The sequence below is a fragment of the Mojavia sp. genome (assembly GCF_059505145.1).
Window position 1 is genome coordinate 1 of the sequence record NZ_JCACKA010000080.1, and the last position, 57,671, is coordinate 57,671.

The following is a 57,671-nucleotide window of genomic DNA, read 5'->3' on the forward strand; positions in this document are numbered from 1 at the left end:
AGTCAAACTCTGGGACATCTCTGGCAAACTCCTCAAAACTCTCAACGGGCATAGCAGTGTGAGTTTCAGCCCCGACGGCAAGACCCTAGCGACTGCAAGTTTAGACAGCACAGTCAAACTCTGGGACATCTCTGGCAAACTCCTCAAAACTCTCAAGGGGCATAGCGGTTCTGTCTTGGGTGTGAGTTTCAGTCCCGACGGCAAGACCCTAGCGACTGCAAGTTCTGACAGCACAGTCAAACTCTGGGACATCTCTGGCAAACTCCTCAAAACTCTCAACGGGCATAGCGGTTATGTCAGGGGTGTGAGTTTCAGTCCCGATGGCAAGACGATAGCCACAGCAAGTGATGACAGCACAGTCAAACTCTGGGACATCTCTGGCAAACTCCTCAAAACTCTCAAGGGGCATAGCAGTAGTGTCAATAGTGTGAGTTTCAGTGCCGACGGCAAGACCCTAGCGACTGCAAGTTTAGACAGCACAGTCAAACTCTGGGACATCTCTGGCAAACTCCTCAAAACTCTCAAGGGGCATAGCGGTGGTGTCTTAAGTGTGAGTTTCAGTGCCGACGGCAAGACCCTAGCGACTGCAAGTGATGACAGCACAGCTATTTTATGGGATTTTGATTTAGATAATTTATTAACCAGTGGTTGCAATTGGTTAAATAATTACCTAGCTACCCATCCAGATGTGCTAGAAGATCTCAAAGCCTGCCAAACTCCAGCTATTAAAAAAGAAGCCGCACCAGCATTAGTTGCCCAAGCTGAAGAATTAGCCCGAAAAGAAGATATTAATCTTGCTGTTGCCAAGTTCCGCAGAGCATTAGAGTGGAACCCCAGCTTAAAGCTTGACCCACAAGCAAAAGCACAGCAATTGGCAAATGCTTCAGCGCTAATTGAAAAGGGTGAGAAGTTAGCACAAGTGGGCAATCTTGAGGATGCAGTCGCAAATTTCCAGCAAGCATTGCAACTAGACCCCAGTTTAGACTTTCAACCAAAAACAAAAGCTGCTTCTGTATTAGTTGAGGCGGGAACAAGCTTTGTCAGACAGGATAAGTTTAAGGAAGCATTAGCAGCCTACACCAACGCCCAAAAATTTGACCCAGAAGTTGAAATCTCTGCCTATTCTTGGGACACACTATGCTGGCAAGGTAGCCTGCAAAAACAAGCCGCTGATGTCATGTTTGCCTGTAACCAAGCCGTCAAGCTTGACCCTAAAAATGGCTATATTCGTGATAGCCGTGGCTTGGCGCGGGCGCTAACAGGCGACTACCAAGGGGCAATTCCTGATTTTGAAGCCTACATCACCCAGGTTAACGATAAAGATACCAAAGTACAACGGCAACGCTGGGTAAAGGAACTAAAAGCTGGCAACAATCCTTTTACAGATGAAGAACTTAAACGCTTGCGGAATTAGTACGTAATGGGGCATGGGGCGGGGGGCAAGGGGACAAGGGGACAGGGGGACAAGGGGCATTGGTGTCAACTTAAGCTTAGATGCATATAGCGTAAGTCTTTAAGGTTCTCTCTCTTAGCACCATAAACTTTTAGATCCCCCCTAACCCCCCTTTTTAAGGGGGGAATTAGAATCTTAGCCCCCTTTTTAAGGGGGTTGGGGGATCAAATATCTTGATCAACAAAGCCTTTCACGTTAAGTTGACACTCATGGACAAGGGGACGAGGGGACAAGCGCTGGCTTTCTGTCAACATTCCTCTAAAATCCATATTGGGGTTGAGTGATGACAGAACGAGGATATGATTAATGACTAAACTAAAACTGATTTCAGAATATAAATGCTTTGGTGGCAAAGTCGGCTTTTACTCTCACTTTTCCTCAACCTGTAACGGAGAAATGCGCTTTAGCATCTATCAACCACCGCAAGCAACTCAACAACCTGTACCGATTCTTTATTTTCTCTCTGGTTTAACTTGTACTGAAGAGAATTTTATGGTCAAAGCAGGGGCGCAACGTTACGCGGCTGAGTACGGGTTAATGTTAGTCGCACCCGATACTAGCCCTCGCAATACTGGTATTCCTGGCGAAGATGACGAGTGGGATTTTGGTACAGGTGCAGGTTTTTATGTTGATGCTACAGCCCAACCGTGGCAAGCACACTACCAAATGTATAGTTATATCGTCCAAGAATTACCTGCTTTAATCACCGCAAACTTCCCCACTCAAACCGAAAAACAAAGTATATTCGGTCACTCTATGGGCGGACATGGGGCGTTAGTGTGTGCAATGAAAAACCCCACATTATATAAATCTGTCTCAGCCTTTGCACCTATCGTTGCACCTATGCGTTGCCCTTGGGGACAAAAAGCATTCAGCCGTTATTTAGGAAATAATCAAGAATCTTGGCGTGCTTATGATGCCACTGAATTAGTCAAGCAGGTAGGATATCACAGTTCGATTCTGATTGACCAAGGAACTGCTGATAAATTTTTAGCCGAACAATTACTACCAGAAGTGTTTGAGCAAGCTTGTACAGAAGTGAAGCAACCCCTAAACTTGCGTTACCAAGAAGGCTACGACCACAGCTATTATTTTATTGCCAGTTTTATCGCAGACCACATTCGCCATCATGCGATCGCCTTACAGCATTCTTGAAATGATGCAGTGGTAATTACTGACGTTCTTTCATCCCAAAGACGCGCCGGGAAATTGACTTCATCAAGCTAGGAAACAAATGAAAAGCTGCTGTCCACAATTTTGCTGTGCCTACGAGAACTTCAGATCGCTGATACTTGACTGCACTCCAAATTGCCTGCGCTACATCTTCAGGCTTTTCTAGCACAGGACTATGGAGTGCTTTGTCCACCAATTCATAACGCGCGTGAGCCGTTTCTTCATCCTCACCGCGAAATATTCCCCGTTCCATAAGATGGGTGCGGATGAAACTCGGATAAATTCCGCAAACTTGAATACCTTTAGGCGATAACTCTGCGTGCAGTGCTTTGGTCAACCCCGTTACGGCATACTTAGTAGTAGAATAAGGAACTTGGTAAGGAATCGGATTAATACCACCAATAGAACTGACATTTACGATTGTGCCACTTCTACGCTCTAAGAAATGAGGCAGGAGTGCATTGATAGTATGAATATAACCCCACAAATTGGTTGCGATCGCCTCTTGCCAATCAGTTAAGGTAAATTCTTCCACAGGCCCTAAAGTATAGATGCTGGCATTGTTAATGAGTACATCTATATGACCAAAGTGAGCGATCGCTTTATCAATCAGATTTTCCACTTGTACAGGATCTTTAACATCTGTAGAAATTGCGATCGCTTCTCGGCCAAGTTCGCGTATTTCTGCGGCGGTAGCTTCTAAGCGATCAAATTGACGAGCTGCCAGCACAACGTCATAATTTTGACGAGCAAACAGTAATGCTGTTGCCTTGCCAATACCCTGAGATGCACCTGTAATAATTACTGTCTTGGTCATAGAATTCACCTACAGCATTGATTTAATACCCCATGCAGATTAATACATCACTGCTGCGTCTTAATTTCGTTGAGTAACGCCTCGTCAGAGTAGTCTGTTTCCCATTTGCCTTGTAGCTTCAGCCGCACAGATTGTGCGCCGCCACTGGGAGTACAGACAACCCAGTAAGTATCTGGTTCTCCTTTGACTTGAGCAGCATTTCGAGTTTCTGCGTTATCAGAAACACCTGAAAATGCCTGAACACACGACCATGTAATTCCATCTGAATCTTTAATTTCTCGTTCCATCTGTTTGTTTTGGTAATTTTGCAAAAACAATCTATCTCAAGTTAACGTGAGCTAGGCAGAACCTCTGGGTTATCATCCAAACTGAGGAGAAATTGAATCAAATCTGTCTGCTCCCCAGGAGTAAAGCCAGCCTCTGCATCTACCCAGTAAGCGTGTCCACTGCCATCCACATTTGACTTTTGCAAATCTGAATTAGCTTGGTTAGCTGCAACTGCTACCTGACGGAGATTGCGGTCAACTAACACCCGTAAACTTGCCGCCGGATCGGGTAGGATATTTTGCATTAATGTACCAGCCATACCAATTTGGTCAGGGTTAGCAACCACAAAATGTCCGTCCTTGCCATCTTGCTTGAGTGCTTCAGCGCTAGCAGCCACGCCACCATCATGTAAATAAGGCGCAGTTAGATACAAGCCAATTAAGCTTGGTACTTTATAGCCTCCAGCAGAATTGTTAATACCAAAAGCTAACTCCTGTGCTTTCTTTGGCGTAATATCTGTAGAAACTTCTAGCACCGGAGGGTTAGATGGTAAAGGAACAGAAACGCTGTTGGGATAGGTTTGGGGTGTGGTGAAATTCTTGGCAAATGGCGCTAATGTAGGGGCCCGTGATGGCTGAGTGCCGATTTCGTTTTGGGCGATGACATCATGATTAGTAAAGTAGCGCCCACTATGACACTCTATGCAGCCAGCACGAGTAAATACAGCAGATCCCCTCTCTAGAGAGGCAACATCACTAATTGCAGTAGGTGGTGGAGCCAAAGTATTTTGCCAAGCGGACATTGCATTTAGCTGTTCGCCTACAGGAAATCCGGGAGAAGAAGCCATTAACCCATCCAACATAAACGGCGAACCTTGAGGATATCCAGGCATCCGAATCACTTCATTGATTGCAGGTTCCCCAGGAGTAGGATCGATTTTGTTGAAAAATTCTGAGGGTTTTGCGCCAGTGGGCAATTTAAAAGCCGGATTAGCCGCGTTTTGCAAAATCACGCCTAAATAGGTTTCCTTATCAATTCCTAATAAGGCTTGGCTAGCATCAGCACCATTTGTCCCGTCTGAATTAGTAGCATGGACATTGCTATTTAGGGTAGTCAAACCGTGAAACCAACCAACCGCAGAATGACCGCTCCAACCATAAGGCCAAGCGCCAAAAGTATAAGATGATGGAGTTTGCGAGGGATTATTTACTAAAGTGCCAGTTGAATCAAAATTACCCGGTGGCCAAGTAAGCAGTTTTGCATCAACTGCATCTTCTACGGCTTTAACATCTGGTAGGCGTGACTCTTGATTATCAGCGTTAATGTAAGTATGCTCACCTAAAGGAATTTGAGTGGGATTAACATCTGTTTGGCGAAACATTGCTGCTGAATTCGTTGCAAATGCCAAAACTAAACCAGTGTCTAGATCATTGTTTGGTGCGCCTTCTAAAATACGTCCGGTTTTACTCTCAACTGTGGCATGACATAAAGCACAGGTAATGCCGAATCTTAGCTTACCTTTAGTGATACTGGCACGCATACCCAGTGGTACAAGCGAATTTGCAGGTACGTCTAATCCTGTATTTAACAACGTACCTGCTTTGAAAGTGCGTCCACCAATTGTGACATCTTCATTTATGGGAATTTGGAGATTAGTTGTGTGCTTACCTCCAAGCCCAGCGATCGCCTGACCTACCGTTATCATATTAATCGGGCCATTCAGCACCCCAACTACATCAGTTTGAAAAATTTCATTCCCAAAAGTTTCCGAGTAAAAAGCGTCCCGACCCAGCTTTAAAGTTTCTTGAGTGACAGCAAATGCTCCATTTTCAGGTGATAGTTGTTTGCGCCCATCTTCTGTTTGTAGTAACCGTGTTGCCTCTTCTTTATTGATGCTGTATCCCAGAACATCATAGGAACCAATTTCTTGCGACGCAGCCTGTGTCTGAGGCGTAAAAGTATTGTATTTACTAGGAGTTACACCTAAAACTATTTCCAGTCTGTAGGCAAAGAAACTCACAAAAGTAACTAAAAATAACAAGATAGTAATACTGCGCCATCTATTTCTGAGAAACTGCTTTTTTGGCGTATTAGAATCTATGTTAATAGCTGGGTCAGTTTTTACCATTTTGATCACAAAGAGACGCATTTAAATTTAAGCGAAGCTTAAAAATAAAAACTTCACCCTTAAAGCTGATTCGTCAAGCGATACTTTCGCCAAAACGATAGGTACATAAATAGAAAAGGCTTTTGTATTAGAGATGTTTTTACAACAACTGGCAAACCTACAAAAGTCCATGTACAATACAGGCATTTGATCATTGGCAAAGTGTAGCTGCGAATGACCGCATCTACCGTGTGGTTTATTTACCAAAAATTGCTGTAATAAACTTCTTGCATAAATTTTATTTTTGTATATAAAACAACAGAGGCATACAGATAAATATCTGTGTGCATCTGCGTTTATCTGTGGTTACTTTTGCTCTTATTCGGATTTTGCAAGAAGTTTAATTAGTTCAGGTTTTATGCTTCAGCTTTTATCATTTACAAGCAGATTGAGCCAAGCGATCGCGCAATTTTTCCGCCACAACTTGTACATGGGGTTCGTTAAGTAAAGTCAAGTGAGATCCGGGAATATAATGGACATCTAATCCACCGCTGACCATATCACCCCAGCCATATTGAGGGTCAAATTTTTCACCTACTATACCATCACCCCGGTTCTGATCCTCAGTGCGAAGGACGAGCATTCGACCTGGGAAAACTTCATAAGTATATTTGTTGAGCATCTGGACATGATTTTCCATGATTTCTAGGTGCTGGTCAGTATCCGATAGCTTTTGGCTAATATCTACTAAATACTTAGGCTTGGCATTCGAGTAACGCTTGAATTTCTTTTTGAGATGATATGCGCCACTCTGGAGTAGTTGTTTACCCCACTTGCTCCAAATTTGAGTTCTTTGCCAAAGGTAGCTAGGCCCAAGTTTGATCAGATTATGGAAATGCTCAACAATTCGCTTTACAAATGGCGCTCGCTGACCAGCACCTGGACGACAAGTATCCAACATCACTAAAAGACCCACTTTTTCGCCTTGTCGCTCAAGTTGTTGAGCCATTTCGTAGGCAACTATACCCCCAAAAGAGTATCCTCCCAGAAAATAAGGGCCGTGGGGCTGAATGGATCGGATTTCTTGAATGTAGAGTGCTGCCATGTCTTCAATTCTGGGCAACAGAGGCTGTTTGCCGTCTAGTCCTGGTGATTGTAGCCCGTAAAATGGTTGATCTGCTCCCAAAGACATTGCCAATTCTCGGAAACACAGGACTTCTCCACCCAAACCATGAATACAGAAGAACGGAGGTTTAGAGCCGTTAGGTTGAATCGCTACCAGCGATGACCAAGCCGCAGTTGATTTATCCTGTTGCCCAGTAGTTAATGAAGCATGGTTTGTTTCTACTTCTTCTGGGCAGAGAATTTTGCCTAAAGCTTCTACAGTACCTGATTGGAACAGACACGCCAAAGGCAGACTTTTACCGAATGCTTGCTCAATTTCCCAAAACAGTTTTATTGCTAGTAGGGAATGCCCTCCTAAATCAAAGAAATTATCTGTAACGCCAATGGGCTGGACACCTAAAGCTTTTTCCCAAATCTCTACGAGTTGGCGTTCTACTTCATTACGTGGTGGAACAATGCTAGTTGCCTTCAGGCTCGATGTATCTGGTGCAGGTAAGGCACGGCGGTCTACTTTGCCGTTAGAGTTTAACGGTAGCTGATCTAAAAATACAAAGGTTGTAGGAACCATGTAGTCGGGTAGCTGCTCTCGTAAGAAACTACGCAATTCGTTGATAGTAGGTACTTGTTCTGAGTGAGCTACAACATACGCCACGAGCCGTTTGTCACCGGGAACATCTTCTCTAGCCATGACTAGAATTTGCTTGAGTGCCGGATGTTGCTCTAGTACAGTTTCAATTTCTCCCAACTCAATGCGAAAGCCCCGAATCTTAACTTGATAGTCCAGGCGACCGAGGAATTCAATATTGCCATCAGATAAATAGCGACACAAATCTCCAGTTTTATAGAGTTTGTCACTTGGCTGATTACTAAAGGGGTTGGCAATAAATTTTTCGGCTGTCAGTTCTGGTCGGTTGAGATAATCCCTAGCTAAACCATCACCACCAATATACAACTCGCCAGGAATGCCAATGGGTAGAGGTTGTAAGTTGCGATCGAGGATGTAAACTTGTGTATTTGAAATTGGGTGACCGATGGGAATAGAGCCACGAATCTTAGTATTTTTGTCTAAAGAATAGCAACAAGTAAAGGTTGTGTTTTCCGTGGGGCCATAGCCATTAATTAAGCGACATTCTCCGCCTGCTTGTAATAGTTTTTGCACATGAGGAACAGATAAAACATCTCCGCCAGCTAAAAGTTGCCGAACTTGTTTTAAATCTTCAACATATTCATCTACCATGAGGTGGAAAAGTCCGGCAGTAAGCCACGCTGTTGTGACACCGTAATGTTTCAGAGCTTGTGCTAATTCTGGTAAGGATGGGGTGTGCGGTGGCATGACAACAAGCTTGCCACCGTTGAGCAGACATCCCCAAATTTCAAAGGTGGAAGCGTCAAAAGAAACGGGAGCTAACTGTAAAAAAACGTCTTCTGGACTGAAATTGACGTAATTTGTGTCTTTGACTAAGCGCACAACACCCCGATGCAGTACGCTCACACCTTTGGGTTTGCCTGTAGAACCAGATGTATAAATAACATAAGCCAAGTTGTCAGGGGTAGTTTGAGTGACTGTATTTTCGTGGCTGTATTGGGTAATTACCTCAGCATCACTATCTAAGTAAACTACCTTTGCTTCACCCACAGGTAATTTTTCTATTAAATGCTGTTCAGTTAGCAAAACTTGTACCTGGGCATCCTCTAACATCAAACTCAAGCGCTCTTGGGGATATTTTGGATCTAAAGGTACATAAGCGCCACCTGCTTTTAAGATACCCAGTAATCCGACAATCATTTTTAAAGAGCGTTCTGCACACAATCCAACCATGACCTCTGACCCCACACCCAAGCTTTGCAAGTAGTGTGCTAACTGATTAGCTTGCTGATTCAACTGTTGGTAGGTAAGTTGCTGCTCTGCAAAGATTACAGCAATACTGTTAGGAGAACGTTCTACCTGTGCCTCGAATAATTGATGAATGCAAGCATATCTGGGATAGTCAGTTTGAGTATGATTCCACTCTTTAAGTAATTGATGTCGCTCGGCTGTGGTAAGTAATGGCAATTGGCAAATGTGCTGTGCTGGATTAGCAACAATACCCTCCAACAATGTCTGGAAATGTCTTAACATTCGGGCGATCGCCGCGTCATCAAACAAGTCGGTGTTGTATTCTACAGTGCCTTGAATGCCTGCGGCTGTTTCTTGGAGTTCAAATGTTAAATCAAACTTGGCTCTACCGCTATGAACTTCTAAGGGAGTTAAGGTCACTCCTGGCAACTGCAATGGTTGGCTCAAGGCATTTTGGAGGACAAACATCACCTGGAATAAGGGGTGATAACTTAAAGAGCGCTGTGGTTGTAGTTCTTCAACTAACTTTTCAAAGGGCAAATCTTGGTGAGCATAAGCATTCAATGCCATTGTCCGCACTTTTGCCAGTAGCTCGCGGAAAGTTGGGTTGCCTCCTAGATGACTCCGCATAACCAGGGTATTGACAAAAAAGCCAATTAACCCTTCGATTTCTTGATGATTACGACCAGCGATCGCAGAGCCAATCAATATATCTTCTTGCCCACTGTAGCGGTACAGCAGAGTCTGTAAGGCCGCCAACAATGTCATGAACAGTGTCACACCTTCTTGCTGTGAAAGTGCTTGCAGTGAATCGCTCAAATTCTGGGGCAATATCAAAGATTGCCTGTGACCTTGGTAAGTCTGGACTGGCGGACGGGGACGGTCAGTGGGTAACTCTAGTACAGGGGGAGCGCCTGCCAACTGCTGTTGCCAATATTGGAGTTGGTTTTGTAGTACCTCATCCGCTAGCCATTGGCGTTGCCAGACGGCATAATCGGCATACTGAATTGGTAATTGTATTAATGGGTTCGGTTTGTTACTAACAAAGGCTTGATATAAATCTGCTAACTGCCGCCAGAGGATACCCATTGACCAACCATCTGAGGCAATATGGTGCATCACTAATAGCAAGATATATTCTTGTGGCTCTATCTGTAGCAAGCAGCAACGCAACATCAAGTCTGATTTTAAGTTAAAAGGTCGTTGTGTTTGCTGTTGTAACAGTTGTTCGATTTGGTTATGGCGTTGAGTTGGCTCACAATCTTGCAAGTTGAACACTATCAGTTCAACGGGCCGCGGTTGCTGAATTACCTGTACTGGGTTGCCATCTAAGACAATAAAATTAGTTCGCAGTGATTCGTGGTGTGCAACAATTGCATCCAGAGATTGTTGCAGTACTGTCACGTTGAGGTCGCCTTGCAGGTGTAGTGCTTGCGCGATGTGATAAATTGCCTGACCTGAATCTAGTTGTTCCCAAAACCACATTCGCTGTTGGGCAAACGACAGAGGGAGCGACTTACGGTTGGCTAGTTTCGGAATTGTTTGTGGCTGGAGGTTAATACCCGCAGATTGATGCTGCTCAATTACTGGAGCTAACTCTGCGATCGCGGGGTAAGTAAACAAAGATTGCAATGGAATTTCAATTGAGAAAGTTTTACGGATACGCGAAATCACTTGAGTTGCCAGCAGAGAGTGTCCACCAAGAGCAAAAAAGTTATCTAGGACACCAATAGGCTGGACACGTAAAACCTCTTCCCAAATCTGGGTCAGTTGGCGTTCAACTGCATTACGGGGAGCAACAAAGGTAGCTTCTGGTTCTAGCCGCGAAAATTCTGGTGCGGGAAGGGCACGACGGTCTACTTTACCATTGGCAGTCACAGGTATTGCGGAAAGTAACACAAAAGCTGAAGGAATCATATACTGAGGCAGTTTTGTCAAGAGGTACTGCCGCAGGTCGCTCATCGTCGGTGCAGAGTCGGAATTGGCAACTAAGTAAGCAACTAAGCGTTGATCACCAGGAATATCTTCACGCGCAATTACCAAACTTTGGGCAACATTTGGATGCTGACTTAATACCGTCTCAATTTCCCCAGGCTCAATGCGGATACCACGAATCTTGAGTTGATGATCTCGACGACCGAGAATTTCTAATGAGCCATCTGGACGATAGCGACCCAAATCACCAGTATAGTAAAGCCAATCTTGTGGATCATTACCAAAAGGATTTTGGACAAACTTAGTCTTTGTTTCCGTAGCCGCATTGATGTAGCCCAAACTCCGAAATGGTGTACGCAGGACAATTTCACCGACTTCTGAGATGCCGCAAAGTTGGTTGTTGGGTGTGAATACCAATGCTTGGGTTTGCGGTAAAGGCCATCCTATCGGCTGTACCCCTGATGCAGAATCAGCCGGCACTTGGTAATAGCACTTTGCCAAAGTTGTTTCTGTCGGGCCGTAGAGATTAACAATTTCACCTGATGTGGGAAAAGCTTGCCGCCACTGCTCTACTAGTGTTTGTTTCAGCGGTTCTCCGGCTAAGAATAACCAGCGTAAGTTTTGCAACGAAATTCCAGATGGGATATTGGCTAACCATGATTGTGCTAACGAGGGAACTGTGTGCAGCACGGTAATCTGCTCACTTTCTAGGTAATGCAGAATTTTAGTTGGCTCTAAGTTATCTCCCTCTGGCGGCAGACACAAGGTTGCACCACTGGTCAAAGGTAAAAAGATATCTCTGAGGACGACATCAAAGGAGAGTCCTGTCAATTGCGCTACTCGGTCTTGCTTGCCAATCGCAAATGTCTGTCGTTGCCAGACCAGAAAATGTGCTAATCCTTTGTGACAACCCAATACTCCTTTGGGAACGCCTGTGGTTCCAGAAGTAAAGAAGATATAAGCTGCATCGTCAGCATCGATTTGCGGTAGTTCGATGAGTTGATTGTCATCTTGAGGCAGATTTAGCAATGCTCCTGTGTCTGGATGTATGCAGATGATAGTCAGCCTGTCCCATAGTTCCTGGTGTTGTGGGGGTTGAGCATCGATATATAAGATGTATTTCGCTTTTGCTTGCTGTAATATCAGCTGCTGACGCTCGCTAGGCAGTTTCGGGTCAATAGTTAGCAACACGCCTTTGCAATAAAGTACGCCTAACATACTGGCAATTAGCCCAAAGCTCTTTGTGCCAAATACGGCTACGACATCTCCCGACTCGACTTTGTTGCCTAGCATAACTCGCGCTAGGGCTTGAGCAGTTGTGCCTAACTCGCTATAGCTCCAAGTGCGATCGCCTTGACGCAGTGCGGTCTGTTCTGGGTTGTTGTTTACCTGTTGGGTAAACATTGTGGTCACCAATTCGTACTTTGGCTGTGGCAACACTACACTTGGCTGTGGCAGCAAAGCTTGAGCTTCTGGTGTGACTAAAGAATAGGAACTAATCTGGCTATCTGGGGCAGTGATAATCTGATTGAGCAAATGATGGAATTGATGCAGCATTTCCTTCATCCGCTCTGCATCAAACAGGTCACGATTGTAAACTAGCTTGAGATGAATTCCTTGTGGTTGTTCTTTAACATACAAGGTTAAATCAAATTTCGCAGCGGTTTCTGCTAGAGAAATAAAATCTACATCCAGACCAGGCAGATCCAGCGTTTTATCCTCCAAGTTGAGCATATTAAACAACACCTGAAACAAGGGGTTGCGGCTGGTATCTCGCTCTGGTTGAATTTCTGCTACTAGCTTTTCAAAAGGTAGATTTTGGTGAGCATAAGCACCTAAGGCCATCTGGCGTACTCGTTCTAGCAGCAAACGAAAACTGGGGTTACCAGCAAAGTTAGTCCGCAAAACTAATGTGTTGAGAAATAAACCGATGAGTTCTTCAATCTCTGCACGATTGCGACCGGCAATCGGTGAACCAATAAGAATATCTTCTTGTCCGGTATAGCGGTGCAGTAGTGCGCCAAAAGCCGCCAGCAAGGTCATAAATAGAGTGACACCTTGTTGACGTGAAAGTGCTGTAAGTGCTGTACTGAGGGTTTGGGGTAGCAACAGCGATTGGCTAGCCCCTCGATTAGTTTGAATTGGCGAGCGCGGACGGTCGGTGGGCAATTCTAGTACAGTGGTAGCACCCGCCAGTTGATTTTTCCAGTAGTCTAGTTCTGTTTCCAGCAGCTTCCCAGATAGTGATTGATGTTGCCAAACGGCAAAATCGGCATATTGGATGGGTAGAGGAGGCAGAGGAGAAGACTTACCGTGCAAAAATGCTTGGTAAACTGCTGCTAACTGCTGCCAGAAAATACCTGTAGACCAGCCATCACTGGCGATGTGGTGTATAACCACTAGGAGAATGTGGTCTTGTTGGTCTATCTGGAGCAAGCTGGCTCGCAGCATTAAGTCTGATGTTAAGTCGAAGGGTATTTGCGCTTCTTGGTTGAGGATTTGTTGTAAATGCTGCTGGCGATCGCTTTGATTATGAGAACGCAAGTCGATTATTCTCAATTCTACCGACCTGGGTAAACCGATTACCTGAATAGGGTTACCATCATCTGATGTGATAAAAGTAGTTCTGAGGATCTCATGATGAGCAACAATTGCATCCAAAGATTGTTGCAAAACAGGTATATTTAAATCACCCTGCAAGCGTAGTGCTTGGGGAATTAAATAAGTTGGGTTATTTGGCTCTAACTGTTCTAAAAACCATAGTCTTTCCTGAGCAAAGGATAATTGTGCTGACTCCCGATTGGCTAGTTGCGGAATCAGCTGGTTTTGCTCATCACCTATGTTAATTTGACTATTGCCAATTACTTCGGCTAACCCAGCTACGGTGGGATTTTCAAATAGCGATCGCAATGAAATATCAATCGCCAAGGCTTGGCGGATACGTGACATCACTTGCGTTGCTAGCAAAGAATGCCCACCCAACTCGAAGAAGTTGTTATTGATACCTACCTGCTCTACACCCAAAACTTCACTCCAGATGCCTGCTAAGATTTCTTCCGTGGGATTGCTGGGAGGAACAAAGTTAGTGTCTAATGGAATACTGGATGTATCGGGCCCAGGTAAAGCACGACGGTCTACTTTACCATTAGATGTTAATGGCAACACTTCCAGCATCACGAAAGCCGCAGGTATCATATATTCAGGCAGCTTGTCTTTAAGGAAGCTACGCAGTTCACTAATAGTAATTGTTGAGACGGAGTTAGGGACGATATATGCCACTAACCGCTTATCCCCAGGAATATCCTCCCGTACAATTACTACTGTTTGTTGCACTGTTGGGTGTTGATTCAGTACAGCTTCTATCTCTCCCAACTCGATGCGGAAGCCACGAATCTTAACTTGGTGGTCAATGCGGCCAAGGTACTCTAAGTCTCCATTAGGTAGATATCTTGCTAAGTCTCCAGTTTTGTAGAGTTTTGCTTTGGAGTCATTGTTAAAGGGATTAACAACAAAAGCTTTAGCAGTCAAATCAGCACGATTGAGATAGCCACGAGCTAAACCTGCGCCTCCCACATACATTTCTCCAGGAACGCCAACAGGAACTAACTGTTTGTGCTGATCAAGCACATATACCTGCAAATCAGGAATTGGGCTACCAATAACGCTACCTGCACCTTGCTCCAAATCTACTGTTGTGATTGGGCGATAGGTAACATGGACGGTGGTTTCTGTAATCCCATACATATTCACCAACCTGGGAGACTCGTCCCCGTGACGAGTGAACCAAGGTTTTAAGCTTTGAAGTTCCAATGCTTCCCCACCAAATATTACCCAACGCAAAGCCAGGTTACCGGGTTGAGTAATGGTCTGCTCAGTTCGGATCAATTGCTGGAAGGCTGAAGGAGTTTGATTGAGAACTGTAACTTGTTCTTTGCACAGTAAGTCATAGAAGGCTTCAGGAGAACGGCTAACCCAATAAGGCACTACAACTAACCGTCCGCCGTAAACTAAAGCGCCCCAAATTTCCCACACTGAAAAGTCAAAGGCAAAGGAATGGAACAAAGTCCAAACATCCTGTTGGTTAAAGTGATACCAATGTTCGGTGGCGTTAAATAAGCGGACAACATTGGAGTGATTAATTAATACTCCTTTGGGCTTACCTGTGGAGCCAGAAGTGTAAATTATATAAGCTAAATTTTCGGATGTAGCTAAAGTTGTGGGGTTTTGTGAATTCTGTTGGGTGAGGATTTCCTCGTCAGAATCTATGCACAAAACTTGAGCGTGATGTTCGGGAAGATTATTTAATAGTCGCTGTTGCGTCAGTAGCACTGATACTTGAGCATCTTCTAATATAAAAGCGAGGCGCTCAACAGGATAATTAGGATCAAGTGGTACATAAGCTCCACCTGCCTTGAGAATGCCCAAAATCCCGATTATCATTTCTAAGGAGCGTTCTACACAGATGCCAACGAGTACATCAGGCCCGACACCGAGATTTTGTAGGTAGTGTGCTAGTTGATTGGCTTTGATATTCAACTCACGATAAGTGAGATGTTGTTCCTCAAACACCACTGCTACGGCATTAGGTCTAAGCTCTACCTGCTCTTCAAACAACTCATGGATACACTTATCCCAAAGATATTCCGCTTCGGTATTGTTGCACTTGCCCAGCAGTTGTTGTTGCTCATCTAGCGTGAGTAGAGGCAATTTTGAAACGTGCTGTTCTGGGTTAGCAACAATACCCTCCAGTAGCGTTTGGAAATGTCCTGCCATACGAGTAATTGTGCTGGCATCAAACAAATCGGTGTTGTATTCCCAGATGCCAACAAGTACTCCTGCCTGCTCTTGCATTGACAGGGTTAAGTCTAATTTTGTGTTCCCTACCTCCAGTTCCAGCGGAGCCTCAGTTAAACTTGGTGGTTCTAGCTTTTGTCGAGGCTGCTCTTGAAATTCAAACATCACCTGGAACAGAGGATGATAACTTACGGAGTGTTCTGGTCTTAGTTCCTCTACCAGTTTCTCGAAGGATAAATCTTGATGATTATAGGCATTTAAGACTATTGAATGGATTCGGCCCAATAATTCCCGAAAACTGGGATTACCTGATAGATCAGTGCGTAATACTAGAGTATTGCTAAATTCAGCCAACCCCTGCAATTCTGGATGATGGTGTCGGGAAATTGGAGAACCAACAATGATGTCTTCTTGTCCGCTATAGCGATGCAGTAAGCTCTGGAATGCTGTGAGCAAGGTAATGAATAAGCTGGCTTCTTCCTGATGGCAGAGATTTTTGAGCGATTTAGTTAGGTTTTGGGGCAGTACCACCAATTTCTTTGCACTTTCGTAGGACGGTACTGGCGGACGAGGACGGTCAGTGGGTAACTCTAGTACTGGTGGAGCATCTGCTAACTGCTGTTGCCAATATTGAAGTTGGTTTTGCAGTAGTTCACTAGATAGAGATTGGCACTGGCAAACGCCATAGTCGGTATATGCTTGAGCGATCGCAGATTTACTTTCTAAGTAAACCTTTGCCCCAACTATGAGTGGCAAGAAAATTTCTAGCACAGCTATATCTAAAGACAATGTTGTCATTGCCAGCAAGATTTCTTCAGAGGTAAGTCCCGGCTGTTGTGCTATTGAAGTGAAGAAATTGACTACCGCTTGATGAGGAATAGGTACACCTTTGAGTTTATCTGTCGAATTAGATGTGTAGATGGTGTAAGCCAAGTTAGCAGGTGTAACTTGGCTATCTATATTATTTTGACTTTGTGAGGCGATCGCCTGCCAATCACTGTCTAGGCATACTACTTTGGCTTGATTAAATAAAAGTTTGAAACCCAGTTCGCTATCAGTTAAAAGTATTGCCAATTGAGAATCTTCAAGGATTAAACCTAAATGCTCTTGGGGATAAGCTGGATCTAACAGCACATACGCTCCTCCCGCTTTGAGTACACCCAACAACCCTACTACCATCTCTAACGAGCGTTTCATACAAATACCAACCAGTACTCCTGGAACAACTCCTAATTTTTGTAAGTAATGTGCGAGCTGGTTGGCTTTGTTATTTAATTCCCGGTAAGTCAATTGCTGGTCTTTAAATACCACAGCTACTGCATCCGATGTATGTTCTACTTGAACCTCAAACAGATCATGAACACATTTATTTTGAAAATACTTAAATTTTGTATTGTTACATTCAACTAACAGTTGAAGCTGTTCAGTCGTGTTGTTGATTCTCAAGAATTCTACTAATAACATATTTTGCATCCTATAGAAGTTATTGATTGTTATTTATATACTTTGATATCAAGACATCAAAATCTTTTTTGCATAAATTACAAGAATTGAACTAACTAATTTAGATTTAATAAAATTTATATTTATATATAATGGCAAAGGAATAGGTTAGTTTAATTTTATTCCATCAAAATACTAGAGATTTTTTTGCCAACTACATTTAGTTTTAATTTACATTGAATTTTAGGACTGATACTATTTATAATTAAATAATACCCTCTAAAATGCTATATAAATACTTATATTATAGTTAGTATCGAACTTGGGTTTTTACAGTATAACCTGCATATTATAGCTAATAATAAAGTTGGAATTTTAGATTCAAAGATGGCCAAAATTTAAACTTTTAGCCTTAAAACTGGACTTTTTTTTGAAAATAGCCTCAAATAAATTTCAAATTTATAGGGAGAAGCATAATGTTTTATCTGTTACCAATTATTTTGACAAATTTCGCTACACCTCTATTAGGATATTAAGATTGATCCTATGGCATTTATCGCATTTTGCGATTCTAACTAAAGGAATATATGTTGTTAGCGTATTACAGTTTTACAAATTGCTAGAGATTAAATAGTCTAACAAAATTGATAGTTTCAGATTTTATTACCTTTTTAAATAAGGCAACAAAAGGATAAGCTGGTTTAGAATTATCCAAGCTAGCCCAAGATTCGACCACCAAAATCTCTAATAAACTAATTATTTTAATGCAATAGGAAACTAGCGCAAAATATGGTAAATCTATTAGCTATATAAAATACGCTAAATTTCAATAAATATAAAATTTTTTAAGGTCTTTGAAATAAAAACCTAGTTAACAAGCATCATGGAATTTCCCTAATTATCCCTGTTAATGTATCCTCTGCCCGTATTTGGTTAAAAATACAGTGCTTATGATTAAGCAGAGCTTTTATTGTAAGTAAATCTTTAGTCTAAAAGCATAAGTGTAGTGTTTAATAACAGAATCTAAATGCTTGATAAAAAATTTTCATACAATTATTACCTTAGTTTATTAAAACCAAGGTAATCTATGTAACATAGCTATGGTAGTTGCCTGTATCTAATCGGTAAAAACCAAAAGTTTGATACTAATTTAAGTCAGAACAGAAACTGTAGCAGAAACGGCAATATTCACTAATATTGCAAGCGTTTCGTCAATTGCTTAACAGTGTTCTTAATTAATAATTGTCATAAAAACCTTCAATACGCAATATTACTGACGCTATTTCATAAAAATTTTATATAAATAAATACCTTATGAAGATGCTAACATCATATTTGCTGCTTAATACTTGCATTAAGTTAAGGTTATGTAAATATTAAAGTTATAGCTAGGTTAAAAGTAAACAGTAATACCTGTATTTACTCAGGCAGTGGAAGAGTTTGTAACTTAGATTATTTGATGACGAGGCATCCACCATCAGGCGATCGCCTAAAGCCAAAAGATAAAGTATAAAATAATTTATTCTGGATAATTAAGTAATTAACTGCCCTGATTGTGCATCAGCAGATTGGCTCAAGTAAAGCTTTAATTTTTCCGCAACAACTTGTACATAAGGTTCATTAAGCAAAGAAAAGTGAGAACCAGGAATGCGATGAATATCTAGTCCGCCAGTCACAATGTCGCCCCAGCCGAATTGAGGATCGTATTGTATACCTACAGCATTGACCCGAAGCTGATCATCAGTCCGGAAAAGCACAGCGCGGCCAGGGTAAGGTTGGAAAGTATATTTGCTGATAGCCGCAACATTAGCGTCAGTGATTTCGAGATGTCGGTCAGTGTCCCACAAATAAGACTGAACATTCAAGTAACGCTGAGATTTCTGCTTGAAAGAGTAGATTATACTTTTGAGCAAGTGTTGACTCCACTTGCGCCAAACCTGAGTTCTTTGCCAAAGATAATCAGGCCCAAGTTGTAGAAGATTATTCAGATGTTGAGCCAGTCGCTTTACAAATGGCAAACGCACATCATAACCAGGACGACAACTATCAAACATCACTAACAAAGCTACTTGTTGACCTTGCCTATGCAGTTGCTGCGCCATCTCAAAGGCAACATTACCTCCAAACGAATAACCACTAAGAAAATAAGGTCCAACCGGCTGAATCGTTTGAATTTCTTGAATGTAGTGTGCCGCCATATCTTCCACGCGAGTCAAAGGCGGCTGTTTTCCATCTAGTCCTTGTGGTTGTAATCCATAAAATGGTTGGTCTGTGCCCAAGTGCATTGCTAATTCTCGGAAACACAAAACTTCGCCGCCTACTCCGTGGACACAAAATAATGGTGGCTTAGAACCTTTGGGTTGAATTGGCACTAGAGATGACCAAGTTGTTTTTGCTGAAGCTTTGTTTGTTTCGAGTTGTTCTTGACAAATGATTTGAGCTAAAGCCTCGACAGTTGGTGATTGAAACAGAATCGCTAGAGGCAGATTTTGTCCGAATGTCTTTTGTATTTGCCAAAACAGGTTGACTGCTAGCAGAGAATGACCACCTAACTCAAAGAAGTTATCCCTGATGCCAATCGGCTGAATACGTAAAACTTCTTCCCATATCTGTATCAGTTGGCGTTCGGCTGCATTACGAGGAGCAACATAGGTCGCTTGTGGTTCTAGCCGCGAAAATTCTGGTGCGGGTAGGACACGACGGTCTACTTTACCGTTAGGGGTTAAAGGCAGGTCTTTCAAGATTACAAAGGAACTAGGTATCATGTAATCGGGTAAAGTTTGCTTGAGAAAGCTACGCCATTCGTTGATTGTTGGTGTTGGCTGGGAGCTAGGGACGATATATGCTACAAGGCGCTTGTCGCCAGGGACATCCTCCCGTACAGTCACCGCTGTCTGTTCTACTATAGGATGCTGACTGAGTGTGGCTTCAATTTCTCCCAACTCAATTCGGAAGCCACGAATTTTGACTTGATTATCAACTCGTCCAATCAACTCAATGTTGCCATCCGGTAGATAACGCGCTAAATCTCCAGTTCGATAAAGACGAGTGCCAGGTTCTTTGCTAAAGGGGTTATTTATAAATTTTTCGTTAGTTAGTTCTGGTCGATTGAGATAGCCTCGCGCCAAACCGACTCCCCCAATCACTAACTCTCCCGCTTGCCCAACCGGAACTACGTTAATTGATTGGTTTTGGTTTTCTGGATTCTGGTCAATTAGATAAATTTGGGTATTGGCAATTGGTTTACCAATCAAAATTGGAGTATCTCCAACTTCTACCCGGTAAATGGTTGACCAGATGGTTGTTTCTGTAGGGCCGTACATATTCCAAACCGCACCGTTCCTAGAAAGGAGTTGATTAGCCAAGCTTCTAGTCATGGCTTCGCCACCACAAAGAATTTTTAAATTTTGGTTGCCCTGCCAATTTGCTGCTATCAGCATTCGCCAAGTGGCAGGGGTAGCTTGCATTACGGTTGCCCCAGATTCTGCCAGCAGTTTGATTAACTGATTTGCATCTGCTGCTACTTCTCGACTTGCTAAAACAACCTTGGCTCCGACTGTGATGGGTAAGAAAAGCTCTAAAACAGCTATGTCAAAAGAGATGGTTGTCACCGCCAGCAAAACATCCGCAGCAGTAAGTCCCGGCTCTTGCTTCATAGAAGCTAAAAAATTAGCTACCGCTTGATGTAGAATTTGTACACCCTTGGGTTTACCCGTAGAACCTGATGTGTAGATTGTGTACGCTAAGTTGCCAGGTGTGACCTTGCTAGCTGTATTTTCCTGGCTTTGTTGAGCTATTGCTTGCCAATTACTATCAAGGTAAACTACTTTGCCTTGATGAGATGGAAGTCGAGAAAACAGTTTGCTTTGCGTTAAAACTATTGTCAATTGAGAATCTTCCAGCATGAAAGCTAAACGCTCTTGCGGATATGCGGGGTCTAAAGGTACATAAGCTCCACCTGCCTTGAGTATCCCCAGCAGTCCTACTATCATCTCTAAAGAGCGTTCCATACAAATACCAACTAGTACTTCTGGAGCGACTCCTAACTTTTGTAGGTAATGTGCAAGTTGATTGGCTTTGGTATTTAATTGTTGGTAAGTTAATTGCTGGTCTTTAAACACCACAGCTACTGCATGAGGTGTACGCTTAACTTGCGCTTCAAATAATTCATGAATACATTGATCTTGGAGATAATCAAATTTAGTGTCATTCCATTCCACGAAGATTTGATGCTGTTCGCTAGCTGTCAGTAATGGTAATGCTGAGATGTTTTGTTCTGGGTTGGTAACAATCTCTGCCAACAACGTCTGCCAATGCTCAATCATCCGAGTGATGGTGGCAGCATCAAATATGTCGGTATTGTACTGTATCTTACCCTTGATACCTTTGGGTGTTTCTAACACTTCTAAGGTGATGTCAAATGCTGACTTGTGAGTATTAAGTTCTCTAGGTGCGATGGTTAATCCTGGTAATTCCAAATCTTGGTAAGAAGTATTTTGCAGGATAAACATCACCTGGAATATGGGGTGATAACTTAAAGAGCGCTTTAGTTGCAGCTCTTCAACCAGTTTCTCGAACGGTAAGTCTTGGTGATGATAGGCTTCTGTAGCTCTGTGGCGCACTCTTTGCAGCAATTCTCGAAAACTGGGATTACCCGACATATCACTGCGTAATGCCAAAGTATTGACAAAAAAGCCGATTAACCCTTCAATTTCTTGATGATTACGTCCAGCGATCGCCGAGCCGACTAAGATATCTTCTTGTCCGCTATAACGATATAGTAAAGTCTGGAAGGCTGCCAGCAATGTCATAAACAGTGTCACGCTTTCTTGTCGTGATAATGTTTGCAGTGATTGGCTTAGATCCTGGGGTATGGTAAAAAATTGGCTTTCGCCTTGATATGTCTGAATTGGCGGGCGAGGACGGTTAGTAAATAATTCTAAGACTGGTGGAGCGTCGGCTAACTGCTGTTTCCAATAGTTAAGTTGCTTTTCTAGTATTTCACCAGTTAGCCATTGGCGTTGCCAAACGGCATAGTCAGCATACTGAATAGGTAATTTTGGTAGAGGATTCGGTTTGTCACTGATAAAGGCTTGATATAAAGAAGCCAACTCTTGCCACAGAATATTCGTCGACCAACCATCACTGGCAATGTGGTGCATTACCAATAGCAAGATGTACTCTTGTTGGTCTATTTGTAGTAAGCAGCTACGCAGCATTAAGTCTGATGCGAAGTTGAAGGGTCGTTGCGTTTGCTGTTGTAGTAACTGTTCGATTTGGGCAAGGCGTTCGCTAACAGGTATATCCTTGAGGTTAAATTCCAGTAATTCTACTGTTTGGGGTGGTTGAATAACTTGTACTGGGTTGCCATCTTGCACAATAAAGTTAGTGCGTAATGCTTCGTGGCGGGCAACAATGGTATCCAGCGATTGTTGCAGTACTGTAATGTTGAGGTCGCCTTGTAAATGCAGTGTCTCAGCAGTGTGATAAATTGAACTGCCTGGCTGTAGTTGTTCCCAAAACCACATTCGCTGCTGGCCAAAGGACAGAGGTATTGACTCGCGGTTGACTAGCTTGGGAATTGTTTGTAACTGAAAATTAATATCCGTAGACTGATGTTGATCAATGATTACTGCTAACCCAGCTACAGTGGGATTTTCAAATAGCGATCGCAATGAAATATTTACTGTCAAGGCTTGACGGATGCGGGAAATGACTTGCGTTGCTAACAGTGAATGTCCCCCCAACTCAAAGAAGTTGTCGTGGATACCTACCTGCTCCACACCCAGAACTTTACTCCATATACCTGCTAAAATTTCTTCCGTGCGATTGCTAGGTGGAACGAAGTTAGTGTCTAATAGGATACTATATGCATCAGGTGCAGGCAAGGCACGACGGTCTACTTTACCGTTAGGTGTTAAGGGCAAGTCTTCCAAGATTACAAATGAACTAGGTACCATGTAATCGGGTAAGGTCTGCTTGAGAAAGCTACGCCATTCGTTGATTGTTGGCGCCGGCTGGGAGTTAAGGACAATATATGCTACAAGCCGTTTGTCACCAGCAATGTCCTCTCGTGCAATCACCACTGCCTGTTTTACTACAGGATGCTGACTGAGCGTGGTTTCAATTTCCCCAAGTTCAATGCGAAAGCCACGAATTTTCACCTGGTGATCAATACGCCCTAAAAATTCGATATTGCCGTCTGGTAGATAACGCGCTAAATCACCAGTTTTGTATAGGCGCGCTCCTGGTTCGTTGCTAAATGGATTGGAAATGAACTTCTTATCGGTTAGCTCTGGAAGATTGAGATAGCCTCGTGCTAAACCAATACCACCAATGTGCAGTTCGCCTGGTTCTCCAACAGGGACAGGCTGCAAATCTTCATTCAGGATATAAATTTGTGTATTCGCAATCGGGCGACCAATAGGAGCAAAAATATAATTAGTTCCAGGTTGGCAAGTCCAGGATGTGGCATCTATGGAAGCTTCTGTTGGCCCATAACAATTAACCAAAACATTATCTAACTTCAGATAAGCACAGAATTTATTTATCAGTTCAATTGGTAAAGCTTCGCCACCACTAGTAACGTGTCTGAGAGATTGGCAATTTTCGATTCCTTTTTCCTCTAGTAAGACGCGTATTACCGATGGTACTAAAGCAATAATTGTGATTTGCTGCTCGATAATCGTTTGCACAAGGTAGGCAGTGTCACTATGCCCACCTGGACGAGCCATAATCAACTGTCCTCCAAACGACAAGGGCCAAAAGATTTGCCATACAGAGGGGTCGAAGCTAAAAGAAATTGTCTGTAAAACTTTGTCTTGTTCGGTTATTTTAAAAGTTGTTTGTCGCCAGTAAAGTGTATTGCAGATACTACGATGGGAAATCATTACACCTTTAGGTTGTCCTGTCGAACCTGATGTGTATATGACATAGCTCAAGTTCTCAACAGTTACTTCAGTTGCAAGATTTTCTTGGCTGTTGTGGGCAATCACTTCCCAATCTGAGTCCAAGCAAACAACTTGTGCCTTGTGACTAGCTAAATTTTTGGCTAATTGCTCTGTAGTTAGGATGATGGATGTCTTAGTATCTTCTAAAATGAAGCCTAAACGCTCTTGGGGATATGCTGGATCTAACGGCACATAAGCTCCACCTGCCTTGAGTATACCCAGCAGCCCTACTACCATCTCTAAGGAGCGTTCTATACAAATACCAACTAATACTTCTGGACGAACTCCTAACTTTTGTAGGTAATGTGCAAGTTGATTGGCTTTGGTGTTTAATTGTTGGTAAGTTAATTGCTGTCCTTCAAACACCACAGCTATTGCATCAGGTGTACGCTTAACTTGCCCTTCAAATAATTCATGAATACAAAAAGCATTGGTATAAAGTGTTTCGGTATCATCCTGTTCCTGTATAACTCGAACAGCATTGGTAACCATTAAACTATCTAGTTGAAGATTTGGTTGATAGTCTAATTTATTGCTAGTTGTATTCATAGTGAATTGCTATTATCTTGTTGTAATCAAAACCAAACTAATTGTTTTTGTTTTAGTTGTTTTTTTGCTAACGCTAATGCTTGATTAGCATTAATAAAATTATTTTCATTTTTAAATTCTTTATCGAAGCGCTTTAAATAAGCTTCGAGATATTTCACCCGCAAGCTTGGATCATCTGCACTTTGAAGAAAAGGAAGATCAGATTCAACCATAAAACGAATAGCTAATATGGGTATTGGGCTACGAAGAGGACGAAAATTAAGATTATGCAAACCAGGCGTTTCATTACGTTTATGAAATTCTCCTAGCATCAGCCCTGACTCAACAAACAAAAGTTTAAGTTGCTTTTGTACACTATCAATTATGCTAGGAGCATCTTCATGCTTAACATCAGGAAAAATTAGTATGATAGCTTTATTTAGAGCATCTTCAGTTTCTCTTGGCTCTAATGCTAAAAAAGTATCTCGGTAAGCTAGAACTATATCTTGAATTTGTTTGTGAACTAGATTGTTAATACGAATAACTTTGAGGCGAATGTAGTTTAATTTTAATGCTTTAGGTACAAATGGACAAACAGGGCCAGGCCTACCCAAATCGGGATGAGGTCTAGCCAAAAAAGTTTTCATCCATTGCCAAATTTCTACTAGGTACGGCAGATCTTGCTGGAGTTGGTCAATTTCATCAGGTGTATATAGTTGCATCTTATTCCTATAAACCGAGGTTGCTTGTCTGAGTTTATTAAATAGAAATATTTCTCATATAGAGTAAGTTAAATTACTACAAATCAAACAAAACCTACACTATATACTTCTATAACCCTGTTAGTATGTTTTTGCTTTGTATATAGTTAATAGCATAAATAGGTTTATTAAAATTTTGAATTTATCGTAAATCAGCTTGGTTAAATAATATAATTAGATGAAGTGTGTAATAGCAAAACTTGGATATGTAGCAACAAAGTAATAGCAATTAACCACCTCAAATATATGAAAATTTTTGTGTATCTGAAATCAAGGCTAAACTAGCCATATTACAGTTAAAATGGCAGTCTATTAACAGCCAAAAGCCTTTTAATATCCATTAGTTATTTACATAAAATTCCCTAAATTATAATAATTAGGTTAATTTTGGGAAATTTTATGTAAGAAGATTATTTGCAGATAGATACTGAACTGCTAAATCCTGGTAAAAGGTTCTATTAAAAGCAGCATATTAACAGTACCTACTGTTTAGAAATCAAGTACATAAAGAGCATTTGCCATAAAATTGAAAGCGTTTTGTCAAACTTCTTATTAATGATTTACATAAAATTGCGTATTACACAATAATAATTATGTTAATTCATGGAATCTTTACGTAAAAATACTATTTACCTAGCATTTAGGCTGTTACTAGCATCTTAAATGCTGTACTGAGTAAAGTTTTTATCATAGCATTCTTGTGTGAATTTCAGACTATATCCAATTAATCAACAAGTAATGTTACGTAACTATCTCAACTGAATCTGAGTTCTATGAAAGTAGATTTTCAGAATTATAAATTACATTTAACGTGAATAAAATTTTGAAACCCTTGTAATTTCGTCATTCTTGATTAGACTAGGATTTTGGGTCAGTCTATCAACCCTTATAAGAGAAGAAGCTTTTCTAATTCACATCATGTATAAATTTTGAATTACAACAGCTTTGATACTTGGCTTTGAGCAGTAAATGTGTACTGCACTACCTTAAAATCTTTAGTAAGCGCCTTTGCTTACTAAAAATGACACAGAAAAGACGATAATTTGACTGAATGTATGGCTAGAATTAGGACTGAGTTTTCTATACTTGCTTTATAAAAGTATAGTTTTGTCTTATGAGAAGAAAATTGTACACTACATTTTTATTTATTATTTTTGGTAAGTTTTAAGAATAAAGTTTAAATTCAAATAATGCTAAATATTTAGTATGAGCTTATTGTAACCAGCTTTTGATAAATTACTGAGTTGTTATTAAAATGTACTATATATTTTGAAATTACCATTTCATGGTAGTTGAAAATTGCTAATTTGAATAAATATTAACAAGAAAATAAATAATTTAAAATAACGTGATTCAAGTTATAAAAAAAATGCTGATAAAGCAGGCATAATTCTAAAAAGACAAAAATCAAGGAAAACCGTTCATTCGGATCAAGTTTAATGTCGATAAACTGCTCCAAATTCAGGGGGAGAAATTTACGAATGAAGACTCCGGTGCGTTAAACCTGAAGAGCAATTGCTTGGAAGCAGATGTTCAAAGAAATAGAAAAAAGTAACAGAGAGCTTAAAGTTGTATGGTTAACAGCAGTGCAAATACCGCAGCGCTACGTTTGAGTGAAAAATTACCTTTTCCACTCAAACGTTTGGCAGACTTAGCTTATAACTATTGGTGGAGTTGGACTAGCGATCGCATTGCGCTATTTAAAACTATAGATCCCCAAGAGTGGGAACGTTGTGGGCATAATCCAGTAGCAATTTTAGAGTCAGCAAGCTACGAACGTCTGACTCAATTAGCAGAAGACCCTTTTTATTTGAAGCAAATTTCCGCCTTAGCGCGTGAATTTGATCAATACATGACCCAGCAAGATACTTGGGTAAGCCGTGTTGCACCAAAATTTTCCAAAGACCGCCCCATCGCCTACTTTTGCGCCGAATTTGGCATCCATGAATCTCTACCAGTTTACTCTGGTGGCTTAGGCATTCTCGCTGGCGACCACTTAAAATCATCATCTGATTTAGGTGTGCCGATGGTAGGTGTGGGCTTGCTGTATCGCCAAGGTTACTTTCGGCAACGCTTGAACCGTAACGGCTGGCAAGAAGATTATTACATTGACAACCCCTTTCATCGGATGCCCGTCGAATTAATTAAAAATGAGCAAGGGGAACCACTTGTTATCCAACTAGAAATTCGCCAAAGGCAGGTGAAAGTCCAAATATGGCAAGTAAAAGTAGGGCGAGTAACTTTATATTTACTAGATAGCGATCGCCAAGACAACGACCCCATCGACCGCTGGCTGACTGGACATTTGTATGGTGGTAACTTAGAAACCCGCATCGCCCAAGAAGTTGTTTTAGGAATTGGCGGAGTACGGGCACTAGAAGCCTTAGGAATTCAACCTTCTGTATATCACCTCAACGAAGGACACGCTGCATTTTGCACTTTAGAAATTGCCCGCTTGGAAATTGAGCGGACTGGCAAATCTTTCTACGATATTGAAGCCAAAGTGCGGAATAGTTGTGTATTCACCACCCACACCCCAGTTCCCGCCGGACATGATGTCTTCTCCCCCGATTTAATCGACTCTTACTTTGCCCACTACTGGCCGCAACTACGGCTTTCGCGCGAGCAATTTTTAGCATTAGGCGCAAGACGATTAGGTGATCCTTGGGAACCCTTTGGCATGACTGTTTTGGCCTTACGATTGTCTCGTGCCTGTAATGGTGTTAGTGAATTGCATGGGCAAGTTTCCCGTAAGATGTGGACAGTTCTCTATCCCCAGCGGACAGAAGATAAAGTTCCAATTGGATACATTACTAATGGCGTTCATGCACCAACTTGGACAGCTCCGCTTTTAACTGACTTATACAATCAATATTTGGGAGAAGACTGGCAAACTCGTGCTGTTGACCCCGCGATGTGGGCTAAAGTTGACGAAATTCCCAATGAGGAACTGTGGTGGCGACATCGCATCCTTAAAGAAAGGCTGATTGCCTATACCCGTTATAAAGTCAAAAAAGCACGGGAAAATAGAGGTGAAGATTATCAACTCATTCAAGCTACTGAACAACTGTTAGATCCTGACGTGCTAACTATTGGATTTGCCAGACGTTTTAGCCCTTACAAGCGCGGAGATTTGATTTTACGCGATGCAGAACGGGCACTAAAGATTTTTGGTAATGCCAAACGTCCAGTACAAATTATCTTTGCAGGTAAAGCTCACCCAGCTGATGAAGAAGGCAAGCGAATTATCCAACGTTTGATGGAGTGGTGTCACAACTCAGGGATTATTAACAGAGTTGCCTTTATCGAAGATTACGACATTTACACCGGTCAAAAACTGGTGCAAGGCGTGGATGTTTGGTTGAACAACCCTCGTCGTCCCCTAGAAGCGTCCGGTACGAGTGGGCAAAAAGTCTGCTTTAATGGTGGACTCAATTGCAGCGTTCTAGATGGCTGGTGGTGTGAAGGCTACAAAGCCGGAAGTGATGGTAAGGGAATTAACGGCTGGGCAATTGGTGAAGATGCTCACACCAGCGATCAAGAATTGCAAGATCGTATTGATTCACAGTCCTTATATCAGCTTTTAGAAGAGGAAATTGTTCCCCTATATTATGACCAAGATGCTCAAGGTATACCCCACCGTTGGGTGCAGATGATGAAGACATCGATTAAGACGAATGCGCCACTGTTCAACACAGACAGGATGATTGCAGACTACGTTACACAGGTTTATATCCCAGAAATTGCTACTAGAGTAGAACCGATTTTGGCTAAAGTTTTGGTTTAGAAGATTTTAAATTTCCTGGTTCCATGTAGGGGTAGGTTTCAAACCTGCCCTTTTCTTTTAATAAAGGAGCGAATTATCAGTTTTACTAAAATGTTAGGGAAAATAACTGAACAGGACTACGAACTCTATGCGAACATAGTTAGGAGCCTTGGGGTGGAAGTTAGGGAAGGTAGAAGCCGTGTCGAAGGACGTTCCTTGTATTACAACTACAACAATGATTTATTTGAGTTACATACAGGAACCCTAAATCAGCGTTTACAAAGGTATCTGAGCGCTAGTAGCAACGGTTAACTGATCTGATAAAAGATGATTAACTAATATGCGTGTATGGCAGGCTGATTTTTATCGTAGTCCACAGCAAGATACAACTGGACAAATTTTGTGGGAGTTGTTGATTTGTGATGCGACTCGTAGCTTAGAGTATATGGCTACCTGTCCCCAGGCAGAAGCAAATTCAACTTGGGTAACTGCTCAAATTGAGCTAGCAGCAGGTGAAAAACTGCCAGATGTGATTCAAGTGTTTCGTCCTCAGTCTTTGAGTTTGATTGAGACGGCTGGACGTAATTTAGGTATTAATGTCGAACCTACCCGTCGCACTTTGGCATTGAAGCAGTGGTTGCACGAGAAAAAATATTCTTTAGCGTTGGATAAACCACCTCCTGCACCCTTACCAGAAAATCTCTGGGGCGAACAGTGGCGCTTTGCTACTCTCAGTGCTGGTGATCTAGAAACAGCATTTAGCGATCGCCCTATTCCCATTTTGCATATGCCAGAATTGCTCAAGCCGATCAATTTGGCTTTAGCGTCAACATTGCCAGTTCCTGGTGTCATCATCTATGGGGGAAGGCAATCAATGCGTTTAGCACGGTGGTTACAACAAGCCCGTCCTGTAGCTTTAAATTATATTGTCGGTGAGCCGGATGGCTTGGTGTTAGAAGCAGGTTTAGTAGATAGATGGATTGTCGCCACCTTCCAAGATCCAGAAGTTGCATCTGCTGCCAAAGTTTATGAACAACGCAAACAGCAAAGTCAAGGTTTGCACTTTTTGTTGATACAGCCTGATGATTCTGGTATGACTTACAGTGGTTTTTGGTTGTTACAGGCAGAAGATTAACCTACATCACAATCGGATAGACCGTGAATGCTTGTTCTGGATTATACGAATTCTTTATCATCTTGCAACAGATCTATCTCCCCTTCCTTGCCTTCCCACCTCTATTTTCAAGCAAACGTGTTAGGGTCAATTCCTTGCTGTTGTAATCTGGCTAACAAATTTTGTAATTGTTCTTCTGGTGTTGTGTATCTGTTACCATTCTCATCATACCAATATAACCATTCCCGCGTTCTTCCTTGATAAGTACCCTGTTCCCGTCCCATACCTAAACCAATTTCCGGCATCCAAATTTTATCACCTGGTTGTAAGATATATTGACCGTCAACTAAACGATAAACTTCTAAGCGTTGGCGCTTACGCTGGAGGCGAGTTGGTGCATAAATGGCATAATACAAGATACCTAATTCTGCATAATCAATTTTTTTCTGTTCGTATTCGCCGTTGTAAGTTTGAGAAACAACTTCTAAAGCAAAAATTGGTGGAATTCCCTCTTCTTCCCAAAAAACATAGCTGGAACGACCATTTTCACCAACAAAACGTTCTACACCCAAACTTAAGAATCCATCTGGAACAACAGGTTTTTTACTGGGTGTATAATAAATCCCCATGTTGATGCCAAAAAACCAATCATCACGGTTTTGCCAAATAGCGGATAAGACAGCTAACAATAAGTTGGGAATTAATATTTGCAGTTCGTTATCCACAGGGGTGTCATCTGAATCTGGTAATTCTGCCGATGAAGGTAGGCACTCTAAGGGATTGTAGTTGAACATAAGCAGTTATGAACCCCCAAAATCTAGGTTTAAACTAAGTTGTCCATTATTCAAGGGTAAACACCCGATGAATGCTGAATTACATATTTTTTGGTATTCCTTTGTGTGATTCAGCTATTTTGCCTTCACTCGTGCCTGCTTCACCATTGCAATCAAAGTTTGATGGGCATCTTCTGCATCTGCTAACACATGATCAAACGCAATCCGAAGTGGCACAGTTTCCTCATTTACTTGTGCTGTCAAGTCCATACCCTGAGAATCTATTGAAAGCAGATGTGCTGCTGTCGCATCCGCTACACCGCCAAACGCTTTAGCATAAAGAACGACCGCATCAGCATGATCCTCGTTCATATGGTTGCAGATGCGCGAGCTAATTTCAGCCGAAAATTCATTAGACATTGTAAGATTCCAAGTAAGCAATACCGCAACTGCGTAAATTCTACGCTAACCTGGATGTAATTTGCTGATTTACAGCTTGCTGGAAATAGCCTTATTTTCAGCCTATTGCATTTATAGATGATGTTTAGCTAGTAGGCTCCATGTTGCAGCTTGGCGAGTCCATCTTATTTTTACATTTCGAGAAAAAAGATTTAAATTAGCATAAAATACAATTTGTCAAGGGTTTTTTATCTTTAATTTGCGGAATTTACACAGATTAAACTGTAACAGAATTATTAGGCAATATCATTCAAGCTAAGAGCAAATGAGCGAAACCAGCCAACGTCGGATTGTCATTGGGGATGTACATGGTCACTATGAAGGATTGATGGCTTTGTTGGAAGCAATCACTCCTACATCAAATGATCAACTTTATTTCCTGGGAGATTTAATTGATCGTGGGCCTCAGAGCGCCCATGTAGTTAATTTTGTCAAAAAAAATAACTACCCATGTCTGCTGGGAAATCATGAGCAGATGTTATTAAATGTTTTGACCAATGGAGGCTCCTCTAACCCAGCAATGCAAGCTTGGTTATACGCTGGAGGACAAGCGACTGTAGCTAGTTACCAAGAAGCGACGATTCCCCTTGAACACCTAGAGTGGTTTCAAGCTCTGCCTACATATCTTGATTTAGGTGATTTTTGGTTAACTCATGCTGGTGTTGATCCGGCGCTGCCTTTGGCAGCACAAACCGCCGAGCAATTTTGTTGGATTAGAGACGAATTTCACAGCATAGAAAAACCTTTCTTTCCCGATAAGCAGATTATTATCGGTCACACCATCACCTTTACTTTACCTGGCGTTAGTCCTGGCCAACTAGCGCAAGGGCAGGGGTGGTTAGACATAGATACTGGTGCTTACCATCCCCGGAGTGGCTGGTTGACTGGATTGGATATTACAAATAACTTAGTTTATCAAGTAAATGTTTTTAGAAAGCGCGTCCGCACCTTGGCTTTAGCAGAAGCAACAGTTAATATTGATCCGGCCGAAATTAGAGGAACTCGCCGCAACAAGCAGCGAGCTTAATCGTAGATAAGGTGAGCAGGTGATTATTAACTCCGCATTGTGTATTTAAATTACAATATTGCACGGATATTAGCTTTATAAGCAGCACTATCTAAACCTTCACGCCTATTGCTAGGTTGGGAGTTAATGGCGCGTTTGAGGGATTCAATGCGATCGTTGGTTGCAGGGTGAGTACTCAAAAATGTCGGAACAGAACCCTTTGTTAGTAGCTTCTGCATAAAGGAAACCATTCCAGATTGAGCATAACCGCTACGTGTCAAAGTTCTTAATCCTCTTGTATCGGCATCAAATTCATCTTGACGGCTGCGGGGACGATTTAACGCTAGCTCTACACCAATTCCTACTGCTGTACTGCGATCTAAACCTGCAGCTGTTGCTACACCACTAGCGATCGCTCTTTGGCGCATCTGTTTAACTAAATGTCTACCGCCAATGTGACCAATTTCATGGGCCATGACGCTAGCCAGTTCTGCTTCATTTTCTGCGGCTTTCAGCAAACCTGTGTTGACATAAACAAAGCCTCCCAAAGTAGCAAAAGCGTTAATACCGTCATCTTGAACAACTTGGAAGGTATAGGGAAGATTGGGGCGATCGCTATTAGCTGCCAAACGTCGTCCAATTTGCTCCACATAGCGATTAATTTCTGAATTGCGGGAAATTCTCACTTCACCACTCTGCAATTGCTGATTAATCTGCTTGCCCAGATCAATTTCCTGGCGATCAGATATATTAGATAGCTGAAATACCTGGACACCCTGGAATAGAAGTGGCAATAAATCTATAGCCTTTCCTGGCATGGGTGTACTCAAGCACACACTCAGGGCGACTACCACTGAAATCAACGGATAAAACCAGCGACGCCGCCACAAACAGTAATTTGCCAAAAAGCCTTTCCAATTCATCATAGTCCGGTCTGAGAATAATCCTGGGAGAACATTAAATTATGAGACGAATTTAGAGCTTTATAAGTTGCATTCTAAACTTCAGACTGAAGATGCGATTGTCCGTGTAAACCCAAGAGATTGCCATGATGAAAACTCTTTCCTTATTACCAAAAAAGACGAGTCGGCTTGTCTTCGAGACTACGCTCCGATAATCACTCTAGAGAATATCTACGCGATCGCTAATTCTTAACTGCAATTCAGCTTTTTGTTTATAGTTACCAACTGAGAACTAAAGGCAATAATTCCGAAACTTGGCTGCCTCGTCCCGTAATTTCAGAAGTCGTGATAAACTGTCGCATGACCGCAACGCCCAGTCGCTTCTAGTGCTTACCAAGTAGGGAACATTGCCATGACCCTTATAAAGCCTGCTGCTACAATCAATTACTCCGCTCATATCTGGGAAAAGTTTTTATGGCTATTTTAGATTCCAAAGGTCGCTTGTTCGGCAAAATCAACCTCCTCGATTTCGGTGCTGTACTAGTAATTTTACTAGTTATATTTGGCATCTTTTTCTTTCCCGGTACTTCCGGTTCTGTTGCTCAAGTGGGTGCTAAAACAGTACCGATGGAAGTAGATTTGGTAGTTCGTGGTTTGAATGTCCGTGATCCTCAGCAGTTGTTTGACAAAGGGCTGAAAGCAGGTGGTAAAACTAACGTCATCATCCGCAATCAACCTCACGGTGAAATTGGAATTCAATCTATTAAATTACTACCTAGAACAGTGAATGTCTTTCAACCCGACGGATCTGTTAAAGAAATGCCAGATCCAAAATCCAACAATTTTAGTACAGATATGCTGTTGACTTTACAAGGTAAAGCACAAGTGACTGCAAATGGCCCAGTACTAGGTAACAGCAAAGTAAAAATTGGTATGCCCTTTGAGTTAGAAGGCTTTAATTACAACTTCAATGCCACTGTGATTGATTTAAGATTGAAAGATAAATAGTATTTTCAATTTTGCTGCTAATATTTCCTCTATAGCCTCCGCAAATGGTGGCTATTTTTTAATACTAAAATTGCCAATAGTCAGTTAGAATTTCCCACTGACTACTGACATATTACTAATTTAGCAAAGGTAAAAAGCGCCTAATTAAGCCAATGGTTACTGCTGGTAATTCCAACTGAGGCGTTAACCCTACATCTTCTAAGTGTTGAAAAATTCTGATCGCTTGGGGATTGATATCGGCAAGACGGCGACCAATTCCTGGCCCAGTAAATTCTGTCTTTTGCCCCCAAATAATAGCAGTAGGAATTGTTAACTGCTGAATATACAGTGACAAATCAAAACACAAGTCACCTCGGACAAAAGATAGCGCTGCATACTCAGCATTAGGTTGCTGTGCTGATTCGAGATAAGCATCTACAATTTCTTGATAAACTCGACTAGGCTGGGCAAATTGCCGTTGCTCTAAGAAACTGCGGATACCGTTACTGGTAGCGACTCCAGTGCTATACAGCAAGCGGTCAACAATGGGAACGCTAACTAACTGAGCAAAAAAGCTGCGAGAGTAGTCTTCGCCAAAGTCAGAAAGTCCGGCGGGTGTGGTCAGAATTAAGGACTTGAATAAATTAGGATGGGCGATCGCAACTCTAATTGTCAACGCCGCAGTTAGGGAAGAAGCAATAACTGTTACAGGTTCTGTACAAGTCTGCTCTAAAAACTCCCGAATCGTTGTCAAATAATCCTCAATCTGATAATTCCGTTCTGGATGCTCAGATTTACCCCAACCGATTAAATCTGGCGCAATCACACGGTATTCGCTGGCAAAAGCTGGATAAACTTTCGACCACTCATAAGCAGAAGACCCGCCACCAAAGGCGTGTAGAAATACCAAAGTTTCCCGATCGCCTTTTGCGATCGCCTCCGGTGCTGCGCTAGTTCCCTCCGGGACGCTACGCGAATGCGCGATCGCATCGTTCTGCCAAATTGAGCCAGTGGCAGTATAGTAAACCATTCTACCCAGTGAGGTAATAATAGAGCGTTGCTCAAATCCCAGTGGTTGAAACATAGGTATTTTTTTATTCACTGTTGTGGTTGCTTGGCACAGGTGAAACTGTCTCACCCCAAAGTGCTTAGTTATTGGCTTCAAACTCACCACTATTATCGTTTAACCAATAATTCTTCGACTTCTCACTAACGTCAGATTAAGTAGGTATAAAATTACTGAATTTTGTGTAAAGTTTATGTGATATTTTTTTTGATAAATACTGCTGGTGTTTGCTTGTATTTACTATCATGCAAGGCTTTATATAATTATCCACTATAACTTAGAGACTTATTAGAGGCTGAGTTTTTTATGATAATCTATCAGAAACATTACGGATGCTATTAGCATCAAAAATACTATAGCCAATCATCAAAAACAGGCATTGATTTTAGCACTGCATGCAGAAAATATAGTTTTTGATGGAATTTATTAATCTAAATTATTCTCTCGGCAATGGTAACGTGTGGTGTCATGGTAAAGCAGGCTATTCTTCAATCGGATAAAATACTTAAATTTGAAGACGCTAAATTTGCGCTTGACAACTGTAATATAAAAAACCAAGTTATAGCTTCAGCCTTGCGGGATCAGGTAGAAAATATCGCTGATACCGTTAAACAAAATATACCTACTTGCATTTATTTAGACTTAGAAGATTTGAAATGTTTTGAAGCAGTGGAACGCCAGTATGAGCGTTGGGGCGTGATATTTCACAATTCTCTAGCTATACAACCATCAAATCCAGCTTTTCCAGCTTACTCAGGACTAACTGTGTTAATGGGATCGCCTAAGAGTGGAATGTTGGAAGCTACCTTTTTGCATCCTGTGAATTGGGTTAGTGCTTTTGTCACAAGTTCACAGCGTCTGGTGCTTTCTGCTTATAATTGCGATCGCCAACTGCTTACCCAAGCAGTGCTACCAGGAGCGAATCTTGCTAATTCTGACTCCGCAGTTCCTCCAAATACATTATTATCTGTAGCAGCAAATAATATTCATTCTGTAACCTTCTGTGCTTTTGATGGTCAATTCACCCTTGATAACTTTCGTTTTTGTTTTTAACTCCCAACTCTAAAAACTCAGTAACAAAATTGCTCTGCTTCGTTACTGTCCAAGTATTCTTAATAGAGTATTATTGATTGTCAATGACAGCCCTAGGTACTGGGAAAGCATGAAGCGTAAAGGGTGAAGTATAATTCAACCTCTAGCTTAACCTTTGGCAAACCGCTACTTTACGAGAAGTCGTGCTTCTTGTAATATTTGCGTTTACGGGCATCTACAGCCTTGAACCCAGCCAATGGCTACGCCACAAAGAAACTGGTGTCTGCATTCTTCCCTCATTCTAGGAAAAACTCACACATTAAATAATCTTGTAATCTAGTAAGTAGGTAAACAACCGTGGCACAGGCTTCGTCTTCTTGGCAGCAATTAATAAACCAGCTTTTCAACTGGTCGCTGACAAATTTCAAGGCAAGAGCCACAAAGCAGCGAACTTTTAAGCGTTTCTCTGGGCCTGGAGGCGTTCTTGGGTTCCTTACAATCGTCTTTGCTATGCTGTTGTGGAACTGGAAACTTCTGTTGGCACTGCTTATCGGCATTGGGGTAATGTTATTAGTTTACTCGATGCAGAAGTGGGATTGGCAACGGCACTGGTCTGAGATGCGAAGGTTTTTAAACGGCCCAAACCGTCGCTTAATCTTAGCTGTGATGAGTGGTGGCATTGCTACCGTTAGTACTTACATGGCGGCGGCAATTTGGGTTGATTCTAACAGTCCCTGGATTGCTGCCACTGTGATCATGCAAGGTTTAGGAATGGTAGTAACCTTAATTTTGTTAGTCTGGCAAATCTTCGGTCTTTATGGAAATCAGCAAGAAGACCACCTCGATCAGCTATTGGTCAACTTAACTGAATCAGATTCCTTGAAGCGTTTGATTGCCGTGCGGCAGCTCACTAAATTGATCACTCGTAAGCGGGTTGATTCTGTAGTGCAACAAAATGCTGTTGAATGTTTGCGGCTTTTAATAAGTAAGGAGGAGGAAGCAGTAATTCGTGAGGCAGCTTTCGAGAGTTTGCAAGCCTTGGATCGCTTGGAAAATATCCCATCTAGCGCAGTAGCACCTTTTATACCTGTATCCGCAAAAGCCAAAACTCTGATTATTTCTTAGCTATTAGTCATTGGTCATTAGTTAAAACGGTTGATCAATGACTAAGCTGTTGTGTATTTAATTTGCATTGAGCCAACAGCCAGGATTCTATTTCTTCATTTTGAATTGTTTCATGGCTATTTTCGATACATTCGGCCATTGCGGAATTGTACCACTGGATGATTGCACCGCCGTACCAGTTGTTCATCGTGAGTCGTAACTATTACCGTTGCTCCAAAAGAATTTAACTTTTGAAGAATCTGTATCACTTGCCAGGAATTATCTGGATCAAGGTTGCCGGTAGGTTCATCCGCCAAAAGTATTGGTGGCGTTGCTACGATCGCCCGTGCAATACTCACCCGTTGTTGCTCGCCGCCAGAAAGTTGGCTTGGAAAGCAGTCGGCTTTAGCCAGCAAACCCACTAGCTTTAAAGTTGGTTCTAAACGTCGTTGAATTTCTTTGCGAGTATAACCTTGAGCTTGCAGCACAAAAGTTACATTTTCTGCTACTGTCCGCTGGGGAATCAGTTTATAGTCTTGAAACACAATGCCAATGCGTCGCCGCAATAATGGCAAGCGATCGCCCCGCAAAGTTGCCACATTGCATTGATCAACAATCACTTCTCCCTGCGTGGCTAACTCTTCACCATACAGCAGTTTTAAAAGCGTTGATTTACCAGAACCACTGGGCCCAGTTATAAATAGAAATTCTTTTTGTTTGACTTCTAGGTTCACATCCAACAAAGCGTGAGAGCCGTTGGCATAAGTTTTTGTTACAGATTGTAATTGCAAAATTACAGGAGCATTGCCACTGTGCTTTTGAGTTTCACTGTCCTGCTGATTAACAGATGTATTAGTTGTTTCTTGAGTGCTTAATACTGGCATTGCTGAATTATTAGGAACAAATTGAGGACTGAGATGGAAAATTCCATACAAAATAATGATTCCCAGACAAAACCTGGGAATCTCCAACCTCAAACCTAAAATTCTTAAAGTGCCTCAATTTTTAGTAATTATTACTACCCAGTAATAAAGCCTCAAAAATTTTCCGTCAGTTATTAACTAATTGCGCCTCTTGCAGTCAAGCGATAAATAAAGGCCTTCAGCGCAAACTCTGGCAAAGCCAACATCCGCCGCCAGCGCCAAGGTTCTTGATAAAGCCGATACAGCCACTCTAAATTGTTATTTCCTAACCAAGAAGGGGCACGGGTTTTCGTACCTGACCAAATATCAAAACTGCCACCAACACCAATCCAAATTGCTTGGGGACACAAATAGCGATTTTTGGCAATCCATAACTCTTGGCGTGGTACTCCCAAGCCAACAAAAATTACTTGTGGCTGCAACTGGTTGAGAGTTTGCCGCAATTGTTCTTCTTCTTCTGGAGAATGGTAGCCTGTGTGAGTACCTGCTATGGACAAACCTGGGATTTGCTGCTGACAAAATTCTGCCGCTTTTGCAGCTACTCCAGGCGCTCCTCCATAGAAAAATACCTTTGCGCCTATCTGCTGTTGTCCTAGTTCTCGCAATAGTGTTTCTGCTAACTCAATCCCCGGACAACGTTGTACTTTTTGCCATAACAGCCATCGCAAATACAGAACTACCCCTGCCCCATCTGGAATTACTAACTCGGCATCTTGAATCACCTTAGCTAGGGCACTATCTCGCTCTGCCTGCATAGTCATTTCTGCATTAAGCGTTACCACGTGAGTTCCTCTGCCTTGTTGCAGGCTCTCTAGTAACCAGCTTGGATAGTTAGCCATCACATGAACTGGCATCCCCAACACAGAAAATGCTTTCGGCGGTTTAGACATATTAGGTGGTTTAGACATAGCCGATTCTTAATTAGCTTCACACCAGACTCTCTAGACCGTTAGTTTATCAAATTTTTTAATATGTTGCTTGTTGTAATTTTGGCGACAATCAACTGCTTGGTTGGATGGATAAACCTAAGTAAATTATCTTCTTGAGGTTATTTAAAAGATTTGGTCAAGTTTATATATAGAATATTTGTGCTATAAAAATATCTTATAGGATTTTCATAACAAATTAAGAGTAAACTTTTGCAAATGGTTGGTAACGCTAATGCATTCCTTAAAAGCGAGGTGAATAATTTCTCAATTATTTCCCTTAGGCAGATTATTGAATAGTACTCAGTAATCTTCAAAAATAACGAAAGCTTCATCTGAGCCAGTATACTCTCAGCATAAGGAGCTTAATTTGTGGCTAATCTTCTTAGAGAAGTAAATCCACCCTGCTGTTTGGAGAACACGGCATACTTCAGCAGCTATGCAAAAAAATACCAGGAATCTTTGGTGTATCTATATAAGGATAAGGGTTTGTTAACCCATAACAAGAGCAAACAAAATTGAACTAATTGATATTATACGCTTATAGTTGGGGTTAACCTGCCTTGATTCTATTATTGAAGTGTAATGTTCCAATGAGAAATGAATGCCTTTAGTATCGGCAAACGCTCTTCCGTGTTAGCCTTACTCACAAAGCACTTGTATATTTATTTTTGTACAGATGTCTTTAAACTGCATCTCTTACGACTTTTGAGTAAACTCGATTTTACAGTTAAGGTAGTGTAACGGGCGGAAATTGACTATGAGTAAAATTCGTATTGCTCTGATTGAAGATCATGACCTCACCCGTGTGGGTATTCGGACAGCACTACTGCAAAAAGAAGAAATTGAAGTTGTAGGAGAAGCTGCCAATGCTGCTGAAGGTCTGAAAATGTTGAAAACGCTACAACCTGATATTGCAATTGTAGATATAGGCTTACCAGATAAGGATGGCATTGAGCTGACACGGGAGGTAAAGTCTATTAGTCGTGGCGAAGAGTTAGTAACCAGAATATTAATTTTGACACTACGAGATAATAAAGAAGCAGTTTTGGCAGCTTTTGCAGCTGGGGCGGATTCTTACTGCATGAAGGATATTAAATTCGATAATTTGCTGGAAGCTGTACGAGTAACCTACAATGGCAATGCTTGGATCGATCCAGCGATCGCTCGCATCGTCTTACAACAAGCACAACAAAATCCAGCAAAACAAGATGCAGGATTTTTAAACACTAAGAGTAACGCTAATAACTCTGAAGCTGAGGAAAATCAGGATTTGATGGAACCTTACACCCTGACAGAAAGGGAGTTAGAAGTGTTACAGTTGATTGTCGAAGGTTGTAGCAATGCAGTAATCGCCGAAAGACTGTACATCACAGTTGGGACGGTGAAAACTCACGTACGGAATATTTTAAACAAGCTATGCGCTGATGACCGTACCCAGGCAGCAGTTCGTGCTTTGCGTTCTGGTTTAGTGGGATAAATTAACTTGACACTGTAGCAACCTGAAGAATACTAAAGGAAAATTTATAACTTTAAGAAAACTCTAGTTCAAAGGAGGATAGCTTCTTTAGAGCAGGTAATTTTTTGATTATTTTCGTTAGTTATTGGGTGAGATAGACATTGCGCTATCTCACCATTAAATTATTTAAAAACTAAAGTCAAATATGACTGAAACAGAGGTATGCAAACTTAAGCTCATGGTGGTAGATGATGAGCTGGATAACTTAGATTTACTCTACCGCACTTTTAGACGAGATTTTCAAGTATATCAAGCCAATAATGCTCGTAGTGCCCTGGAAATCCTGGACAAAGAAGGCGAGATGGCTGTGATTATCTCTGACCAAAGAATGCCGGAAATGAACGGTACAGAATTTCTCAGCCTAACAGTAGAGCGCTTTCCCGATACAATTCGGATTTTGTTGACTGGTTTTACTGATGTCGAAGATTTGGTTGATGCAATTAACTCCGGTCAGGTATTTAAGTACATTACCAAACCCTGGAATCCTCAACGGTTGAAAGCATTAGTTGAACAAGCTACTGATACTTATCGCTTGGTTAAACAACGCACCCAAGAGTTACGGCGTGCGCTACGGCGAGAATCTTTGTTTAATGCTGTAACAACAGCAATTCGGGAGTCCTTAGACTACGATAGTATGCTGCAAAAAATCGTAGCAACTATTGGTGAAACCTTTGAAGCTACTTGCTGTTTCCTTCGACCAGTAGAAGGCGATCGCCTGACACAAGACTTGTTCTCCTACCAAGACCCCAAATCTCACATATTTAGTTGCGCTTTCGATCCGAGTAATTTAATCGAGAAAGTACTCGAAACCCGTCATTATCAACTGACTCAAGATACAGATGACAACACTACTAGTCATCAACTAATTGTACCATTGTCCTATCAGCAACACCTGCTCGCTGTCTTGGCTCTCTACCAAAGAGGACGCGAGGATTGTTGGGAAAACGAAGACATCCAATTGATTGCAGGTGTTGCTGAACAAGCAGCATTAGCCCTTTCTCAGGCAAAACTATACCAGCGTCTCCAGGAAAAGCAACAGCAGATTAGCGCTGAGTTAGAAGTTGCTCGCCAAATTCAAAATAACTTGCTAAGGCAAAGTTTACCTGAAATCAAGGGTGTGAAACTGCAAGCTTGCTGCTACCCGGCTCGTGAAGTGGGGGGCGATTTTTTTGAAGTATTTGTTCATCCCAAAGGAGACTTGTGGTTGGCAGTGGGTGACGTTTCCGGAAAAGGCGTCCCAGCTGCTTTGTTCATGGCTAGTGCTATTTCGGTGTTGCGTCGGGAATTATCTCAAGAAACGCCAGCGGAACCGAATGTAGTCATGCAGAATCTTAACCACGCTATGTGCGATGACTTAATCGGCAACAATTGTTTTATTACTCTTGTCTTAGCTTGTTATACCCCTAGCACCAGGGAACTAGTCTATGCTAACGCCGGTCATATTTATCCCCTACTTTGGTCACTCCAAGAAAAGTTGGCGGCACAGCCTAATTACCTGAAGGTACGCAGTATTCCTCTAGGTATCTTGCATAAGTGGCAGGCTCCATCTGGTCGCTTGGTTCTTAATCCTAAAGATACCCTACTGTTAGCCAGCGATGGTATTACAGAAGCAACGGTATCAAATAAATTAATTGCTAGCGGGATTACCGAGGGTGGCGTTCAGCCATTTAACCGTTCTATGCTGAATCAAGACGGCCTTTGGCAACTTTTACAACAGGAACCACAACCACTTTCCCTTACCCATTTATTAGCTCGCATTCAAGCAGACAATCAAGTTCAAGAAGACGACCAAACTATACTCTCACTGGAGGTTTTATAAGTAATGAAAAGTGAGTTGCATGTACCAAGCGACTTAAATTTTTTAAACATCGTAGAAAATTGGTTGCTGGGATGCTTAAAAATTCAACTAGGAGAATCAGTTGATTGGTTACGGCAATCAAGCCGTTTGCGGTTGGCTCTGGTTGAAGCTTACTCTAACGTAGTACGTCATGCCCATAAGGAGCAGGCCAATTTGCCAGTTTTACTGCGCTTGGAATTGAAAGGCCGAGATCTCGCTTTGGAAATTTGGGATTATGGCGAAGGTTTCGATATGTCCACCTATTTCCCGCCAAACCCTTTAGAAAAACAAGAAGGTGGCTATGGTTGGCTAATTATGAATCGTTTGATGGATAAGGTAGATTATCAATTGCAGGTTGACGGAGCTAACTGTCTCAAGTTAGAAGCTACCTTACCAGAACTAGTCCAATAAACAAAAGCTAGTTTTTCTCAAGCAGGGTGCCTTATGTCCATTCTGAATGCCTCGGTTTTTGGATTTGCCATTACCAAAAAAATGATATTGTTCCAAAGAATTTATGTAATTTCGGCTACAACTAAGGCTAAGAGAGACTAATTTAAAGCTAAATATCAGGGATTTTCTTAACAAGTTTGTTAGTAAAATAGTAAATTTTTATACGTTTTATAGATCTGTGAAGCAAAAATCCCCCACTACAACGTAAGTTTGGTGGGGGAGTACGAAAGCTTGCTATTATTCACGACGCAAGGTTAGTAGCTCTTGAGGAGAAGCTAAAAGTTTGATTTTAGCGTGGATGATTTGTTGTTGCTGATTGAGGATAAACAGCCACAAGACGTTAACTCCACACCAGGACGTTTGTGCTTTGCCTGTTACCTGAACTTGGATTTGGCCATCTTCCAAAATTTCGGAAATTCCTTTGTGAGGAAAAGCTTTAATATTTTGAGCTTCTTGTTGTAGATAAGTAGCGATCGCATCTGGCCCCACAAAACCAGATTCAAACGGTGGATACATTACACCATCCTCGGCAAACAAGTCAGACGTTGCTTTCAGTTCACCTGCATTTAATGTTTGAAAGTAACGCAGTATAGTTGGTTCTGCAATTCCCTCAATAGAGAATTCTTCTTTTACTATGTTTTCAGCAACACTCGGCTGTGTTGCGGCTGTAGATTCAGCAAATGTCATAGGATTACCATTATCATGCTAGCTGAACATTAATTTGAATATAAAAGTAGGTAAAAAGAAAGCTTCTCAAGGATGAGATATCATTTTACAAATACTTTTAGAATAAATAATTGCTAGATGATCGCCTGGGAATCATTTTGGTAAAGACTTTTAATCTAAAATCTCCAATCCCAAATTGGTATTAGTCAGCTAATATTAAACAGAGCCATTGATTGTGTAACGTATAATTGAAGTGCCAGAGAGCAGGCAAACTTTAAATAAGATAAATGAATAAGTGCAGCGTCATCAGCAGCAGTGTGGTAAAAGAAAAAGCCAGCGAGTTGGGATTTCATAAAGTAGGGATTGCTGCTGTAGATGAAGTAGATGAGACAGCAAGACAGCGGCTGCAAGCATGGATAGCGCTGGGTTACAACGCTGATATGGAATGGATGGCTAACCCGAAGCGTCAAGATATTCGCTTAGTGATGCCAGAAGTGCGATCGCTAATTTGTGTGGCTCTTAATTACTACACACCACATCAACGTCCCGAAGGCGAAGAATACGCCAAAATCTCTCGCTATGGCTGGGGAAGAGATTATCACAAGGTGATGCATAAAAAACTTAAAGAACTGACTACCTGGCTACAATCACTGAGTGAAGACGTTCAAGCCAAGTTTTATGCAGATACCGGCCCAGTGCAAGATAAAGTGTGGGCGCAACGGGCTGGAATTGGTTGGATTGCTAAGAATGGAAATGTGATTACGCGAGAGTATGGCTCTTGGGTATTTTTAGGAGAGGTGTTGACCAATCTACAACTAGAGAGCGATCGCCCATCTACATCACACTGCGGTAGCTGTACTCGCTGTCTTGAAGCTTGCCCTACTAATGCAATCACGAGTCCCTATGTAGTAAATGCTAATCGCTGCATTGCCTATCATACCATTGAAAATCGAGCAGAAAATTTACCTGAAACAGTCACATCAAATTTACAAGGTTGGGTTGCAGGTTGTGATATCTGCCAAGATGTTTGTCCGTGGAATCTACGTTTTGCCCAAACTACTGATGTGGCAGAATTTAATCCTTACCCTGGGAATATTGCACCCAAGCTGGTAGAATTAGCAAAAATCTCAGACGAGGAGTGGGATCAACAATTTCCGGCATCAGCCTTGCGGCGGATTAAACCAGAAATGTTAAGACGCAATGCCCGTGCTAATCTTGATGCATCCACGCAAAAGAATGACCCAGAAAGTAATTATTTTTGATTTTGATGGCACGATTGCAGATACAGTAGATGCTCTAGTAAGTATTGCTAATCGTTTAGCACTAGAGTTTGATTATGTACAAATTACTCAACAGGAGTTAGCTCTCCTACGAAACTTAACCTCTAGAGAAATTATTAAATATTCAGGAATCTCTATTTTTAAAATACCTTTTTTAGTTAAGAAAGTGAAAGGGGAATTAAAAAATAAGATCCATGAATTTAAACCTATCCCAGGTATTAAAGAAGCCTTAATAGAACTCAAGGCTCATGATTATAAACTAGGAATTATTACTTCTAATTCTAAAGATAACGTAACTGAATTCCTGAGAATCAATAATTTAGGTACGTTGTTTGACTTTATCTACTCAGGAGTAACAATTTTTGGAAAAACAACTATTATTAATAATGTATTAAGACAAAAGCAACTTAAACCGCAACAAGTCATTTATGTTGGAGACGAAACCAGAGATATAGAAGCCTCAAAAAAAGCTAATATCCAAGTTATTGCAGTAACTTGGGGCTTTAATTCACCAGAAGTATTAGCCAAACAAAAACCAGATTTTTTGATTCACAAACCAGGTGAAATTTTAAGAGTTTTAAATAGCCAATAGTCAAAAGTCTATGGACTTTTGACTATTTTTTAATTTACTTTTTCGATTGACCTTTTTCAAAAGCTTTTTGGACTAAATCGTCACTGGCGCTAGTTACAGCCTCAGTTTGAGTACCGCCAACATCCTTAGCCATCTCTAAATAATCATCAGGATTACCAGTTGGTTTCGCTTCAGTTGTTACTTCTTCTTGTTGAGAAATTTCTTGTTGAGGTGCAGTTGCAGCTTCAGCAGCTTTAGCGCCCTCACCTGTACGATCAATTTCACTGACGCTAAATTGCTGTGCAGCTGCGTAATCAGCTTCAAAATCGACCTTTGGTGTTTCTTCTTCACCAGCAGTTATGCTGTCAGCAGCTAATTGTGCGTCGTGGGTAGGAGCTTCGGTTGGATTAGGTTTGACTTCATCAGGCATAAATCACTCCTTAAGTAATTTTCCAATTGCTGAGGTAATCGTATCAAAGAGATCCATGCAATACTTGGCCTCTTAGGAGATATTCTTACTTCTATTAAAAGGTAGATAAAAACTGCAATATTCGATTAATCAATCTCCTTCTCTTGGAAGTAGATATTAATACTTAAACTTTGCTAACCCTAAGTTTGATGTGTAAATTGCCTCGGAGATCAACTATGACCGCAAGCCAAAATCAACCCATTCCTCAAGCTTTGACTAATGAAACTCAAAAAGTGGTAGAAGCTTTTAATGCCCTCGATACCGATGCTAAACTCGCTTGGTTCTATTTTGTTTATGAAAAAATGGGGGACTCGGTAACTCCAGCTGCACCTGCTGCTGCGGAACCCAACTTAGCGCCTATGTTGCTAGGAGATTATTTGCAATTATCAAATGAAGAGCAACTGGCAATTATGCGGCAAATTGTTAACCGCGAAGATACAGATTATTCTCGTGCCTATGGTGCTTTAAAAGAAAATAACCAGCTGTTAGTTTGGTATGCTTGGGCAGTAGCTATGGGTGATACAGTAGTTGACATACCAGAAGACTACGAAACCACTGATGCAATTGACAATTTGCTTTCTCAAATTGAAGGTTTAGCTTTTGAACAGCAAATGTCTATATTCCGAACAATCGCTGGTGAAATGGGCTACAGCGATGTCAAACCAATTGAAACACAAGCGCAAACTGGCAAAACCTCAAGTTTGTAATTATAAAAGTTTTCGGTTGAGTGAAATTTAGGTAAGGGCACAACGCCCGTTGTGTCCCTACGAAAGACCTTTTTTGAATTTTTCAAAATTCAAAATTTTGGGTTGAAAATCAAGATACAGCCATGTGGCTCAAGTCAGCTGGAGTCAAATGAGAGTGTACAACTTGACCATCACGAAACCAAACAATGCGCTGAGTTTGACGGGCAACATCTGGCTCATGGGTTACCATGACGACTGTGATTCCACTAGCATTCAATTCGCTAAAAATATCCAATACTTCTTGGGTTGTACGGGAATCAAGTGCGCCAGTAGGTTCATCTGCTAACAGGACTACGGGACGGTTGACAATGGCACGAGCGATCGCCACCCGTTGCTGTTGTCCGCCAGATAGTTGAGTTGGTTTGTTGTTGAGGCGATTTGCTAAACCTACTCGTTGTAGGGCTGCTACTGCTCTGTCACGTCTCTCGGTAGGGTTGACATTAGCGTACACCATCGGCAGCATGACATTTTCTAAGGCTGAAAGTTGGGATAAGAGATGAAATTGTTGGAATACAAACCCTAGTTTTCTGTTGCGAATGTGCGCCAAGGAACTATCGTCCATTTGTGCGACATCAAGATTATCTAGATAATAATGCCCCGACGTGGGGCGATCTAGACAGCCGATAATATTCATGGCTGTAGATTTACCAGAACCAGAAGGCCCCATAATCGAACAATATTCACCTTGTTCTACAATTAGGTTGACATCATTCAGCGCTCGTACCTCAGCTTCGCCACTGCCATAAATTTTGAAAATATTTTCTAGGCGAATGATTTTTGGCTTGGGGGCAGGATTAGGTATCTGAGAATCAGTAATGGTGAGAGTGTTTGCCATAGATATTTAGCCATGTGTCAGTAATTATTCACCTTCCCATCTCCCCACCAGTCTAAGCACTTCTGAGAGCGACAATGGGGTCGAGTTGGGCAGCACGGCGTGCAGGCACAACACCAAAAAATAAGCCAATAGCGCCAGAGATGGCAACTGCCATAGTAATTGCTACTGGCGAAAGTGCTGCCTCTAAAGGAGTCAATGCTGCAACCAACAAGATACCCCCGACACCAACTCCAGTCCCAACTAAGCCGCCAATTGCAGAAACAATGACTGCTTCAATCATAAACTGAAGTAAAATGTCTTGCTGAGTTGCCCCGATCGCTTTTCGCAGTCCGATTTCTTGGGTGCGTTCGGTAACAGAAACCAGCATGATATTCATGATGCCGATGCCACCGACAAACAATGATATTCCAGCGATCGCCGCTAGCATAATTGTTAAAGCACCTGTGATTTGCCCAACAGTTTGCAACGCATCTTTTTGACTGTTGATTGTGAAATCATCTTCTCCAGTAAGTTTGTGTCGCAGGCGGAGTAAATTGGTAATTTGAAACTGTGCTGCATCTACACTCTCTGCATTTTTAGCCGAGGCAACAATATAGCTCACCTCTAATCCGTAAGGAGAAGTTCGCCCAACAATCCGGTTGGCTGTGGTGATAATTGGTATCAATGCGGCATCATCATAATCAACGCCTAAAGCTGAACCTTTAGCTTCTAGCGCCCCAATTACTTGAAAGCTAGTATTTTTGATTCGTAATTGCTGACCGACGGGGTTACTATTACCAAAAAATCTCTCTGCTAATTTTGCACCTAGCACCACAACTTGGTTGCTGCGCTTCATATCGACATCAGTAAAAAACCGTCCTTTGTCAATTTCAAAGTCCCGTACTGTCAAGAAGCTGGGAGTTGTACCAATGATGTTGACATCGGTGTTTTTATTCCGGTAAGTAACTACCTGCCGACTATTTAACTCCGCCGTTACTGCTGCTATTGTTGGCACTTGTGTAGCGATCGCCTGAGCATCTTCTAAAATTAAAGTTTTTGGTAAATCTCTAGAAATGCGTTGAGTTTCTCGATTTCCGGGAATCACAAATAATATATTTGGCCCTAGAGATTCTAACTGTTGAGCAACGTACTTCTGCCCGCCTTCACCAATCCCAATCATAGTAATGACTGAAGCATTACCAATCACAATACCCAGCATCGTCAGAGCGCTACGCAACTTATTTGACAGCAGAGTTCTCCCCGCCATTTGAATGCTTTCTAGAAGGTTCATCGATTATTTTGTTCCTTCGACTTTTCGATTTTGTAATCTTTTGGTGGATTAATAAAGATGCGATCGCCTGCTTTCACTCCCTCTAAAATCTGGGTTTGGTCTTGAATTTGTGCCCCAACGGTAACTTCACGAAACTGGGGTTTATTCTTTTCATCGGGTACAAGTACGCCTGTTTTTCCCTGTTCGGTAACAATTGCCACAGTTGGTAATACTAAAGCATCGCTAACGCGATCGCCCAGAAAAGTCAAATCCACATTTAAGCCGGAACGCAGTTTATCAACGCCAGTATCCAATGCAACCCGCACTTGGAAGGACGTTACACCTTGTTCAACCACTGCTTCAGGAGCAATAAGGCGCACACGACCTTTAAAAACTTGATCGGGATAGGCATCAGCAACAATTTCTACCTGCTGTCCTGGTTGAATTCTGCCAATATCAGCTTCTGGGACTTGAGCTAACACTTCTAAACCCCGTGCAACAGCAACAATTGAACTAGAAGTTGCCGATGCACTGCTAGAAGCAGAAGTTGTAGGAGTCACAAACGCACCGATGTTTGCATACTTCTGCGTTACAATTCCGGCAAAGGGAGCGCGGATAACGGTATCTGCAAGCCTCACCTGTGCTGCTTCTAACTGAGCTTGGGCAGCTTTCACAGCTGCTTGGCGCTGGGCAATTTCTTCAGGACGACTGCCATTTTGTAACAGCACTAATGCAGCTTTGGCTTCGGTAACAGCTGCTTCCTTAGCAGTGATTTCTTCACTACGAGTTCCACTTTGAAGCAGGGACAGCCGTTTTTGTGCTTCTTCTAAACTAGCTTTTGCTCTTCTATCTTCACTGATGTACTGTTCGAGCTGATCTTGAGAAGTTGCCCCTTGGCGTGTTAATTCCCGATATCGGTTTACCCGTGCTTGTGTGAGGTTAACTTGTGCTTTTGCTGATTCTACCTGAGCTTGGGCTTGGCCAATTTCTTGCTCACGATTGCCAGCGCGAGCTGCGGCTAGCTGCGCCTCAGCTTGTGCCAACCTTGCTCTTGCTTGAGCAATTTCTTGGGGGCGACTTCCGGCGCGGGCTTCATCGAGTTGAGCTTGAGCTTGTGCTAAGTTAGCGCGGTACTGGAGAATTTGGGCTTGAATCTCACCTACATCCATCCGGGCAAGAATTTGTCCTTGTTGCACGCGATCGCCTTGTTCAACATACAATTGCCCTAGCACTCCAGGATTTTTTGGGCTAATATTAACGCTTTGAACTGGTACTACCTTGCCACTAGCAGTAATTCGTAGGGTGAAGTTTTTCGTTTCTACTGGAACAGTTAATTGAGCAATATCTTCTTTATTTGCTCCACCATTCACAAGATTGTAGGTGGTAGTAGTGCCAACAACCAAAGCACCTGCTGCTACTGCTCCTATTAGCCAACGTAATGGGTACTTAACTTTCTTGCCAATAAAAGGAATTTCTATATGAGTAGTCATTATAGCAGCCTATAAATTATCAATATTGCTTTGTGGAAGTGGCTTTCAGTTAGAGCGCAAGTGCAAGAATGTGGTGTTTGAAATACTTTTGAAGTAAACCTTGATCAAGCACCTGATAACTAGACAAACAGGCTAACTTGAAAAAGTGCTGAGTTATGAGTAAAAAAAACTAGCTAGTCTCTAGCCCCTTTTTCATGCGTTATTAATTTACGCAGTTCATGATGACTACTTAGTAGTTGCTTTACTTTGCTTTATATTAACTTTGAGTAATATTGTATGCCTTCACCTGATTGGGTGACTTCAGAGCAAGTCTGAAAGTATACGAAAGGTAGATGTTTATCTGATTGCGTAGAAATTACATCAGATTGTTTGCAAAAATCCAAATAAAAAATACCCCAAATTTTTATGAATTTGAGGAAGTAATAATTTGCAGCTATATTTCAAGTAAATAGATTACGCTGTAACGGCACAAGCATTGCTGTGCCCTTACGACATATGTATTCAAATACATGAAAAACTCCACCCACAAAGCGGAGTTTCCCGCCGCTTTCAATGAAACCTGGTGTAAATCTAGCGTCCAGTTCTGGAGGTGACAGATCGTTGTAAATTAGCCAGAGCGCGGTTGTAATCCAAAATAGCTGTAACTCGATTACCTTCAGCTCTTGTCAAGTCGTTTTCGGCAGCAATCACTTCTGTTTGTGTGCCTACGCCCGCTTGGAACCTCAACCTTGCTATCCGCAAAGCTTCCCTAGCTTGTTCTAAAGCTACAGTAGAAGTTTGCACATTATCCAGATTAGATTGCAACTGAAAATAGTATTGTTCTACATCAAAGCGAATTTGGTCACGCTGATTAGCAAATTGAGTTTCTGCGATCGCAATATTAGCTCGTGACTGAGCCGCCCTTGCTCTTGCTGCTCCTCCATCATATAAAGTTAAATTGTTTTGGAGTCCCACTGAATAGCCATCAGTCAGGCTGATGTTATCGTTATAGCGGTCTAGTAGGCTATAGTTACCAACCAAACTAACTTGCGGGCCTAGCTGCGAAAGCGCTTGCCGTCGCTGTTGTTCGTAAAGATTGCGTTGTGCCAAAAACTGACTCAATTCTGGACGATTTTGGAAAGCTCGCACAATAGTTTGTTCGAGTGTTTGCTGCCAAAGTCCTGCTAATCTCACCGGATCTGCCGCACTGACATCAACCGACTGCGGCAAACTTAATAAGGTTGCAAACTGGCGACGGGTAATTCGCTGCTGTGAAATAGCATTAGTTAGCTGTTGTTGAGCATCGGCTAAATTAACCTGAGATTGTAGGACATCAAACTGGGTTCCTACTCCTGCTTGGAGTCTAGCTTGAGTATCCCGTAAGCTAGCCTGGGAATTCTCTACCGCAGCCTGATTAATTCTGACTAGTTCATCTGCTTGTTGCAAATTGTAGTATTGAGTGGCGACATTCAAGCCAATTATTTGAGACTGATTTTCAACATCCAATTCATCTATACGTTCTTGCTCCTCAAATGCACGGATATTAGCTTGTCGGTTGCCAGAGGTATAAAGGTCATAATTCAGTTGTGCTTGACCGTTAAAAGTGGTGCTGGATTGGTTAGATTGAGATGAACTGTTGAGCAGTCCATTACCACTATTAGTCACACTACCGTTGATGCCAAGAGTAGGAAACAATGCAGCCTGAGCCTCCCGTACTGCGGCACGGCTGCGTTCTAGTTCCAATATCGCTACCTGTAATTCCCGATTGTTGCGTTTAGCTAGTTCCAAAGCCTGTGCCAAACTAATTGGCACAATTCCCCGAATCCTTACTTCTTCTGGCTTTGTAGGAAATTGTAAGGGATTGGGATTTGGATTAAGGTAATCGGGAACTGGCACAGGTTTAGCACCCGTAACGCCAGAAGGATTCTGCGTTTGTAAAGGAGTTTGGGCACTTGCGTTTTTGGCTAAAGTCGGGATGATAATAGCAACTGCTACGACAACCCAGGTAGAATGCACAAGAGATACAATGAATTTCATATTTGATGTAGTAATAAATTGGGTTTCTCAACAATTTTGAGGATGGAACTAAAATTTTCGGTCATAATTGCAAACCCCTATATATTAATTATTTCTGGGGATTTGAATTATGAATTTTGAATTTTTCTCAGAAGGTTGAGATTAGCAAATTAGCCGACAATCAAGCCATCCTGAACCCGGATAATCCGTTTAGTTTGGGCGGCAATATCTGGCTCATGGGTGACAATTACAATCGTGATTCCTTGCTCATTTAGTTCTGTTAATAAATTCATTACTTCATGGGAAGTTTCAGTATCCAAAGCTCCTGTTGGCTCGTCTGCTAAAACTAATGCAGGTCGGTTGACTAAAGCACGAGCAATAGCTACCCTTTGCTGTTGTCCACCAGAGAGTTGACTGGGACGGTTAGAAATTCGCTCTGCTAGTCCTACTTTGCTCAAGGCCTCCAATGCCCTTTGACGGCGTTTTTGCTTTGGCAAGTTGGCGTAAACCATTGGTAACATAACGTTATCCAGCGCTGTTGCCCGTGCTAATAAGTTAAATTGTTGGAAAACAAAACCAATCCTTTGATTACGAATATACGCCAATTCATCATCATCAAAAGTAGTTAGGTTCCTACCTTCAAAAATATAGTGTCCAGTCGTGGGACGATCCAGACATCCCAAAATATTCATTAGCGTGGATTTACCCGAACCTGATGCACCCATAATAGATACATATTCTCCTTCCTCTATGGAGAGCTGAATTCCCTTGAGTATGGGGACATCCACTTCTCCCAAATGGTAGGTTTTGGTAATGGATTCCATCCAAATCATGGTTGGCATAAGTTGCTAGTGGTGAGTGCTGAGTGGTGAGTGCTGAGTTATGAGTGCTGAGTTGTGATGGCTAAATTTTGCTTTTCTGCTCCTCTGCTCCCCTGCTCCCTGTCCCTGCCATCAAAGCGATGGGATATTTTTTTATCTGGAAGTTCCTTACTCAGGACTCAGAACTTTTAACTCAGCACTGTTAAGCTTAGTCGCTTCTTAGAGCGGTAATTGGATCTAATTTGGCAGCGTTCCGTGCTGGAATCACTCCAGCAATTAAGCCAACGCTTAAGGAAAGTCCAAACCCGACAATGATTGACAAAAAAGAAATGACAAATGGAAACTTAAAAATGGTTGCAGAGCCAAAGGCAATCAAAATACCACTTGCCATGCCAATACCTCCGCCCACAATAGAAATCACGATCGCTTCGGCTAAAAATTGATTAAGAATAGCTGAATTTGTAGCGCCTACAGCTTTGCGAATACCAATTTCTCGCGTTCGTTCTACAACAGAAACAAGCATGATATTGGCAATACCAATTCCTCCAACAACGAGTGAAATACCAGCGATCGCTACTAGCATCACTGTAAATAATCCCACAACATTGGTGAAGGTGTTAACAATATCAGCTTGGTTAGTCAGCCGGAAATCATCAGCTTGTGGTGGATAGATATTGTGACGCAGGCGTAAGAGATTGGTGACTTGAAACTGAGCCGCTTCTAACTGTTCTGGATTGCTGGATTTGACTAAAATCCCACTCACAGAAACACCTGCTAGGGCATTGTTACCAACCAGTCTTGCCGACATACTAGTCAAAGGGATAAAAATTTGGTCATCTCGATCCATCGGCCCTTGAGAACCTTTCGGTTCCATCACTCCAATGACTTCATAAGCCTCTCCTCGAATGCGGATTTTCTCACCGATAGCATTGACACCTTGCCCAAAAAGTGTTCTCTGGACTGTAGGCCCAATAATAGCAACTTGTGCAGCAGTATTCAGTTCCTCTTGAGTAAAAAATCTTCCCTCTTGGGGGTGGGTATTTCTCGCTTCTGGATAGTTCAAATCTGTGCCATAAATTGTTGTTGATGTATTCTGCCCTTCATAAACAACTTGTGCATTGCGTTGTAGATAGGCAGAAACAATCTGAGCCGATGGTGCTTGTTGGGCGATCGCTTTTGCATCTTCCCAAGTTAAGGTACTGCTAGAACCTATCCCTTGGCTAATATTCCCACTTCTTGCCGCACCAGCTAAGATTTGAATTACATCTGTACCCAATGCTTGTATCTGTTGCTCAACTCCCTTTTGTACCCCCTGACCAACAGAGGTAATGGCAATGACTGAGGAAATACCAATAATTACGCCCAGCATCGTTAATCCTGTGCGTAACTTGTTACTCCATAAAGTTTCTGCTGCCATTGACAAAATTTCTAGCAACGGCACTGTGCGGCTATTTTTAACTTTGTAAAAGCCCTTAAATATCTTAAACATATTGATGTGTAGCAATCAGATTTGATTCCTAAATCACTTGTGGAGATTGGGAACAAGGAACTATGAGTTATATATTTACAAGTAAACTTTAAGGAGAACCACCACCTTGAGAACGACCTGAAGAACGCCCACCACCTCCTAGCCCAGGGAAAACTCCTCCTCGTGGTGTTGATTGCGGCCGTGACCCTGGAGGGAAACTGAGCAATACCCTCTCGTTTCCAGTCAATCCAGACTTAACTTCGGTAAAGTTATTTACAGTCACACCAGTTTCAATGCGAGTAAATACAGGGTTGTTATCTTCTCCTGGCACAAACACACCTGTGGCATTTTCTCGACGTACAACTGCTGCTGTTGGCACTACCAGCGCATTCTCCAATTGTCCTACTTGAAATTCTGTTGTGACATTCATCCCAGACCGCAGTAATCTTTGAGGATCTGAAAGTGCTACTCTCACTTCAAAACTAGTAACGTTTTGGGTAACCACAGATTGGGCAGCGATTTGCTTCACTTTACCTTCAAATTTCTTTCCTGGATAAGCATCTGCTCTAATCGTCACTGTCTGTCCAAGGCGGATTTTGGAAATATTAGTTTCAGCTAAATTTGCTACAACTTCATTTGTAGAAGCCAAAGCCAAAATCGAAGAAGAAGTCGCGGAAGATACATCGCTACTTGCAGTTGTGGGAGTCACAAAAGCACCTGGATCAGCGTATTTCTTGGTCACTACACCTTCAAAAGGTGCGCGAATGATCGTGTCATTAATTTGGGCTTGGATGTTTTGCAACGAACCGCGAGCAGATGTTACCTGGGCGCGCGCTGCGTCTATATCTTCTCGGCGCGTTCCTGCTTTCAGGAGTGCCAGAGCTTGCTGTCTCTGGTTCACCACGGCTCGTGCTTGCTCGATGTCTTCTGAGCGTGACCCGGCTTTTTGTAACGCCAGTGCTTGCTGTGCTTCATTAACCGTAGCTTGGGCACTGTCACGATCTGCACGACTTTGATTTAAAGTCTGAAGGGAAATACCGCCTGCATTGTAAAGTTGCTGATTGCGGCGGAAATTATCTTCCGCTTTGCTAAGAGCAGCTTGAGCGCTTTGTAAGCGTGCCTGTGCTTGGGCAATATCTTGAGAGCGATTACCTGCTTGTACCTTTTGCAGATTCGCCTCGGCTTCGTCTAGTTGTGCTTGTGCTTGAGCAATATCCTGAGGGCGATTGCCTGCTTGTGCCTTTTGCAGATTTGCCTCAGCTTGTGCCAGTTGTCCTTGAGCAGAGGTGAGTTGCCCTCGCAGGTTAGAATCATCCATGTAAGCTACAATCTGCCCTTGTTTGACGATATCGCCTTCCTTGACCAGCAGTTGTTTCAGGATACCTGAATTTTTTGGGCTGAGGTTAATTAACCGCTCCGGTTTTACTGTTCCGTTCGCTGAAACTGCGATCGCTAAAGTCTGCCTTTGTACAGGCTGTGTTAAAACCCGGCGTCTCGCTTGCTGAGTTGGAACGACAGCTACCTGGTAATAAATGGCGTAGCCAATTCCACCCAAAAAGGCAAGAGCGAGTAGCCAAGACAGCCAACGAGTCTTGTTTTTGCTTTTTTTTATTTCTGGTATTAAACCTGACGAATCTACAGGGCTGGATGTATCAATTGTCATAAATACTCTTTTTTTTTATTAGTAAACATGACTTGTTCACCATATTTTTGTATAAATTCATGCTAGTAATTATCGTTCAAAATAGTCCAACCTGGTACATTACCAAAGTCACTAGTACTTCCAGACTGATACATGACCAAAGTCACCAGTGCTACGGAAATGAAAAACTCCACCCACGGATTGGAGTTTCCCGGCGACTTTCTATGAACTTGACATTAATTAACTAAGCTACAAATTTTGAATGCTAATACCAGAAATCCAATTTAATTGAGATAATTTACTATGGAGTCTTAACTCTTAACTACAAAATTTGCCTTTCGTCTAGAGCGTAGATCGTTTAAGCTAGCTGAAAGATTCTTTGATTTGTGGGTAAGAGGCGGTAGTGTGCCTAAAAATTTTCCATTGATTTCTCTTCTGGTTGTGTGTAGCTTGTGGAGCGTGCCAAAAGCAGCTCATGCACAGGCACTAATACCTCATACACTGCAACTTAATGCAGCAAAGTTAGAAAAGCAGGGGTTGAGCCTGGCACAAGAGGCGGCTCAACTAGGACAGTTTCAACAGTTTGAGTTAGCTTTGCCACGAGCGCGGTTAGCAAGTCAACTGGCTCCTAAAAATGATAAAGTATGGTTTCTGTTGGGTGGTTTGCATTTGCAAAAAAAAGAGTTTGATGCGGCGATCGCTGCCTTGAAAAACGCACAATCTCTCAACCCAAAAAATGCTGATGTTTTGTTTGCTATGGGTTCGGCTAATTTTCAACAGCAAAAATATGATTTAGCTGTTGCCAATTATCAAGCAGGCTTAAAATTAAAACCCAATGACCCAGAAGGTTTGTTTGATTTGGGAAATGCCTATTATATGTTGGGTCGATTGCCAGACGCACTCGCTCAGTATAGTAAAGCCGTTTCCAATGATCGGAAATTTTGGCCAGCAATTAACAACACTGGCTTGATTCAATATGAGCAAGGTGACGTTCAAAGTGCGATCAAGCAATGGCAAACCGCTGTTACTCTTGATAAGCAAGCGGCAGAGCCTTTATTAGCATTAGCAGTAGCTCTGTATACCAAAGGCGATCGCCAACAAGGTTTGGCAATGGGAGAAGCCGCACTCCGTATTGATCAGCGCTATGGCGATTTAGATTTTCTCAAGCAGAATCTTTGGGGTGAACGTCTCCTATCTGATACCAAAAAGTTTCTAGAATTGCCCAGGATTCAAGCGGCTCTACAGCAAAGGGAAAATCCCATAGACTCTAAACAGCCTACCCAATAGGCAAATAGTGAATTGGCAATTGGTAATTAGAGCCGCTTTTACCCATTGCTTATTACTACTTGCGGAAAAACACCATTTCGTAGTACATGTATACTAAA

General features: G+C 42.0%; 37 protein-coding genes and 1 pseudogene. 17 read left to right on the forward strand and 21 right to left on the reverse strand.

Annotated elements, in window-relative coordinates:
- Positions 1-1,414 (forward strand): WD40 repeat domain-containing protein (locus AC5JL8_RS23405; protein WP_495882071.1); only part of this gene is annotated, 1,414 nt, incomplete at its 5' end.
- 345 nt (positions 1,415-1,759) lie between these two features.
- Entirely contained in the window at positions 1,760-2,608 is an 849-nt protein-coding gene (fghA, locus tag AC5JL8_RS23410; RefSeq protein ID WP_495882072.1) for an S-formylglutathione hydrolase, read from the forward strand.
- Positions 2,609-2,624: 16 nt separating this feature from the next.
- On the opposite strand, the gene AC5JL8_RS23415 is transcribed toward fghA, so the two are convergent.
- The 6 genes and pseudogenes from AC5JL8_RS23415 to AC5JL8_RS23440 all read right to left on the reverse strand — a co-directional run bounded on the left by AC5JL8_RS23415 (position 2,625) and on the right by AC5JL8_RS23440 (position 25,151).
- Positions 2,625-3,443: an SDR family NAD(P)-dependent oxidoreductase gene (locus AC5JL8_RS23415; protein WP_495882073.1), complete on the reverse strand. Its 819-nt coding sequence runs from the start codon at positions 3,441-3,443 to the stop codon at positions 2,625-2,627.
- Positions 3,444-3,490: 47 nt separating this feature from the next.
- Positions 3,491-3,730 carry a hypothetical protein gene (locus tag AC5JL8_RS23420; protein ID WP_495882074.1) on the reverse strand — a complete coding sequence of 80 codons (240 nt, stop codon included), beginning with the start codon at positions 3,728-3,730 and terminating at the stop codon, positions 3,491-3,493.
- A gap of 41 nt (positions 3,731-3,771) precedes the next feature.
- Positions 3,772-5,838: a hypothetical protein gene (locus tag AC5JL8_RS23425; protein ID WP_495882075.1), complete on the reverse strand. Its 2,067-nt coding sequence runs from the start codon at positions 5,836-5,838 to the stop codon at positions 3,772-3,774.
- Positions 5,839-6,250: 412 nt separating this feature from the next.
- A pseudogene (locus AC5JL8_RS23430) lies at positions 6,251-16,963 on the reverse strand (non-ribosomal peptide synthetase); the annotation flags it as partial.
- 1,520 nt (positions 16,964-18,483) lie between these two features.
- Entirely contained in the window at positions 18,484-24,450 is a 5,967-nt protein-coding gene (locus tag AC5JL8_RS23435; RefSeq protein WP_495882076.1) for an amino acid adenylation domain-containing protein, read from the reverse strand.
- Positions 24,451-24,476: 26 nt separating this feature from the next.
- Entirely contained in the window at positions 24,477-25,151 is a 675-nt protein-coding gene (locus AC5JL8_RS23440; protein ID WP_495882077.1) for a DUF6875 domain-containing protein, read from the reverse strand.
- A gap of 1,612 nt (positions 25,152-26,763) precedes the next feature.
- Here AC5JL8_RS23440 and glgP point away from each other — a divergent pair.
- From glgP to AC5JL8_RS23455, 3 genes are all read left to right on the forward strand, one after another.
- Complete coding sequence (gene glgP, locus AC5JL8_RS23445) at positions 26,764-28,977, forward strand: alpha-glucan family phosphorylase (protein ID WP_495882078.1); 2,214 nt, start codon at positions 26,764-26,766, stop codon at positions 28,975-28,977.
- A gap of 90 nt (positions 28,978-29,067) precedes the next feature.
- Entirely contained in the window at positions 29,068-29,268 is a 201-nt protein-coding gene (locus AC5JL8_RS23450) for a VOC family protein (RefSeq protein WP_495882079.1), read from the forward strand.
- Positions 29,269-29,296: 28 nt separating this feature from the next.
- Complete coding sequence (locus AC5JL8_RS23455) at positions 29,297-30,091, forward strand: Tab2/Atab2 family RNA-binding protein (protein WP_495882080.1); 795 nt, start codon at positions 29,297-29,299, stop codon at positions 30,089-30,091.
- 107 nt (positions 30,092-30,198) lie between these two features.
- Here AC5JL8_RS23455 and AC5JL8_RS23460 read toward each other — a convergent pair whose 3' ends face one another.
- Both AC5JL8_RS23460 and AC5JL8_RS23465 read right to left on the reverse strand, forming a co-directional pair.
- Positions 30,199-30,864: a Uma2 family endonuclease gene (locus tag AC5JL8_RS23460; protein WP_495882081.1), complete on the reverse strand. Its 666-nt coding sequence runs from the start codon at positions 30,862-30,864 to the stop codon at positions 30,199-30,201.
- Between the two features lie 114 nt (positions 30,865-30,978).
- A complete protein-coding gene (locus AC5JL8_RS23465) occupies positions 30,979-31,263 on the reverse strand; it encodes a DUF2470 domain-containing protein (RefSeq protein WP_495882082.1) in 285 nt (94 codons plus the stop codon).
- Positions 31,264-31,567: 304 nt separating this feature from the next.
- Between AC5JL8_RS23465 and AC5JL8_RS23470 the strand changes: the two genes are divergently transcribed.
- Entirely contained in the window at positions 31,568-32,329 is a 762-nt protein-coding gene (locus AC5JL8_RS23470; protein WP_495882083.1) for a metallophosphoesterase family protein, read from the forward strand.
- A 50-nt stretch (positions 32,330-32,379) separates the two neighbouring features.
- On the opposite strand, the gene AC5JL8_RS23475 is transcribed toward AC5JL8_RS23470, so the two are convergent.
- A complete protein-coding gene (locus AC5JL8_RS23475) occupies positions 32,380-33,234 on the reverse strand; it encodes a M48 family metallopeptidase (RefSeq protein WP_495882084.1) in 855 nt (284 codons plus the stop codon).
- 64 nt (positions 33,235-33,298) lie between these two features.
- Between AC5JL8_RS23475 and AC5JL8_RS23480 the strand changes: the two genes are divergently transcribed.
- Together AC5JL8_RS23480 and AC5JL8_RS23485 are read left to right on the forward strand one after the other, a co-directional pair.
- Entirely contained in the window at positions 33,299-33,463 is a 165-nt protein-coding gene (locus AC5JL8_RS23480; protein WP_495882085.1) for a hypothetical protein, read from the forward strand.
- 221 nt (positions 33,464-33,684) lie between these two features.
- A complete protein-coding gene (locus AC5JL8_RS23485) occupies positions 33,685-34,218 on the forward strand; it encodes a DUF4330 domain-containing protein (RefSeq protein ID WP_495882086.1) in 534 nt (177 codons plus the stop codon).
- A 115-nt stretch (positions 34,219-34,333) separates the two neighbouring features.
- Here the strand turns inward: AC5JL8_RS23485 and AC5JL8_RS23490 are convergent, their stop codons facing one another.
- Positions 34,334-35,281 carry an alpha/beta fold hydrolase gene (locus tag AC5JL8_RS23490; RefSeq protein ID WP_495882087.1) on the reverse strand — a complete coding sequence of 316 codons (948 nt, stop codon included), beginning with the start codon at positions 35,279-35,281 and terminating at the stop codon, positions 34,334-34,336.
- A gap of 450 nt (positions 35,282-35,731) precedes the next feature.
- On the opposite strand from AC5JL8_RS23490, the gene AC5JL8_RS23495 reads away from it, so the two are divergent.
- Entirely contained in the window at positions 35,732-36,316 is a 585-nt protein-coding gene (locus tag AC5JL8_RS23495) for a hypothetical protein (protein WP_495882088.1), read from the forward strand.
- A gap of 336 nt (positions 36,317-36,652) precedes the next feature.
- Positions 36,653-37,420, forward strand: coding sequence for an armadillo-type fold-containing protein (locus AC5JL8_RS23500; RefSeq protein WP_495882089.1), 768 nt, complete (start codon positions 36,653-36,655; stop codon positions 37,418-37,420).
- Positions 37,421-37,536: 116 nt separating this feature from the next.
- On the opposite strand, the gene ftsE is transcribed toward AC5JL8_RS23500, so the two are convergent.
- Together ftsE and AC5JL8_RS23510 are read right to left on the reverse strand one after the other, a co-directional pair.
- Positions 37,537-38,283: a cell division ATP-binding protein FtsE gene (gene ftsE, locus AC5JL8_RS23505; protein ID WP_495882090.1), complete on the reverse strand. Its 747-nt coding sequence runs from the start codon at positions 38,281-38,283 to the stop codon at positions 37,537-37,539.
- Positions 38,284-38,456: 173 nt separating this feature from the next.
- Positions 38,457-39,212 (reverse strand): WecB/TagA/CpsF family glycosyltransferase, encoded by a 756-nt coding sequence (locus tag AC5JL8_RS23510; protein ID WP_495882121.1) that lies wholly within the window; start codon positions 39,210-39,212, stop codon positions 38,457-38,459.
- A gap of 796 nt (positions 39,213-40,008) precedes the next feature.
- On the opposite strand from AC5JL8_RS23510, the gene AC5JL8_RS23515 reads away from it, so the two are divergent.
- The 3 genes from AC5JL8_RS23515 to AC5JL8_RS23525 all read left to right on the forward strand — a co-directional run bounded on the left by AC5JL8_RS23515 (position 40,009) and on the right by AC5JL8_RS23525 (position 43,015).
- Positions 40,009-40,728 (forward strand): response regulator, encoded by a 720-nt coding sequence (locus AC5JL8_RS23515; protein WP_495882091.1) that lies wholly within the window; start codon positions 40,009-40,011, stop codon positions 40,726-40,728.
- Between the two features lie 184 nt (positions 40,729-40,912).
- Entirely contained in the window at positions 40,913-42,586 is a 1,674-nt protein-coding gene (locus AC5JL8_RS23520) for a SpoIIE family protein phosphatase (protein ID WP_495882092.1), read from the forward strand.
- A 3-nt stretch (positions 42,587-42,589) separates the two neighbouring features.
- A complete protein-coding gene (locus tag AC5JL8_RS23525) occupies positions 42,590-43,015 on the forward strand; it encodes an ATP-binding protein (RefSeq protein WP_495882093.1) in 426 nt (141 codons plus the stop codon).
- A 276-nt stretch (positions 43,016-43,291) separates the two neighbouring features.
- Here AC5JL8_RS23525 and AC5JL8_RS23530 read toward each other — a convergent pair whose 3' ends face one another.
- On the reverse strand, positions 43,292-43,741 hold the full coding sequence (locus AC5JL8_RS23530) for a nuclear transport factor 2 family protein (protein ID WP_495882094.1): 450 nt from the start codon (positions 43,739-43,741) through the stop codon (positions 43,292-43,294).
- Positions 43,742-44,007: 266 nt separating this feature from the next.
- On the opposite strand from AC5JL8_RS23530, the gene queG reads away from it, so the two are divergent.
- Complete coding sequence (gene queG / locus AC5JL8_RS23535) at positions 44,008-44,982, forward strand: tRNA epoxyqueuosine(34) reductase QueG (RefSeq protein WP_495882095.1); 975 nt, start codon at positions 44,008-44,010, stop codon at positions 44,980-44,982.
- On the forward strand, positions 44,957-45,592 hold the full coding sequence (locus AC5JL8_RS23540) for an HAD-IA family hydrolase (RefSeq protein ID WP_495882096.1): 636 nt from the start codon (positions 44,957-44,959) through the stop codon (positions 45,590-45,592). Before queG ends, AC5JL8_RS23540 begins: the two co-directional genes overlap by 26 nt.
- A gap of 34 nt (positions 45,593-45,626) precedes the next feature.
- On the opposite strand, the gene AC5JL8_RS23545 is transcribed toward AC5JL8_RS23540, so the two are convergent.
- A complete protein-coding gene (locus AC5JL8_RS23545; RefSeq protein WP_495882097.1) occupies positions 45,627-46,001 on the reverse strand; it encodes a hypothetical protein in 375 nt (124 codons plus the stop codon).
- 215 nt (positions 46,002-46,216) lie between these two features.
- Here AC5JL8_RS23545 and AC5JL8_RS23550 point away from each other — a divergent pair, with 215 nt between their 5' ends.
- The gene (locus AC5JL8_RS23550; RefSeq protein WP_495882098.1) at positions 46,217-46,747 is read left to right on the forward strand and encodes an orange carotenoid protein N-terminal domain-containing protein; all 531 of its coding nucleotides are present in this window, start codon (positions 46,217-46,219) and stop codon (positions 46,745-46,747) included.
- Positions 46,748-46,856: 109 nt separating this feature from the next.
- Here the strand turns inward: AC5JL8_RS23550 and AC5JL8_RS23555 are convergent, their stop codons facing one another.
- From AC5JL8_RS23555 to AC5JL8_RS23585, 7 genes are all read right to left on the reverse strand, one after another.
- The gene (locus AC5JL8_RS23555; RefSeq protein ID WP_495882099.1) at positions 46,857-47,621 is read right to left on the reverse strand and encodes an ABC transporter ATP-binding protein; all 765 of its coding nucleotides are present in this window, start codon (positions 47,619-47,621) and stop codon (positions 46,857-46,859) included.
- Positions 47,622-47,673: 52 nt separating this feature from the next.
- Entirely contained in the window at positions 47,674-48,891 is a 1,218-nt protein-coding gene (locus tag AC5JL8_RS23560; protein ID WP_495882100.1) for an ABC transporter permease, read from the reverse strand.
- A complete protein-coding gene (locus AC5JL8_RS23565; RefSeq protein WP_495882101.1) occupies positions 48,888-50,360 on the reverse strand; it encodes an efflux RND transporter periplasmic adaptor subunit in 1,473 nt (490 codons plus the stop codon). The genes AC5JL8_RS23560 and AC5JL8_RS23565 overlap by 4 nt, the downstream gene beginning before the upstream one ends.
- Positions 50,361-50,930: 570 nt before the next feature.
- Positions 50,931-52,376, reverse strand: coding sequence for a TolC family protein (locus tag AC5JL8_RS23570; RefSeq protein ID WP_495882102.1), 1,446 nt, complete (start codon positions 52,374-52,376; stop codon positions 50,931-50,933).
- A 149-nt stretch (positions 52,377-52,525) separates the two neighbouring features.
- Positions 52,526-53,197: an ABC transporter ATP-binding protein gene (locus AC5JL8_RS23575; protein WP_495882103.1), complete on the reverse strand. Its 672-nt coding sequence runs from the start codon at positions 53,195-53,197 to the stop codon at positions 52,526-52,528.
- Between the two features lie 187 nt (positions 53,198-53,384).
- Positions 53,385-54,665: an ABC transporter permease gene (locus AC5JL8_RS23580; protein WP_495882104.1), complete on the reverse strand. Its 1,281-nt coding sequence runs from the start codon at positions 54,663-54,665 to the stop codon at positions 53,385-53,387.
- A gap of 88 nt (positions 54,666-54,753) precedes the next feature.
- The gene (locus tag AC5JL8_RS23585; protein WP_495882105.1) at positions 54,754-56,307 is read right to left on the reverse strand and encodes an efflux RND transporter periplasmic adaptor subunit; all 1,554 of its coding nucleotides are present in this window, start codon (positions 56,305-56,307) and stop codon (positions 54,754-54,756) included.
- Positions 56,308-56,691: 384 nt separating this feature from the next.
- Here AC5JL8_RS23585 and AC5JL8_RS23590 point away from each other — a divergent pair, with 384 nt between their 5' ends.
- A complete protein-coding gene (locus tag AC5JL8_RS23590) occupies positions 56,692-57,573 on the forward strand; it encodes a tetratricopeptide repeat protein (protein WP_495882106.1) in 882 nt (293 codons plus the stop codon).
- The last annotated feature ends 98 nt before the right edge of the window (positions 57,574-57,671 follow it).

What these genes read in the sequence shown, in the direction of transcription:
- AC5JL8_RS23475 (WP_495882084.1), bottom strand. Translation starts at nt 33,234, where the DNA reads ATGATGAATTGGAAAGGCTTTTTGGCAAATTACTGTTTGTGGCGGCGT.
- AC5JL8_RS23490 (WP_495882087.1), bottom strand. Translation starts at nt 35,281, where the DNA reads ATGTTTCAACCACTGGGATTTGAGCAACGCTCTATTATTACCTCACTG.
- AC5JL8_RS23565 (WP_495882101.1), bottom strand. Translation starts at nt 50,360, where the DNA reads ATGACTACTCATATAGAAATTCCTTTTATTGGCAAGAAAGTTAAGTAC.
- queG (WP_495882095.1), top strand. Translation starts at nt 44,008, where the DNA reads ATGAATAAGTGCAGCGTCATCAGCAGCAGTGTGGTAAAAGAAAAAGCC.
- AC5JL8_RS23455 (WP_495882080.1), top strand. Translation starts at nt 29,297, where the DNA reads ATGCGTGTATGGCAGGCTGATTTTTATCGTAGTCCACAGCAAGATACA.
- AC5JL8_RS23440 (WP_495882077.1), bottom strand. Translation starts at nt 25,151, where the DNA reads ATGCAACTATATACACCTGATGAAATTGACCAACTCCAGCAAGATCTG.
- AC5JL8_RS23435 (WP_495882076.1), bottom strand. Translation starts at nt 24,450, where the DNA reads ATGAATACAACTAGCAATAAATTAGACTATCAACCAAATCTTCAACTA.
- AC5JL8_RS23560 (WP_495882100.1), bottom strand. Translation starts at nt 48,891, where the DNA reads ATGAACCTTCTAGAAAGCATTCAAATGGCGGGGAGAACTCTGCTGTCA.
- AC5JL8_RS23510 (WP_495882121.1), bottom strand. Translation starts at nt 39,212, where the DNA reads ATGTCTAAACCGCCGAAAGCATTTTCTGTGTTGGGGATGCCAGTTCAT.
- AC5JL8_RS23460 (WP_495882081.1), bottom strand. Translation starts at nt 30,864, where the DNA reads ATGTTCAACTACAATCCCTTAGAGTGCCTACCTTCATCGGCAGAATTA.
- AC5JL8_RS23525 (WP_495882093.1), top strand. Translation starts at nt 42,590, where the DNA reads ATGAAAAGTGAGTTGCATGTACCAAGCGACTTAAATTTTTTAAACATC.
- AC5JL8_RS23540 (WP_495882096.1), top strand. Translation starts at nt 44,957, where the DNA reads ATGACCCAGAAAGTAATTATTTTTGATTTTGATGGCACGATTGCAGAT.
- AC5JL8_RS23485 (WP_495882086.1), top strand. Translation starts at nt 33,685, where the DNA reads ATGGCTATTTTAGATTCCAAAGGTCGCTTGTTCGGCAAAATCAACCTC.
- AC5JL8_RS23470 (WP_495882083.1), top strand. Translation starts at nt 31,568, where the DNA reads ATGAGCGAAACCAGCCAACGTCGGATTGTCATTGGGGATGTACATGGT.
- AC5JL8_RS23580 (WP_495882104.1), bottom strand. Translation starts at nt 54,665, where the DNA reads ATGTTTAAGATATTTAAGGGCTTTTACAAAGTTAAAAATAGCCGCACA.
- AC5JL8_RS23570 (WP_495882102.1), bottom strand. Translation starts at nt 52,376, where the DNA reads ATGAAATTCATTGTATCTCTTGTGCATTCTACCTGGGTTGTCGTAGCA.
- AC5JL8_RS23420 (WP_495882074.1), bottom strand. Translation starts at nt 3,730, where the DNA reads ATGGAACGAGAAATTAAAGATTCAGATGGAATTACATGGTCGTGTGTT.
- AC5JL8_RS23450 (WP_495882079.1), top strand. Translation starts at nt 29,068, where the DNA reads ATGTTAGGGAAAATAACTGAACAGGACTACGAACTCTATGCGAACATA.
- AC5JL8_RS23465 (WP_495882082.1), bottom strand. Translation starts at nt 31,263, where the DNA reads ATGTCTAATGAATTTTCGGCTGAAATTAGCTCGCGCATCTGCAACCAT.
- AC5JL8_RS23415 (WP_495882073.1), bottom strand. Translation starts at nt 3,443, where the DNA reads ATGACCAAGACAGTAATTATTACAGGTGCATCTCAGGGTATTGGCAAG.
- AC5JL8_RS23585 (WP_495882105.1), bottom strand. Translation starts at nt 56,307, where the DNA reads ATGACAATTGATACATCCAGCCCTGTAGATTCGTCAGGTTTAATACCA.
- ftsE (WP_495882090.1), bottom strand. Translation starts at nt 38,283, where the DNA reads ATGCCAGTATTAAGCACTCAAGAAACAACTAATACATCTGTTAATCAG.
- AC5JL8_RS23515 (WP_495882091.1), top strand. Translation starts at nt 40,009, where the DNA reads ATGAGTAAAATTCGTATTGCTCTGATTGAAGATCATGACCTCACCCGT.
- AC5JL8_RS23530 (WP_495882094.1), bottom strand. Translation starts at nt 43,741, where the DNA reads ATGACATTTGCTGAATCTACAGCCGCAACACAGCCGAGTGTTGCTGAA.
- AC5JL8_RS23425 (WP_495882075.1), bottom strand. Translation starts at nt 5,838, where the DNA reads ATGGTAAAAACTGACCCAGCTATTAACATAGATTCTAATACGCCAAAA.
- fghA (WP_495882072.1), top strand. Translation starts at nt 1,760, where the DNA reads ATGACTAAACTAAAACTGATTTCAGAATATAAATGCTTTGGTGGCAAA.
- AC5JL8_RS23550 (WP_495882098.1), top strand. Translation starts at nt 46,217, where the DNA reads ATGACCGCAAGCCAAAATCAACCCATTCCTCAAGCTTTGACTAATGAA.
- AC5JL8_RS23495 (WP_495882088.1), top strand. Translation starts at nt 35,732, where the DNA reads ATGGTAAAGCAGGCTATTCTTCAATCGGATAAAATACTTAAATTTGAA.
- AC5JL8_RS23520 (WP_495882092.1), top strand. Translation starts at nt 40,913, where the DNA reads ATGACTGAAACAGAGGTATGCAAACTTAAGCTCATGGTGGTAGATGAT.
- AC5JL8_RS23555 (WP_495882099.1), bottom strand. Translation starts at nt 47,621, where the DNA reads ATGGCAAACACTCTCACCATTACTGATTCTCAGATACCTAATCCTGCC.
- glgP (WP_495882078.1), top strand. Translation starts at nt 26,764, where the DNA reads ATGGTTAACAGCAGTGCAAATACCGCAGCGCTACGTTTGAGTGAAAAA.
- AC5JL8_RS23545 (WP_495882097.1), bottom strand. Translation starts at nt 46,001, where the DNA reads ATGCCTGATGAAGTCAAACCTAATCCAACCGAAGCTCCTACCCACGAC.
- AC5JL8_RS23575 (WP_495882103.1), bottom strand. Translation starts at nt 53,197, where the DNA reads ATGCCAACCATGATTTGGATGGAATCCATTACCAAAACCTACCATTTG.